We start from the raw sequence: 57,671 nt of genomic DNA on the forward strand, positions 1-57,671 counted from the left end.
GTAGCCGCCGGCCTCCGGCTGCGGGGCGACCCGTTCGGTCCAGCCGAACAGTTCCGGGTAGAAGCGCCGCGCGCCCGCCAGGTCCGGAGTGGCCAGGTCGGTCCAGCACGGAGTGCCAGGCGGGACGCTGCTCACGTTGACCCCTCTCGGCAGGTGGCGACCCGGCGGGCGCCCTGCCGGCATCCTGGCACCGCCGCCCACCCCACCGGGCGGGATTCGGACAATCCGATCAGCGCAGCGCCTCGGGGAGCGGGGCGGTGTGCAGCACGGCGAGCCGGGAGACCGCTCGGGTGAGCACCACGTACAGCCGGTTCAGGCCGCGCGGCTCGGCGGCCACGATCGCGGCCGGCTCGACGACCACGACGTGGTCGTACTCCAGGCCCTTGACCATCGTCGCGGGCACCACGGTGACCCGCGCCGCGGCCTCCACGTCGTCGGCGGTCGCGGTGTCGATCCCGGCGTCGGCCAGCGCCGCGCGCAGGCCCGCGACCGCGTCGTCGGCGGCGATCACGCCGACCGAGCCGTCGTGGGCCAGCGCCGCGCGCACCTCGGCCACCGCCGCCGCGGCCAGGTCGGCCACCGCACGCACGTCCAGCGTCCCGTCGCGGCGCAGCGACTCGGCCGGCGGTACGTCCACCGAGAGCGCCGGCAGCAGCCGGTTGGCGAACGCCACCACGGCGGCGGGCACCCGGAAGCCGACGCTCAGCGGCACCACCGCCGCGTCGGGCTTGCCCAGGTGGGCGAGGGACGCCCGCCAGTCCCGGGCGGCCCACGGGGCGGTGCCCTGGGCCAGGTCGCCGAGCAGGGTGATCGAGCCGTGCTCGCTGCGCCGGGCGATGGCCCGGCACTGCATCGGGGAGAGGTCCTGCGCCTCGTCGACCACGACGTGCCCGAAGCTGGCGGGCCGTTCGAGCAGCCCGGCCGCCTCGTCGACCAGCACGGCGTCGGCGGCCGCCCACTTCGCCGCCTTCGGGGTGCGCGGGGGTTTCGCCCAGGTCAGCAGCGCCTGCTCGGCCTCGGTGAGCACGCCGTCGGCCGCGGCGGCGAGCGCCGCGGGGTCGGCGAGCAGGGTGTGCACGAGCCCCTCCGGGGTGAGCGCCGGCCAGACCGCGTCGAGGAACTCGGTCACCGGCCGGCACCTGCCCATCCGGCGGAGCCAGGCGTCGCTGGGCGACTCGGCGCGGCGGGCCTCGGCCTGGCGTTGCAGCAGGCTCACCACCCGGGCCCGGACCCGCTCCCGGCCGGTGGCGTACGGCAGCCCCTCCCGGCGGGTCTCCTCGACGACCCGGTGCAGCGGCTCCAGCCCGATCCGCCAGCGGAACGACCCGTCGGAGACCATGATCGGCTCGGTCGGCGCCCCGATGCCGCGCTCGATGGCCCGGCGCAGCACCTCGGCCATCCGCACGTCGTGCTTGAGCGCCGCCACCGCCGGGTCGTCGACCGCGCGCACCGGCGCCCGGGCGATCAGGTCCTCCACGGTCGCCTGCTCGACCTCGACCTCGCCGAGCGCCGGCAGCACCGCCGCGATGTACGACAGGAACGCCCGGTTCGGCCCGACGATCAGCACGCCGGACCGGCGCAGCCGCTCCCGGTGCAGGTAGAGCAGGTACGCCGCCCGGTGCAGGCCGACCGCCGTCTTACCGGTGCCCGGGGCACCCTGTACGCAGATCGAGTCGGCCAGGTCGGCGCGGACCAGCTCGTCCTGCTCGGGTTGGATGGTGGCGACGATGTCGCGCATCGGGCCGACGCGGGGGCGCTCGATCTCGGCGGTGAGGATGCGGCTGGCCGTGCCCAGTTCCTCGCCCCGGTCCAGGTGCTCGTCCTCGAAGCTGGTCAGCGCGCCGGCGCTGAACCCGAACCGGCGTCGGACCGACACGCCCTGCGGGTCGCGGGCGCTGGCCCGGTAGAACGACCGGGAGACCGGCGCCCGCCAGTCCAGCACCAGCGGCTCGCCGAGGTCGTCGGTGACGTGCCGCCGCCCGATGTGGTACCGGGCGTCGGCGAAGGTCAGCCTGCCGAAGAAGAGCGGCGTGGTCGGGTCGTCGGCCAGCTCGGCGACCCGCCGGGCCATGTGCCGGCCGAGCTGCTCGGCGGTGTACGCGTCACCGGCGACCTTGTCGCCCGTGGCGTACAGCGCCTCGGCCCGTTCCCGCATGCGCCGCAGGGCGTCGCGGGAGGTGGCGAGGTGCTCGCGTTCGGCGGTGAGCTGGTCGTCGAGGGTGTCGGCCCCGGCGGCGGGGCTGTTCCGGGCGGCAAGGGTCATCCGAGCAGACCTTCCGGTGCGTGCGTGTGATCGGTCGACCTGGGCCGCCCGGCGCTCCGTCGGCAGGTGTCGGCTGTGCCCGGTGGGAGGAGGACGCGCGGAATCCGCGCGGCGTTCGATCGTACGCGCCGGCACGGCAGCCAGCGAGTCAATTTCAGGCGGTGGCGAGGATGTCGGCGGGCGTGAACGTGCGGACTTCGGGATGGCCTGCCAGGGCGTCGTCCGCGCCGCCGCGAGACCAGAACGCGTACGTGGGGTGGGCCTGACCCGGCGGGGGTAGGTGCGCAGCCCGTCGTTGCAGATCGCCGAGGTCGCGTTGAGTGAGCGGTTTGGCCTGCCACCGGCATTCACCCACGAGGACCGGCTCGTCGCCGGTGAGCCCGAGCACGTCAATCTCGACGGTCTCGTCCTTCCACCAGCGCCCGACAACCGTGTCGCTGGGCAGTGCGCCAGCCGCCACCAGTCGCTGAGCGTGATCGCGGGCGGCGGCCTCGAAGACTCGGGCCAGGTGCGTCTGCCAGCGTCCGGAGGTGCGCTGCCGTACTGCCGCCCCCTGGCCGCCGTCGATCAGGTCGGCATCGTCTCGCAGAACTCGGAACCAGTAGGCAAGGTAGTCGTCGGCGATCTCGTAGAGGGGATCGGCGGAACCGCCGCTGCCGAGGGCGCGGACCGCCCGTACGTAGCCGGCTCGGCGCAGCCGGTCGAGGGTGTAGTCGATGCGCTGCTGCGCCCGGCCGGCTATCTTCGACCGCCGCCTGGCACCACCGGCCATGGCGGTGAGAACCCGTTCGTACCCACCGCGCCAGTCCAGATCTTCGGAGAGGATGTCCGGCGCGTCGCGTAGGAGCAACCCGCCAGGAGTGAAGGCCAACTCGTCGAGGTTCTCCTCGACGGATCGTCGTGGTGACCACCGGGCGAGGTGCAGCGGATAGCCGCCGCAGGCTGCGTAGGCCTGGATGAAGTCTGTCGGCGACAGGTCCGGCTGGAAGGCCCGCGCATCGATGAGTGGAAAGGGGTCCATTCGCCGTTCGACACTGGCGCGGCGGTGCAGGCCACCCTGTGGACCCAGCATCTGTTCCATGACCGCGACCGCCGAGCCGGTGAGTACCAGCATCAGCCGTTGGCTCCGGACGTGGTTCTCCCACACCGCGGAGACGGTGTCGGCGAAGTCGGCGTGCCCGCCGGTGAGACGGGGGGCTTCGTCGAGGACCACCAGCAAAGGCTCGGTGCGGGCCAGCCCGGCGACGAACCGTAGGGCTGCCTCCCAGGTCGGGAAGGTCTCCGGTGCCAGGTCCGTAACCTCGTCGCCGAGTTGCTCGCGGAGCGCTCCGGCGAACCGACGTAGCTGTCGGACGTCGCTGTCTTGACGGGTGGCCGTGAAGTAGATCGCGCGCTTGCCCTCGGCGAAGTGGGTCAGCAGGTACGTCTTGCCGACCCGCCGTCGCCCCCAGACAACGGCCAACTCCGGTTCACCGCTTCTGGCGCGCTCCCAAGCCGCGGTCAGTTCCGCCAGCTCGGTCTTCCGTCCAACGACCTGCACAACATCACGGTACTACAAACAATTTGTAGTACAAGCTGTTTGTAGTACACCGTCTTGCAGGTACTGCCAAAGGTCCGTTCCAGGGTGCCGGCCCAGCGCACCTGACGCGCGACGGCCAGCGCACCCGGGACTGGATCCGCCGGGCGCCACGACGGGCGGCTGCTCGGGGCCGGGCTGGCCCTGCTCGGCTTCTGCTGCCTGGCGGTGCTGGCCTCCGCCGCCGTGCCGTCCGCGCTGCTGCTGGTGCCGATCTGGCTGCTCGGCGGCGTAGCCAACGGAGGGGACAACGTCCTGAACAACGTGCTGCTCGCCCGCCGGGTCCCCGAGGCGGCGCGCGGACGGGCGTACGCGGTCTTCGGCGCCGCCGCCCAGGGCGCCGCGATGGCCGGCTTCGTGGCCGGCGGCGTGCTGCTGGAGCTGTTCGACCCCCGGCCGCTGGTGGCGGCGTGCGGTGTCGCGGGGACTCTGGTGGTCGCCGCGCTGGCCGTCCCGGTCGTCCGCGCTGCCCGGGCCGGCCGGGCACCGGTGGCGGCTGCGGAATTCACCACTCCGGGGCCAACCCGCTGAGCGCCGCTCGGGTGCCGGAGATACGGTCGCGGCATGGCTGACCGCATTGCCCGTCCCCGGGTCGGACACATCCAGTTCCTGAACTGCCTGCCGATCTACTGGGGGCTGATGCGGTCCGGCGCGCTGATCGACGTCGATCTGCACAAGGACTCCCCGGACCGGCTCAGCGCCGCGCTCGTCGCCGGCGACCTCGACATCGGGCCGATCTCGCACGTGGAGTACCTGCGCCACGCCGACGAGCTGCTGCTCCTGCCCGACCTGGCGGTGGGCAGCGACGGCCCGGTGCTCTCGGTCAACGTGGTGTCGACCCGGCCGCTGGCCGAGCTGGACGGCGCCCGGGTGGCCCTCGGCTCGACCTCGCGGACGGGCGTGCTCCTGGCCCGGCTGCTGCTCGGCGAGCGGTACCGGGTCAACCCGGAGTACTTCCGCTGCCCGCCCGACCTGACGCAGATGCTGCTGGAGGCGGACGCGGGGGTGCTCATCGGCGACGTGGCGCTGCGGGCGCTCTACGAGGCGCCCCGGCGCGGGCTGGAGGTCACCGACCTCGGGCAGGCGTGGCGGGACTGGACGGGCCTGCCGATGGTGTTCGCCGTCTGGGCGGTACGCCGCGACTTCGCCGCCGCCCACCCGGGGCTGGTCAAGGAGGTGCACGAGGCGTTCCTGCGCTCCCGCGACCTCTGTCTGGCCGAGCTGGACCAGGTGGCCGAGGCGGGCGCCCGGTGGGAGCCGTTCGACGCGGACACCCTGGCCACGTACTTCCGGACGCTGGACTTCTCGCTCGGCGAGCGGCAGGTGGCCGGGCTGCGGGAGTTCGCCCGCCGGGCTGCCGAGATCGGCGAGGCGCCGGCCCTGCCCGAGGGCGGCCCGGAGTTCTTCGCGGGCTGACGCGCGGCGTCAGGTCGTCGAGCGGAGCGCCGCCTCGGCGATCTTCTCGCAGTTCTCCATGCCGTACTCGTAGCCCATGTCGATCGGGTAGCGGACCATCACGCCCATCGTCCAGTTGTCGCCGATGGCCAGGCAGTTGATGTGCATCTCCTGCTCCCTGGTCCGGTCGATCCAGCCGTTCTTGATCGCGATCTTCTTCTGCTCGGCGGCCGGGAACGCCTTGCGGATACCGAAGTCACCGGCCCCGCGGACGAGCCGCATCTCGTTGAGCAGCCAGTTGGTCCACTTCGGGCCGGCGGCCCGACCGTCCTTGATGCAGGCGCCGAGGCGGGCGGTGTCCCGGGGGGAGAGGTTCGTCCGGCTCCAGCCGCCGTCGGCGGCCGGGCTGCTGTCGGTCAGGTCGCACATCGAGATCAGCCGCTTGATCGACGCGGACCGGCCGACGGAGTTGTAGAACTGCTCGGCCCGGGTGTTGTCGCTGTCCCGGATGATCTTCGTGGCGTCGGCCAGCTTCGCGTCGCTCGGCGTCTGCCCGGCGTCGGCGGCCCGGCGCAGGTAGTCGGCGACGATCCAGGACTTGATCAGCGACGCGGTGGTGCTGGTCTCGTCCATGTTCTCCGAGCCGAAGATCTCCCCGGTGCGGGTGTCCAGGACGCTCCAGGCGTACCAGCCCTCGATGTCGAGGTCGAGCTGCTTGTCGGCGAACGGCAGCGGCTCCGGCGACGGCGTCGGCGACAGGCTGGGCGACGTGGCGGGCCGCGAGCCGCGGTCCGCCGGCGCGTCGGTCGACCGGGCGGCCGGGACGGCGGGCTTGCCCCACCGGGCAGTCGCGTCCGACGCCAGCGGGGAGCCCGGCAGCAGCCGCAGGGAGACCAGCACCAGCGCGATCAGGACAGCGGCGACGACGATCAACCGCAGCGGCGACGCCTCGCGCCGCGCGCGGTTGTCCCGCCGGTTGCCCGCCATCAGAGCTTCCCGATCGGCTGCTGCGGCACCTTGAGCGCGGCGCCGGGCTGCGGGGTGACGAGCTGGGTGGCGACGCTGGCGCAGACCTTCGCGCCGTACGACAGCCCCTTGCTCTGCGGGTAGCGCAGCATTACCGCGAGGCTCCACTTCTCGGTGACCGCGAGGCAGTTGACGTGCCAGTTGCCGTCGTAGTTCAACGGCGTCCAGCCGTTCTTGATGCTGACCGGGCCCTGGGCCTTGATCTCGGCGGGCAGGCCGTCGACGATCCCCCACTTGCCGCCGCCGGACTTGAGCTGCTGCTCCTTGACGCTCCCGCGCACCTTGCTCATCTCGTCGAGCACCCACCTGGTCCACTTCGGCCCGGCCGCCTTTCCGTCGGCGATGCAGTCGCCGAGGCGGACGGCGTCCCGGGGGGACATCCGGGTGAAGCTCCAGTAGCCCTCGTACGTCGGAACGATGCCGCGCTTGGTGTCGGTGAGGCCGCAGATGGTGATCGCCCGCTTGAGTACCCGCCCCGGCTGGCCGTTCGGCGGTACGTCCCGGTACGATCCGCCCGCCGCGGTGAAGACCCGGTTCGCCGCGTCGTCGTTGCTGTCACGGATGGCGAGGCTGGCGTCCTTCTTCAGGCTGGCCGGCGGCTCCTTGTCGCCGAGCTGGCGCAGGTAGTCCGAGACGATCCAGGCCTTGATCATCGACTCGGTCGAGCTGGTCGAGGCCATGTTCTTCGAACCGGAGATCGCGCCGGTCGCCCGGTCCATCAGCGCCCAGCCGAAGAACTCGCCGGAGAAGCTCACCGAGACCGGGGCGGCGGCCAGGGTCGGCGGCGGCGGGGCGGTCGGCTCCGGGGCGGCCACGCTTCCCGCGCCGCCCGCGCCGCCCCCGCTGCCGCCGCTGTCGTCGCCGGCGAGGCGCGCGTACGCGGCGGGAACGAGCATGCCGCCACCGAGCAGGACCGCCACGACGGCGAGCACCATGGCCACGCGAGGTCGCATGAGTGGGTGAACTCCAGATGTCCGGGCCGGGGGAGCCGGCTGTTGTCCGTGATGGTCGGCGGGTCGCCGAGGCCGGGGGAGGTGACCTCCGGTCGGCTGGCGATCGCCGGCAGCCGATCAGTGACGGGCAGAAGTCTACGTCCGGACCGCCCCGACGCCAGGTACCCGACGCCCGGCAACTTGGTACGAAGGCGGGATAATGGCCCGCTACGCCTGCCTTGGGGTGAATCTCCTTCAAAAAGTGATCCATGCCACAGCCTGCGTGGCGCCTGCCAGGGGGTGTATCGGTGGGCCCGAATTCGAGATCGTCTCCGGAATCCTGTGACACTCCTCTGGTGTCGCCAGTGGCGAGCTGTAACACTTGCTGTCATGTATGGCAACGACTTCCCCGCCCCGGAGGACGCGCCCGGCGGCGGCCTGCTCGGCGAGGTGGAGGCGGCGGAGGCTGCCCTGCGCGAGGCGGCGGCCCGGCAGCGCGGCGGCGGCCCCGACCCGGGCGCCGACCTGGCGGCGTACTTCGCCGACGTGATCGCGGCCGACCAGAAGATCGAGCCCCGGGACTGGATGCCGGAGGCGTACCGGAAGACGCTGATCCGGCAGATCGCCCAGCACGCGCACTCCGAGATCATCGGGATGCAGCCGGAGGGGAACTGGATCAGCCGGGCGCCCTCGCTCAAGCGCAAGGCGATCCTGCTGGCCAAGGTCCAGGACGAGGCCGGGCACGGCCTCTACCTGTACGCGGCCGCCGAGACCCTCGGCGTCAGCCGGGACGAGCTGGTGGAGCTGCTGATCGAGGGCCGGCAGAAGTACAGCTCGATCTTCAACTACCCGACCCTCACCTGGGCCGACGTCGGCGCGATCGGCTGGCTGGTCGACGGCGCCGCGATCGTCAACCAGGTCCCGCTCTGCCGCTGCTCCTACGGGCCGTACGCGCGGGCGATGATCCGGGTCTGCAAGGAGGAGTCGTTCCACCAGCGGCAGGGCTACGAGATCCTGCACACTCTCGCCCACGGCACCCCGGCGCAGAAGGCGATGGCCCAGGAGGCGGTGGACCGCTGGTGGTACCCGTCACTGGCCATGTTCGGGCCGCCCGACGGCGACTCGACCCACTCCGCCCAGTCGATGGCCTGGAAGATCAAGCGCTTCTCCAACGACGAGCTGCGCCAGCGCTTCGTCGACATGTGTGTCGGCCAGGCCGAGATCCTCGGCCTCACCCTGCCCGACCCCGACCTGCGCTGGAACGACGAGCGGCAGTCGTACGACTACACCCAGCCGGACTACGACGAGCTGATGAGGGTGATCAAGGGCGACGGGCCGTGCAACCGGCAGCGGATGGAGCACCGCCGCCGCGCCCACGACGACGGCGCCTGGGTACGCGAGGCCGCCGCGACGTACGCGGCGAAGCAGAGGAACAAGGAGAAGGTGGCGGCATGACCAAGGAACCGTCGCCCTTGTGGGAGGTCTTCGTGCGGGCCCGGCGCGGCCTGTCGCACACCCACGTCGGCAGCCTGCACGCCCCCGACGCGGAGTTGGCCCTGCGCAACGCCCGCGACCTCTACACCCGCCGCCAGGAGGGCGTCTCCATCTGGGTGGTGCCGGCCGGCGCGATCACCGCGTCCAGCCCCGACGAGAAGGACGCCTTCTTCGACCCGGCGGCCGACAAGGTCTACCGCCACCCCACCTTCTACGAGGTGCCGGACGGGGTGGCCCACCTGTGAACGGCCCGTTCGCCCTCGCCCTCGCCCTCGGCGACGACGCGCTGATCGCGGCGCAGCGCCTCGCCGAGTGGACCAGCCGCGCGCCGGAGATGGAGGAGGACGTCGCCCTGGCGAACATCGCCCTCGACCAGCTCGGCGCGGCGCGCCTGCTGCTGACGTACGCGGGCGAGCTGGAGGGCGCCGGGCGGGACGAGGACGCGCTGGCGTACCTGCGCGACGACCGCGACTTCCGCAACTGCCTCCTGGTCGAGCTGCCCAACGGCGACTTCGCGGTGACCATGGCGAAGCTGTTCCTCCTGTCCGCGTACCAGCTCCCGCTGTACACGGCGCTGGCCGGCTGCGCCGACGAGCGGCTCGCCGCGATCGGCGCCAAGGCGCGCAAGGAGTCGGCGTACCACCTCGACCACGCCTCGCTGTGGGTGAAGCGGCTCGGCGACGGCACCGAGGAGTCGCACCGCCGGATGCGGGCGGCCCTGGACCAGGTCTGGCCGTACGTCCACGAGCTGTTCGCGCCGTGGTCCGGGGCGCCGGTCGACCCGGCGACCCTGCGGGCCGCGTTCGACGCGACCGTCGCGCCGGTCCTCGCCGAGGCGACGTTGCCCCGGCCGGCGGACGGCTGGGCCCCCGCCGGCGGGCGGGACGGCGTGCACACGGAGCACCTGTCGTACCTGCTGGCCGAGATGCAGGTGCTGCACCGCGCCCACCCCGGGGCCGAGTGGTGAGTGACCCGAGGGAGGCCGTGGCGGCGGTGGTGGATCCGGAGATCCGGGCGCTCACCATCGACGAGCTGGGCATCCTCCGGTCCGTCGACGAGGACCCGGCCACCGGCCGGGTCGTCGTGACGATCACCCCCACGTACACCGGCTGCCCGGCGATGGACGTGATCCGCGCCGACATCCGCCGGGCGCTCGCCGCGGCCGGTCACCCCGACGCGGAGATCCGCACGGTCCACGCCCCGGCCTGGAGCACCGACTGGATCTCCGCGTCCGGGCGGGCCAAGCTCGCCGCCGGCGGCATCGCCCCGCCGGCCCCCGCCCAGGCGGGCAACGTCGTGCCGTTGACCCTGGCCGTCCGCTGCCCGCGCTGCGGGTCGCCGGAAACCGAGCAGGTCAGCCGGTTCGGCTCCACCGCGTGCAAGGCCCTCTGGCGCTGCCGCGCCTGCTCCGAACCCTTCGACCACCTGAAGGCGCTGTGACTGTCACCATCACCCGCCCGGTCCGCCGCCGGCCGGCGTTCCACCCGCTGCCCGTCGCCGCCGTCGACCGGCTCACCGCCGACGCCGTGGCGATCACGTTCGCCGTGCCGGAGGAGCTGCGGGCGGCGTTCGCGTTCCGCGCCGGCCAGCATCTGACCGTGCGCCGTCCGGCCGACCCGGCCGGGGATGCCGGTGCGGCCGGCGAGGACGTGCGGCGGTCGTACTCGATCTGCTCCACGCCGGACGAGCTGGCCCGGCACGGACGGCTGCGGATCGGGGTGCGGGAGGTCCCCGGCGGTGCCTTCTCCACGTACGCCTGCGGCGCGCTGCGCGGCGGCGACACCGTCGAGGTGCTACCCCCGCTCGGCAACTTCACCACGGCGTTCGCGCCGGACCGGGTGCGCCACTACGGCGCGGTCGCCGCCGGCTCCGGGATCACCCCGGTGCTCGCGCTGGTCGCCACGGCGCTCGCCGTCGAGCCGGCCAGCACCTTCACCCTCGTGTACGGCAACCGCACGGCGAACTCGGTGATGTTCGCCGAGGAACTGGCCGACCTGAAGGACCGGTACCCGACCCGGCTGCACCTCGTACACGTGCTCTCCCGCGAGCAGGGCGAGTCGCCGCTGCTCTCGGGGCGGATCGACGCCGACCGGCTCAGCCGGCTGCTGGACAGCATCGTCCCGGGGGACGCGATCGAGGAGTGGTTCCTCTGCGGCCCGTACGGGATGGTGGCCGACGCCAAGGCGGTGCTGGCCGGGCGCGGCGTGCCGGACGCGACCGTGCACACCGAACTGTTCCACGTCGACGCGCCACCGGAGCCGGTCCGCCGCCCGGCGGACGAGCCCGGCGCCGGGGCCGAGGTGACCATCGTGCTGGACGGCCGCTCGTCGCGCTTCACGATGGGCCGCGAGGAACGGGTGCTGGACGCGGCGCTGAAGGTGCGCGGCGAGCTGCCGTACGCCTGCAAGGGCGGCGTCTGCTCGACCTGCAAGGCGAAGGTGGTCGACGGCGAGGTGACGATGGCCCGCAACTACGCCCTGGAGCCCGACGAGGTGGCGGCCGGCTACGTGCTCACCTGCCAGTCCAGCCCGGTCACCGACACCCTGACGGTCGACTACGACGCCTAGCCGGTCATGCGCACCTGGGGGGCGGTGATCAAGAGGATTGCGTCAGGATTCCGCGGCCCGCTGACGCAAACTTCTTGATCACCCGCGCCCCGACGCGCCTCACACGCGCTAGTACCCGGAACGGGCACGCGGCCTCATCGGCGTACTCTCGGGGGCGTGACGGTGAGCCGGGAGATCGACGACATCCTGCAGCGCGGCGCGGACGGCGGGCGGATCACGCCCGAGGAGGCGCTGCTGCTCTACACCGAGGCGCCCTTCCACGCGCTCGGCGAGGCGGCCGACGCGGTGCGCCGGCGGCGCTACCCGGACAACATCGTCACGTACCTGATCGACCGCAACATCAACTACACGAACGTCTGCGTGACGGCGTGCAAGTTCTGCGCCTTCTACCGGGCACCGAAGCACAGCGAGGGCTGGACCCACCCGACCGAGGAGATCCTGCGCCGCTGCGGCGAGGCGGTCGAGCTGGGCGCCACCCAGGTCATGCTCCAGGGCGGGCACCACCCCGACTACGGCGTGGAGTACTACGAGGAGCTGTTCTCCGCGGTCAAGCAGGCGTACCCGCAGCTGGCCATCCACTCGATCGGTCCCAGCGAGATCCTGCACATGGCCAAGGTCTCCGGGGTGAGCCTGGACGAGGCCATCGCGCGGATCAAGGTGGCCGGGCTGGACTCGATCGCGGGCGCCGGTGCCGAGATGCTGCCGGACCGCCCGCGCACGGCGATCGCGCCGCTGAAGGAGTCGGGCGCGCGGTGGCTGGAGGTCATGGAGCTGGCGCACCGCCAGGGCCTGGAGTCGACCGCCACGATGATGATGGGCACCGGCGAGACGAACGCCGAGCGGATCGAGCACCTCCGCATGATCCGCGACGTGCAGGACCGCACGGGGGGCTTCCGGGCGTTCATCCCGTGGACGTACCAGCCGGAGAACAACCACCTCAAGGGGCGGACGCAGGCCACGACCCTGGAGTACCTGCGGCTCATCGCGGTGGCCCGGCTCTTCTTCGAGACCGTGCCGCACCTGCAGGCGTCCTGGCTGACCACCGGGAAGGACGCGGGCCAGCTCGCCCTGCACATGGGAGTGGACGACCTCGGCTCGATCATGCTGGAGGAGAACGTCATCTCCTCGGCCGGCGCCCGGCACCGCTCCAACCTGCACGAGCTGATCGGCATGATCCGCTCGGCCGACCGCGTCCCCGCCCAGCGGGACACCCTGTACAACCGACTCGCGGTGCACCACACGCCGGCCGACGACCCGAGCGACGACCGCGTGGTCTCGCACTTCTCCTCGATCGCACTCCCAGGCGGTGGGGTCGGGAAGTCGTTGCCGCTGGTCGAGGTCAGCTGACGCCACGCGCGCGGGACGGTACCCTGTGTGATCGCGCGCCGGCCGGTCGGGCGGTGACCGGGTCGGCGTTCCGGACAGTTCTGCTCGGCCAGTCGGACGTGGTGTGCGTCTCATCCCTTTCGGGGGTCGCGCGGTTCACCCCCGATCGCTAACCTCCCGGGCGTCATGGTCTGAGCACCAGTCCTCCATCGGTCCGTGGGGGCCGTCCACATAACGCACCACGGCGGGGGTGGGACGGGCGACCGTCCCGCCCCCGCGACCTTCGTCACGGCACCCGACGCCGGTCGGCGGGCGGCCGACTGGCAGAGTGGGAGGGGTGAGCCGTACCCCGCAGGGCCAGCGCGCCAGCCTGGACAAGCAGCCGCACGAGGTCGCCGCGATGTTCGACGGCGTGGCGGAGCGCTACGACCTGACCAACACCGTCCTCTCGTTCGGTCAGGACCGGCTCTGGCGGCGGGCCACCCGGGCCGCCCTCGGGCTGCGCCCCGGCGAGCGGGTACTGGACGTCGGCGCGGGCACCGGCGTGTCCACGGAGGAGCTGGCGCAGTCCGGCGCGTACGCGGTGGGCGCCGACCTCTCCCTCGGCATGCTGTACGCCGGCAAGCGGAGCCGCCCGGCGGTGCCGCTGCTGGCCGGGGACGCGCTGCGGCTCCCGTTCGCCGACGGCGCCTTCGACGCGGTGACGATCTCCTTCGCCCTGCGTAACGTGGCCGACACCGACGCGGCGCTGCGCGAGCTGGCCCGGGTCACCCGGCCCGGCGGCCGGCTGGTCGTCTGCGAGTTCAGCACCCCGGTCAACCCCGCGTTCCGGACGGTCTACCTGTCGTACCTGATGCGGTCGCTGCCGGCGGTCGCCCGCGCCGTGTCCAGCAACCCGGAGGCGTACGTCTATCTCGCGGAGTCGATCCGCGCGTGGCCCGACCAGCCGGCCCTGGCGGCGCGGGTCGGCGCGGCCGGCTGGAGCCAGGTGGCCTGGCGCAACCTGAGCGGCGGCATCGTCGCCCTGCACCGCGCGGTCCGGGACGGGAGCTGATCCCGCCCGCGACGCCCTTTCGCCGGATTTTTGCGAATCGCGGAAATTCGTCCACTTTGCCCCTAAGCTCCGGGTATGACGGGAGTGGACCGGGGGCTCGGCTCGGCGCCGGACGACGACGCCGCGGAACTCGTCGCCCAGTTGAAGGAGTTGGCCGGCGCAGATCCCGCCGACGTCCGCCAGGTCGTCGCGGAGGTGCTCGCGGCGCTGGACCGGGTGGCCGGCGGGGCGCTGCGGGAGCACCTGCCGGAGGCGATCCGCGTCGATGCCGGCCTCGGCGGCCCTGCGCACGCCCCGCACTGACGCCCGGTGTGGACCTTGGCGGCTCTCACCTCGGCAAGTTAGGGCCGCCTAACCCGGCGGGAATGTAACGCCGGTCATAGACTCCACCCGACTGGCTTGTGAAGCATTTCACGAGCGTACGGGAGGAGGCGCAGATGACCGCGGTGGAGAACGACGCCGACGTGATCGTCGTGGGCGCCGGCCCCGGTGGCTCGGCGACCGCGTACCACCTGGCTCGGCACGGCGTACGGGTCCTGCTGCTGGAGAAGACCGAGTTCCCCCGGGAAAAGGTCTGCGGCGACGGGCTCACCCCGCGCGCCGTCCGCCAGTTGATCCGGATGGGCGTGGACACCTCGCCCGAGGCGGGCTGGCTGCGCAACCGCGGCCTGCGCGTGATCGGCGGCGGCATCCGCCTCGAACTGGACTGGCCCGACCTCGCGAGCTTCCCCAACTACGGGCTGGTCCGCACCCGGCTCGACTTCGACGACCTGCTCGCCCAGCGTGCCGTCGCGGCCGGGGCGAAGCTGCGCACCAGCGTCAACGTGACCGGCCCGGTGCTCGACGCCGCCGGCCGGGTGGTCGGCGTGGAGGCCGAGGTGGGTCCGGACAGGGAGCCCGGCACCTTCCGCGCCCCGCTGGTCGTCGCCGCCGACGGCGTCTCCGGACGCTTCCCGCTCTCCCTCGGCCTGACCAAGCGCGAGGACCGGCCGATCGGCGTGGCCGTCCGGCGCTACTACCGCTCGCCCGCGAAGCACGACGACGACTACCTGGAGTCGTGGCTGGAACTGCGCAGCAAGGGCAGCGACGCGCTGCTGCCCGGGTACGGCTGGATCTTCGGCCTCGGCGACGGCCGGGTGAACGTGGGCCTCGGCGTGCTCAACTCGTCCTCCGCCTTCGGCAAGACCAACTACCGGCGACTGCTGACCGACTGGCTGGCCAACACCCCCGAGGACTGGGGAATGACCGACGAGGCGAACGCCGAGGGTCCGATCCTCGGCGCGGCGCTGCCGATGGGCTTCAACCGGGTGCCGCACTACACCCGTGGGGCGATGCTGGTCGGCGACTCCGGCGGCATGGTGAACCCGTTCAACGGCGAGGGCATCGCGTACGCGATGGAGTCGGGCGAGCTGGCCGCGGAGGTCGCGGTGCAGGCCCTGGCCCGCCCGGCCGGCGCCGAGCGGGAGCGGGCGCTGATGGCGTACCCGACGGAGCTGAAGGCGCGATTCGGCGGCTACTACCGGCTCGGCGGCATCTTCGTGAAGCTGATCGGCCGGCCGGAGATCATGCGGATCGCGACGAAGCACGGCATGCCGCACCCGGCGCTGATGCGCTTCGTGCTCAAGCTGCTGGCCAACCTGACCGACCCGCGCGGCGGGGACGCGATGGACCGGGTCATCAACGCGATGACGAAGGCGGCGCCAGCGGTGTGAACCACCCCCGGCCCGCAGGTCGACGACCACCGCGACCTGCGAGATCGACCCCCGCCGACGGTGATCGTGAGGGACGTGAATAGTGTGATTTTGGCCAACCACCGCCGAGGGCAGGGAAGGACGAGCAGGAGACGACCATGACGCTCTCGCCTTACGCACCCATCATCGGGCTGTTCGCCCTCGCCGCGGCGTTCGCGCTGTTCTCCGTGGCCGCCGCCCGCTTCGCCGGCCCGCGCCGGTACAACAAGGCCAAGCTCGAGGCGTACGAGTGCGGCATCGAGCCCAGCCCGCAGCCGGTCGGGGGCGGCCGGTTCCCGGTGAAGTTCTACCTGACGGCGATGCTCTTCATCGTCTTCGACATCGAGATCATCTTCCTGTACCCCTGGGCGGTCTCCTTCGACGCCCTGCCGATCTTCGGCTTCGTGGAGATGGTCCTGTTCATCGTCGCGGTCTTCGTCGCGTACGCCTACGTGTGGCGCCGCGGCGGCCTGGACTGGGACTGAGGGAGGTACTCAGATGGGCATCGAGGAGAAGCTCCCGGCCGGCGTCCTGCTCACCAGCGTGGAGAAGCTGGTCAACTGGTCGCGGAAGACGTCCTTCTGGGGCGCCACCTTCGGCCTGGCCTGCTGCGCCATCGAGATGATGGCGGCCGGTGGCCCGCACTACGACCTGGGCCGCTGGGGCATGGAGGTGTTCCGCGCCTCGCCCCGGCAGGCCGACCTCATGATCGTGGCCGGCCGGGTCAGTCAGAAGATGGCCCCCGTCCTGCGCCAGATCTACGACCAGATGGCCGAGCCCCGCTGGGTGATCTCGATGGGCGTCTGCGCCAGCAGCGGCGGCATGTTCAACAACTACGCCATCGTGCAGGGCGTCGACCACATCGTGCCCGTCGACATGTACCTTCCGGGCTGCCCGCCCCGGCCGGAGATGCTCATCGACGCGATCCTCAAGCTCCGCGAGAAGGTCATGCACGAGCCGCTGGGCCCGAACGGTCGCAAGATGCTGGAGGCCCGCCAGGCCCGCGGCGACGTTCCGGTCGTCCCGTACGGCTCGATGCCGTCGTCGTACCGCAGTGACAAGGCCCGCCGCGCCGAGTGGACCAAGGCCGTCCGCGAGGGGCGTGAGGAGCAGCTGCGGATCGAGAACTGGATGAAGGCCCAGAACCACCTCCACCCGTACGGGGGCATCAAGTGACCGCACCTTCCGACAAGCCGAACACCGGCGGCCTGCCGGTGCCGGTGACGCCGGCCGGCGCCAGCAGCGGCGCGCCGGCCGAGCACCCGCCGGCCAGCCCGGCCGGGCGCGGCATGTTCGGCATCCATGGCACCGGCGACGTCTCCGGGTTCGGCGGCCTGGTCCGCCCGCGCAAGCCGGTCGAGGAGACCCCCCGGCCGTACGGGGGCTACTTCGACGAGGTCCGCGACGCGCTGGAGGAGGCGTACCCGGAGTTCGGGGAGGCGATCGAGAAGGTCGTCGTCGACCGGGGTGAGCTGACCCTGCACGTCCGCCCGGAGCGGATCGCCGAGGTCTGCCAGGTGCTGCGGGACGACCTCGCGCTGCGCTTCGAGCTGTGCTCCTCGGTGTCCGGGGTGGACTACCTGGGCGCCGACGAGCGGCGGCTGCACGTGGTCTACCAGCTCACCTCGATGACGTACCGACGCCGGGTCCGGCTGGAGGCCGCGGTCTCCGCCGAGGACCCGCACCTGCCGAGCGTCACCGGCGTCTACCCCACGGCCGACTGGCAGGAGCGGGAGACGTACGACATGTTCGGCATCGTCTTCGACGGCCACCCCAGCCTGACCCGGATCCTCATGCCGGACGACTGGGAGGGCCACCCCCAGCGCAAGGACTACCCGCTCGGCGGCGTCCCGGTCGAGTACAAGGGCGCTGAGATTCCCCCGCCGGACCGTCGGAGGTCTTACCAGTGAGCGCGAGGAGTGCGGCGAAGCGGAGCCCCAGTCGCCTGCGCGAGGAGCGAGCGAAGCGAGCCCCGCAGTCGCGGGCTGAGAACTGCGCAGTCGTGAACGGAGGGCCGGCACTGTGACCACGTCCAACTACGCGACCGAGCGTGAGACGAGCGAGGGCAGGGTCTTCACCGTCACCGGTGGAGACTGGGACTCCGTCGTCTCCGGCACCGACCCGATCAACGACGAGCGGATCGTCGTCAACATGGGTCCCCAGCACCCGTCGACCCACGGCGTGCTCCGGCTGGTCCTGGAGCTGGAGGGCGAGACCGTCCGGGAGATGCGGTCGGTCATCGGGTACCTGCACACCGGCATCGAGAAGAACCTCGAGTACCGCAACTGGGTGCAGGGCTCGACGTTCGTGACCCGGATGGACTACCTGTCCCCGCTGTTCAACGAGACGGCCTACGCGCTCGCGGTGGAGAAGCTGCTCGGCATCACCGACGACATCACCGAGCGGGCCAACACGATCCGGGTCCTGATGATGGAGCTGAACCGGATCTCCTCGCACCTGGTCTGGGTGGCCACCACGGCCATGGAGCTGGGCGCGGTCAACATGATGCTGTACGGCTTCCGCGAGCGGGAGTACATCCTCGAGATCTTCGAGCTCGTCACCGGGCTGCGGATGAACCACGCGTACGTCCGGCCGGGCGGCGTGGCACAGGACGTGCCGGACGACGCGATTGTCAAGATCCGCAAGTTCCTCCAGCTGATGCCGAAGCGGCTCAGGGAGTACGAGAACCTCCTCTCCGGCCAGCCGATCTGGGTCGAGCGCACCAAGAACGTCGCCGTGCTCGACGTGACCGGCTGCGTGGCGCTCGGCATCACCGGCCCGGTGCTCCGCTCGGCCGGCCTCGCCTGGGACCTGCGCAAGACCATGCCGTACTGCGGCTACGAGACGTACGAGTTCGACGTGCCGACGCACCCCGACGGCGACGTGTGGGGCCGCTACCAGGTCCGGCTCGCCGAGATCCGGGAGTCGCTCAAGCTGGTCGAGCAGGCGGTGGACCGGCTCGGCAAGCGCGGCCCGGTGATGGTGGCCGACAAGAAGATCGCCTGGCCGGCGCAGCTCGCCATCGGCGTCGACGGCATGGGCAACTCGCTGGAGCACGTCGCCAAGATCATGGGTCAGTCGATGGAGTCGCTGATCCACCACTTCAAGCTCGTCACCGAGGGCTTCCGGGTCCCGCCGGGCCAGGTGTACGTCGCCGTCGAGTCGCCCCGCGGCGAGCTGGGCGTGCACGCGGTCTCCGACGGCGGCACGCGGCCGTACCGGGTGCACTACCGGGAGCCGAGCTTCGTCAACCTCCAGGCGCTCCCGGCGATGGCCGAGGGTGGCCTGATCGCCGACGTGATCGCCGGTGGCGCCTCGCTGGACCCCGTGATGGGTGGTTGTGACCGGTGAGCGCGAGGAGTGAGCTTGCGAGCCCCAGTCGCCCGCGCGAGGAGCGGGCGAAGCGAGCCCCGCAGTCGCGGGCTGAGGACCGCGCAGTCGCGAACGGAAGGCGGCCCTGATGACTGTCTTTACCGATGAGACCCGGCAGCGGGCGCGCGAGATCATCGCGCGGTACCCGGCCGACCGGTCCCGGTCGGCGCTGCTGCCGCTGCTGCACCTGGTGCAGAACGAGGAGGGGTACGTCTCCCCGGCCGGCGTCGAGTTCTGCGCCGAGGTGCTCGGCCTGAACAAGGCCCAGGTCGGCGCGGTCGCCACCTTCTACACGATGTACAAGCGGCGGCCGACCGGCGACTACCTGGTCAGCGTCTGCACCAACACCATGTGCAACGTCCTCGGGGGGCAGGAGGTCTACGACACCCTGACCGAGCACCTGGGCGTCGGGCACGACGAGACCACCGCCGACGGGAAGATCACGCTGGAGCACGCCGAGTGCCTGGCGGCCTGCGACTACGGCCCGGTGCTCACGGTCAACTACGAGTTCTTCGACGGGATCGACCCGCAGACCGCGGTCGGGGTGGTCGACGAGCTGCGCGCCGGGGGCCGGCCGATGCCGACCCGGGGTGCCCGGCTCTGCACGCTGAGGGAGATGGCCGTCCAGCTCGCCGGTTTCGCCGACGAGCGCGAGGGTGCCGTCGCCGACAGTGGCCCGGGCGAGCCGACCCTGCGCGGGCTGCGGCTGGCCGAGCGGCACGGGATCTCGGTGCCCGGCTTCGACCCGAACACCCCGATCCGGAGCAAGGCCGAGGCCGAGCAGGCCGCCGCGGCGGCCAAGGCCGCGGCCGCGCAGCCGGAGCCGGCGAAGGCCGACGCGCCCCCGGCGCCGCGCGACGCCAAGGAGGCCGAGGCCGCCGGTGCCGCCGCGAACCCGCCGGCCAGCGACGCCAAGCCCGCCGGCGACGAGGCCGGCCCGCAGGAGCGCTCCCTCAAGGAGGCCCAAAAGTGACGACCCCCCGGCCGGAGACCCTGGCCAAGCTGACGCCGGTGCTGACCAAGCGCTGGCTGTCGCCGGACGCCTGGCAGATCGGCACCTACGAGAGGCTCGACGGCTACGCCGCGCTGCGCAAGGCGCTCAGGGCCCACCCGGACGACCTGATCCAACTCGTCAAGGACTCCGGCCTGCGCGGGCGCGGCGGCGCCGGCTTCCCGACCGGTCTCAAGTGGGGCTTCATCCCGCAGGGCGACGGCAAGCCGCACTACCTGGTGGTCAACGCCGACGAGGGCGAGCCGGGCACCTGCAAGGACCTCCCGCTGATGACCCACGACCCGCACTCGCTGGTCGAGGGCGTGATCATCGCCTCGTACGCGATCCGCGCCAACCGGGCGTACATCTACATCCGGGGCGAGGCCGTGTACGCCGCCCGCCGGCTGCGCAACGCCGTGCAGGAGGCGTACGCCAAGGGCTACCTCGGGCGGAACATCCTGGGCTCCGGGTTCGACCTGGACCTGGTGGTGCACTCCGGCGCCGGGGCGTACATCTGCGGTGAGGAGACCGCGCTGCTGGACTCGCTGGAGGGCTTCCGGGGCCAGCCCCGGCTGCGCCCGCCGTTCCCGGCGACCCACGGCCTGTACGCCAGCCCGACGGTGGTCAACAACGTCGGCACCATCGCCAGCGTGCCGTACATCGTGCTCGGCGGGGCCGAGTGGTGGAAGACCATGGGCACGGAGAAGTCCTCCGGACCGATGATCTACTCCCTCTCCGGCCGGATCGCCAACCCCGGCCAGTACGAGTGCTCGATGGGCGTCACCCTGCGGGAGCTGCTGGAGCTGGCCGGCGGGATGCAGCCGGGGCACAACCTGAAGTTCTGGACCCCGGGCGGCTCGTCCACCCCGCTGCTCACCGCCGAGCACCTGGACGTGCCGCTGGACTTCGAGTCGGTGGCGGCGGCGGACTCGATCCTGGGCACCACGGCCACCCAGATCTTCTCGGACCAGGACTGCCCGGTGTACGCGGTGTACCGGTGGCTGGAGTTCTACCACCACGAGTCCTGCGGCAAGTGCACCCCGTGCCGCGAGGGCAACTACTGGATGGTCCGGGTCTACCGGCGGATCCTCGCCGGCCAGGGCACCCACGAGGACCTGGACACCCTGCTCGACACCTGCGACAACATCCTCGGCCGCTCGTTCTGCGGCCTCGGTGACGGTGCCACCAGCTCGGTGACCTCCTCCCTCAAGTACTTCAAGCAGGACTACCTCGACTACATCGAGGGACGTACCGCACCCAAGTTGTCGGAGAAGCGGCTGGTGGGGGCGCACTGATGAGCGCGAGGAACGAGCTTGCGAGTCCCGCAGTCGCGAATGGAAGGCGACTCTGATGACCGACGTAGCCAAGCAGACCGAGACCGTCACGCTCACCATCGACGGCGTCGAGGTCACCGCCCCCAAGGGCGCCCTGCTGATCCGGGTCGCCGAGCAGCTGGGCACCGAGATTCCGCGCTTCTGCGACCACCCGCTGCTGGCCCCGGCCGGCGCCTGCCGGCAGTGCCTGGTGGAGGTGGAGGGCCAGCGCAAGCCGGTCGCCTCCTGCACCCAGACGGTCGCCGAGGGCATGGTGGTCCGTACGCAGCTCACCTCCCCGGTCGCCAAGAAGGCGCAGGAGGGGGTCATGGAGCTGCTGCTGCTCAACCACCCGCTCGACTGCCCGATGTGCGACAAGGGCGGCGAGTGCCCGCTGCAGAACCAGGCGATGTCCACCGGCCGGTCGGACTCCCGGTTCCACGAGCACAAGCGGGAGTACCCGAAGCCGCTGCCGATCAGCACGCAGGTGCTGCTCGACCGCGAGCGCTGCGTGCTCTGCCAGCGCTGCACCCGGTTCTCCGAGGAGATCGCCGGCGACAAGTTCATCGACCTGATGAACCGGTCGTCCGCCGAGGAGATCAACATCTACCGGGACGACGCGTACGGCGCGGACTCCGGGGATGCGGCGGGTGACGTCCCGTTCAACTCGTACTTCTCCGGCAACACCGTGCAGATCTGCCCGGTGGGCGCCCTGACCGGCACGCAGTACCGGTTCCGGGCCCGCCCGTTCGACCTGGTCTCCAGCCCCAGCGTCTGCGAGCACTGCTCGGCCGGCTGCGCCCAGCGCACCGACTGGCGGCGCGGCAAGGTGCTGCGCCGGCTGGCCGGCGACGACCCGGCGGTGAACGAGGAGTGGAACTGCGACAAGGGCCGCTGGGGCTTCCAGTACACCCGGGCCTTCGACCGGCTCACCACCCCGCTCGTCCGCGACGGCAAGCACGGTGAGCTGCGCGAGGCGTCGTGGAGCGAGGCGCTTTCCGTCGCCGCCGAGGGGCTGCGCGCCGCCCGGGACGCGGCCCAGGGCACGGCCGTGCTGACCGGCGGCCGGCTGACCGTCGAGGACGCCTACGCGTACGCGAAGTTCGCCCGCGTCGCCCTGAACACCAACGACATCGACTTCCGGGCCCGGCCGGTCTCCCGCGAGGAGGCCGACTTCCTGGCCAGCCGCGTCGCCGGGGTCACCGACGTGACCTACGCCGACGTGGAGAAGGCGCCGGCGGTGGTGCTGGTCGGCCTGGAGCCGGAGGAGGAGTGCCCGATCCTCTTCCTGCGGCTGCGCAAGGCGTACCTGAAGAAGAAGCTCACGGTGTACGCGATCGCGCCGTTCGCGACCCGCGGCCTGGAGAAGCTCGGGGCCAAGCTGGCCCGGGTGGTGCCGGGCGAGGAGGCGAGCGTGCTCGCCGAGCACGCCACCGCGGCCGAGGCGCTCGGCGCCGAGGGCGCGATCCTGTTCGTCGGCGAGCGGCTGGCCGAGGTGCCGGGTGGCCTGTCGGCCGCGGCGGACGTCGCCCGGCGTACCGGCGCGAAGCTGGCCTGGGTGCCGCGGCGCGCGGGCGACCGCGGCGCGGTCGACGCCGGCTGCCTGCCGAACCTGCTCCCCGGCGGCCGGCCGGTCACCGAGCCGGCCGCGCGGGCCGAACTGGGCGAGGCGTGGGACATCCCGGCCGGGGTGATCCCGAGCCAGGCCGGCCGGGACACCGACGGCATCCTCGCCGCCGCCGCGAACGGCCAGCTCGGCGCGCTCGTGGTCGCCGGTGTCGACCCGGCCGACCTGGCCGACCCGCGGCTGGCCGAGCAGGCCCTCGACGCGGTGCCGTTCCTGGTCAGCCTGGAGCAGCGGATGAGCGCGGTGGCCCGCCGCGCCGACGTGGTCTTCCCGGTCGCCCCCGTGGTCGAGAAGGCCGGCAGCTTCCTGGACTGGGAGGGCCGGCTGCGCACCTTCGAGGCGGTGCTGCACACCGCCGCGATGACCGACGGCCGGGTGCTGGACGCCCTCGCCGCGCAGCTGGACGTGCCGCTCGGCACCGGCGACGTGCTCAGCGTCCGCCGCGAGCTGGGCTCGCTCGCGCCGACCCGGGCGGACCGGCCGTCCGCGCCGTCCGTCGAGCCGGCGGCGGTGCCGCGGCCCGGCGCCGGCGAGGCCGTGCTGGCGACCTGGCACCAGCTCGTCGACCTCGGCAGCCTCACCGACGGCGACGAGCACCTCGCCGGCACCGCCCGCCCGCCGGTGGTCCGGCTCGGCAAGGGCACCGCGGAGGCGCTGGGCGTCGCCGACGGTGAGCCGGTGACGGTGGGCACCGACCGCGGGGCGCTGACCCTGCCGGCGGCGATCACCGAGATGCCGGACGGCGTCGTCTGGCTGCCGACCAACTCGCCCGGCTCGACCGTCCGGCGCAGCCTCGGGGCGACGTCCGGCACCGTCGTGAAGATCACGGCCGCTGCCGTCGCCGCCGACGCGGCCGGCCGCCCGGGTCCCCTTCTCAACGCTGGGGGTGTCCAGTGAACTACCTGGCCGCGCAGGACCCGACGCTGGCCGACTTCGGCAAGGACCCGTGGTGGCTGGTCCTCATCAAGATCCTGTTCGCCTTCGTGTTCGGCCTGCTGGCCACGCTGCTGGGCGTCTGGTTCGAGCGCCGCGTCGTCGGCCGCATGGCGGTGCGGCCAGGCCCGAACCAGGCCGGCCCGTTCGGCCTGCTCCAGACTCTCGCCGACGGCCTCAAGATGGCCTTCAAGGAGGACATCCTCCCGAGGGCGGCGGACAAGGTCGTCTTCTTCTTCGCGCCGACCATCTCGGTGATCTGCGCGGTCACCGCGCTGTCGGTGGTGCCGTTCGGCCCGATGGTGAGCATCTTCGGCCACCACACGCCGCTGCAGGTCACCGACGTGCCCGTCGCGGTGCTGGTGCTGCTGGCCTGCTCGTCGCTGGGCGTCTACGGCATCGTGCTCGGCGGGTGGGCGTCGGGCTCGACGTACCCGCTGCTGGGCGGCCTGCGCTCCAGCGCCCAGATGATCTCGTACGAGGTCGCGATGGGGCTGAGCATCGTGGCGGTGTTCATGACCGCCGGCACGATGTCCACCAGCGGAATCGTCGCCGCCCAGGGGGACGCCACCCGGCTGACCGTCTTCGGCACCGAGATCCCGGCCCCCGGCTGGTACGCGATCCTGCTGCTGCCGAGCTTCATCATCTTCTTCATCGCCACCGTCGGTGAGACCAACCGGGCACCGTTCGACCTCCCCGAGGCCGAGTCCGAGCTGGTCGCCGGCTTCATGACCGAGTACAGCTCGCTGAAGTTCGCGCTGTTCATGCTCAGCGAGTACGTGGCGATGGTGACCATGTCGGCGGTCACCACGACGCTGTTCCTCGGCGGCTGGCGGGCGCCCTGGCCGATCACCCTGTGGGAGGGCGCCAACTCCGGCTGGTGGCCCATGCTGTGGTTCTTCGGCAAGGTGCTGATCCTGGTCTTCGTCTTCGTCTGGCTGCGGGGCACCCTGCCCCGGCTCCGGTACGACCAGTTCATGCGCTTCGGCTGGAAGGTGCTGCTGCCGATCAACCTGGTCTGGATCCTGGTCCTGTCCGGCCTGCGCTCCATCGAGGACTGGCAGACCCGGGACCGCCTGCTCGCCACCGCCGTCGGCGCGGGCGTGCTGCTGCTGGTCACGCTGTTCTGGCCGAGCCGCAAGCCGCAGCCGAAGCCGACGCTCCAGGAGCAGGTCAACAGCCGCCCGCACGGCAGCTTCCCGCTGCCGCCGATGGACCTTCAAGTGCCACCGAGCCCGCGCACCAAGCGCGTGGTCGCCGAGCGGGAGCCGGCCAACGTCACTGCCGGCTCCGACCCCAGGGAGGTGTGACGTGGGCGCGATCACCGGAACGTTCAAGGGCTTCGGGGTCACCTTCTCGCACATGTTCAGGAAGGTCGTCACCACCGACTACCCGTTCAAGCCGCCGGTCTCGGCGCCGCGCTACCACGGGCGGCACATCCTCAACCGGCACCCGGACGGCCTGGAGAAGTGCATCGGCTGCGAGCTGTGCGCCTGGGCCTGCCCGGCCGACGCGATCTACGTCGAGGGCGGGGACAACACCGAGGAGCAGCGCTTCTCCCCGGGCGAGCGGTACGCCAGCACGTACCAGATCAACTACGCCCGCTGCATCTTCTGTGGGCTCTGCATCGAGGCGTGCCCGACCCGCTCGCTCACCATGAGCAACGAGTACGAGCTGGCCCGGGACAACCGGCAGGATCTGATCTTCACGAAGGAGCAGTTGCTCGCGCCGCTGCTGGAGGGCATGGAGCAGCCGCCGCACCCGATGCGGCTCGGGGACAGCGAGAAGGACTACTACGTCGGCGCGCTGTCCAACCCGGGCACCTCGGCCGGCGCGGAGCACGCGGCCAACAGCCCCGGCCGGTACCAGGTCGAGGAGCACCCCGGGGTGACCTTCCCCGGCGCCGAGCAGCACGCCCAGCGGGCGGCGGCGGGCAAGGGAGACGAGGCATGACCACGCAGACGGTGCTCGCCGCGGCGGGCGGGGTCTCCGGCGGCGAGGAGGTCACCTTCTGGATCCTCGCCCCGCTGGCGCTGATCGGCGCGATCGGCATGATCGCGGCACGCAACGCCGTGCACTCGGCGCTGTGGCTGGTGCTGACCATGCTCTGCCTGGGCGTGTTCTACGTGCTCCAGGCCGGACCGTTCATCGGCATGGTGCAGATCATCGTCTACACCGGCGCGATCATGATGCTCTTCCTGTTCGTGCTGATGCTGGTGGGCCGGGACGCCTCGGACTCGTTGATCGAGACGCTGCGCGGCCAGCGGGTCGCCGCCGTGCTGCTCGGCCTCGGCTTCGCCGGCCTGGTCGGCACCGGCCTCTACCGGGCGCTCGACGGCGTCCCGGCGGTCGGCCTGGAGCAGGCCAACGCCGAGGGGAACGTGCAGGGCATCGCCCGACTGCTGTTCACCAAGTACGTCTTCGCCTTCGAGCTGACCTCGGCCCTGCTGATCACGGCGGCGGTCGGCGCGATGGTGCTGGCCCACATCGAGCGGCGCAAACAGGACAAGCTCGACCAGCCGAGGACCATGCGGGCCCGCTTCGCCCCAGGCAACTACCCCGGCCCGAAGCCCGGCCCGGGTGTCTTCGCCACCTCCTCCTCGGTGGCCACGCCGGCCCGCCTGCCGGACGGCAAGCTGAGCGAGCGCAGCATCCCGGAGATCCTGCCGGCCCGGGAGCTGACGGCCGAGGAGACCTCGCTGAAGGGGACAGACCGGTGAGCGCGAGGAGTGCAGCGGAGCGGAGCCCCGCAGTCGCGAACGAAAGGGAGGCTCGGGCATGACCCCGGACTACTACCTGGTCCTCGCCGCGGTGCTGTTCACCATCGGCGCGGTGGGGGTGCTCATCCGGCGCAACGCGATCGTGCTGTTCATGTGCGTCGAGCTGATGCTGAACGCCGCCAACCTGACCCTGGTCACGTTCAGCCGGATCAACGGTGACCTGAACGGCCAGATCATGGCGTTCTTCGTGATGGTGGTGGCCGCGGCCGAGGTCGTGGTCGGCCTCGCGATCATCATGTCCATCTTCCGGACCCGGCGCTCCGCGAGCGTCGACGACGCCAACCTGCTCAAGTACTAAAGGGGCCAGCAGTGGGAGAGATTCTGATGAACGCCCCGGCCGAACCGGCAGGAGCCGTCGCCTACGCTCCGGCGAGTGGGCTGCTCGGCAGCGTGTGGCTGCTGGTGGCGATCCCGCTGGCCAGCGCGGCGATCCTGCTGCTGCTGGGCCGGCGGGCCGACCGCTGGGGGCACTGGCTCGGGGTGGCGGCCGTGGGTGCCTCCTTCGTGCTCGGCCTGACCTACTTCTTCCAGCTGCGCGGCCTGGAGAACAAGTCGGTCGAGCGGAGCCTGTGGGACTTCATCGCCGTCGGCGACTTCCGGGTGGACTTCGGCCTGCTGTTCGACCCGCTCGCCGCGGTCTTCGTCCTGCTGATCACCGGCGTGGGCTTCCTGATCCACCTGTACGCGGTCGAGTACATGGCGCACGACGAGGGCCGGCGACGGTTCTTCGGGTACTTCAACCTGTTCGTCGCCGCGATGCTCCTGCTGGTGCTCGGCAACAACTACGTGATGCTCTACTTCGGCTGGGAGGGCGTCGGCCTGGCGTCGTACCTGCTGATCTCGTTCTGGTACGGCCGGCCGAGCGCGGCCACCGCCGGTAAGAAGGCGTTCCTGATGAACCGGGTCGGCGACGCCGGCCTGGCGATCGGCATCTTCATCATGTTCGCCACCCTCGGCACCACCCAGTACGACGAGGTGTTCACCGGGGTCGGCTCGCTGACCGCGACGACCGTGCTGGTGCTGGGCCTGCTGCTGCTGCTCGGGGCGACCGGCAAGTCCGGCCAGTTCCCGCTCCAGGCGTGGCTGCCGGACGCGATGGAGGGCCCGACCCCGGTGTCGGCGCTCATCCACGCCGCGACCATGGTCACCGCCGGCGTCTACCTGATCGCCCGGTCCAACCCGATCTTCTCGGCCAACTCGACGCTCCAGCTCGTGGTGGTCGGCGTCGGCGCGCTGACGCTGCTGATCGGCTGCGTCATCGGCGCGGCCAAGGACGACATCAAGCGGGTCCTGGCCTGGTCGACGGTGAGTCAGATCGGCTACATGTTCCTCGGCGTCGGCCTGGGCGGTGGCGCGTACGCGCTGGCCATCCTGCACCTGCTGGCGCACGGCTTCTTCAAGGCCAACATGTTCCTCGGCGCCGGCTCGGTCATGCACGGCATGAAGGACCAGGTGGACATCCGCCGCTTCGGCAGCCTCTCGAAGCACATGAAGGTCACCTGGCTGACCTTCATGATGGGTTGGCTGGCCATCATCGGCATCCCGCCGCTCTCCGGCTACTTCTCGAAGGAGCCGATCATCGCGACCGCGTTCGAGCGGGGGGACTGGACGTCCTGGCTCTTCGGCGGCGCCGCGCTGCTCGGCGCAGGGCTGACCGCCTTCTACATGACCCGACTCTTCGTGCTCACCTTCCACGGCCCGGCCCGCTGGACCGAGGAGATCGAGCACCCGCACGAGTCGCCGAAGCTGATGACGGTCCCGCTGATCCTGCTGGCGATCGGCTCGATCGCGGCCGGCTTCCTGATGAAGAGCTCGGTGCCGGACTGGCTGACCGCCACCGCCGGCCTGGGCGGCGAGCACGCCGAGCACGAGGCCGTCCTCGCGCACTGGCTGATCACCGTGCTCTCGCTGCTGGTCACCGTGGCCGGGGCCGGGCTGGCCTGGTTCCTGTTCCGCAACGGCACGGCCACCGAGCCGCAGCCGGCTGGTGTGCTGGTCACGGCCGCCCGGCGCAACCTGTACACCGACGCCTTCAACGAGGCGGTCTTCGAGAAGCCGGGGATCTTCCTCACCCGGGCGCTGGTGTTCCTCGACAACCGGGGCGTCGACGGGCTGGTCAACGGCCTCGCCGCCGCGGTGGGCGGGGGCTCGGGCAGGCTCCGGCGGCTGCAGACCGGCTTCGTCCGGTCGTACGCGACGTCGATCCTGGCCGGCGCGCTGCTGGTGGTGGCGGCGTTCCTGGCGGTGCAGGCGGGGTGGCTCGCGTGACCGACCTCTACCCGGCCGCCCCCGCCGGCGGACCACGCAGTGACGACGGAGGTAAGGCCGCATAATGTCCAACTTCCCGTTCCTCTCGGTGCTGACCGTGGCGCCGCTGGTCGGCGCGCTGGTCGTGGCCGTCCTGCCGCGCCGCCGGCCGGACCTGGCCAAGCTGGTCGCCCTCGGGTGGTCGCTGCTGGTGCTGGCCCTGTCGGTGGTCATGTGGATCGCGTTCGAGGCCGGCGGTGACCGGCTCCAGTTCCGCGAGTCGTACACCTGGATCCCGCAGTGGGACGCCCGGTTCACCTTCGCCGCGGACGGCATCGCGCTGGTGATGCTGATGCTGATCGCGGTGCTGGTGCCGCTGGTGATCCTGGCGTCCTGGCACGACGCCGAGTCGTCGAAGCGCTCGGTGCCGGTCTACTTCGCCCTGCTGCTCGTCCTCGAGTGCACGATGATCGGCGTCTTCGCCGCCGCCGACGTCTTCCTGTTCTACGTGTTCTTCGAGGTCATGCTGGTGCCGATGTACTTCCTCATCGGCAGCTACGGCGGCCACCAGCGGCAGTACGCGGCCGTGAAGTTCTTCCTCTACTCGCTGGTCGGCGGGCTGTTCATGCTCGCCGCGGTGATCGGCCTGTGGGTGGTCGGCGGGCACACGTTCGACTGGCAGGCGCTGACCCAGGCGGAGATCTCCACCGACACCGCGCGCTGGCTGTTCCTCGGGTTCTTCGTCGCGTTCGCGATCAAGGCGCCGTTCTTCCCGTTCCACACCTGGCTGCCGGACGCCGGTGGCGCGGCCCCGGCCGGTGCCGCCGCGCTGCTCGTCGGCGTGCTGGACAAGGTCGGCACCTTCGGCCTCCTGCGGTACTGCCTACCGCTGTTCCCGGAGGCGTCGAAGTGGTTCGCGCCGTGGGCGCTGGCGCTCGGCGTGATCGGCATCATCTACGCCGCCCTGCTGGCCGTCGGCCAGAACGACCTCAGGCGGCTGGTGTCGTACACGTCGATCGCGCACTTCGGCTTCATCGGGGTCGGCATCTTCGCCTTCACCACGCAGGCCGGCACCGGCGCGGTGCTGTACATGCTCAACCACGGACTCGCCACCGGCCTGCTCTTCCTGGTGGTGGGGATGCTGGTGGCCCGGCGCGGCTCGGCCCTGATCAGCGACTTCGGCGGCGCCGGCAAGCTGGTCCCGCTGCTGGCCGGGGTGCTGTTCTTCGCCGGTCTGGCCTCGCTGGCGCTGCCCGGCACCGCGCCGTTCGTCTCCGAGTTCCTGGTGCTGATCGGCACCTTCACGGTGAACAAGCCGGTCGCGGTGATCTCGACCCTCGGCATCATCCTCGCCGCCGCGTACGTGCTGTGGATGGTGCAGCGCACCACGCAGGGCACCCTCAACCCGGCCCTGGCCGAGGTCGAGCCGATGCGCCGTGACCTGAACCTGCGCGAGAAGATCGTGGTCGCCCCGCTGATCGCGCTGATCGTGCTGCTCGGCTTCTACCCCAAGCCGGTCACCGATGTCATCAACCCCGCCGTCCAGGCGACCATGCAGGACGTCGGGAAGTCCGATCCCGCCCCTGAGGTCGGCAGCGTCCAGGAGGCCGCAAAGTGACCGAGCTCAAGTTGCCGTCGATCGACTACGCGGCGCTCGCTCCGATCCTGATCATGCTGGGCGCCGCCCTCCTCGGCGTACTGGTCGAGGCCTTCGTGCCCCGGCGGCACCGGCACTGGGCACAGCTGTCCCTGGCGTTGCTGGCGGTGCTCGCGGCGCTGGTGATGGTGATCCGTAACGCCGACGACCGGCTGCTCACCGCTGGCGGGGCGATCGCGGTGGACGGGCCCACGCTGTTCCTCCAGGGCGCGATCCTGCTCCTCGCCGTGGTGGCGCTGCTGCTGATGGGCGAGCGGGCGGTGGAGCGGGGCGGCGTGTTCGTCGCCCACGCCGCCATCACCGCCGAGTCGGCCGAGGACCGGCGGCAGGCCGAGGAGGCCAGCGGGGCCACCGAGGTCTACCCGCTGACCACCTTCGCCATCGGCGGCATGCTGATCTTCGTGGCGGCGAACGACCTGCTGACCATGTTCATCGCCCTCGAGGTCTTCTCGCTGCCGCTGTACCTGCTCTGCGCGCTGGCCCGCCGCCGGCGGCTGCTGAGCCAGGAGGCGGCGATGAAGTACTTCATGCTCGGCGCGTACGCCTCGGCCTTCTTCCTCTTCGGCGTGGCCCTGGTGTACGGCTTCACCTCCGGCATGCCGGGCCGGTCGGCCGGGGTGGACTTCGCCACCGTGCACGCGGCGGTGACCGAGTCCCCGTCCAGCGAGGTGCTGCTCTTCGCCGGCATGGCGCTGCTCGCCATCGGTTTGTTGTTCAAGGCCGCCGCCGCGCCGTTCCACGTCTGGACGCCGGACGTCTACCAGGGCGCCCCGACGCCCGTCACCGGCTTCATGGCGGCCTGCACGAAGGTCGCCGCGTTCGGGGCCCTGCTGCGGGTGTTCCACGTGGCGTTCGCCGGGGCGGCGTGGGACTTCACCCCGGTCCTCGGCGCGGTCGCGGTGCTGACGATGCTGGTCGGCGCGGTGCTCGCGGTGACCCAGACCGACATCAAGCGGCTGCTGGCGTACTCGTCCATCGCGAACGCCGGGTACCTGCTGGTCGGCGTGCTCGCGCCGAGCAAGGACGGGCTCTCCGGCACGATGTTCTACCTGGTCGCGTACGGCTTCTCGGTGCTCGCCGCGTTTGCGGTGGTGACCCTGGTCCGCGACGCGGACGGGGAGGCCACCCACCTGTCCCGCTGGGCCGGGCTGGGCCGGCGCTCGCCGTTCTTCGCCGGGATCTTCACCTTCATCCTGCTGGCCTTCGCCGGCATCCCGCTGACCAGCGGGTTCATGAGCAAGTTCGCCGTCTTCGCCCCGGCCCTGGCCGCCGACCAGGCGTGGCTGGTGGTGGCGGGCGTGCTGACCAGCATGGTGCTGGCGTTCCCGTACCTGCGGGTCGTGGTGATGATGTGGCTCTCGGAGCCGGGCGAGTCCACCCCCACGGTCACCGTGCCAGGCGGGCTCACCTCGGCGGCCCTGATGATCGGCGTGCTGGCCACGCTGGTCCTGGGCGTCGTCCCGGGCCCGCTGCTCGATCTGGCCAACGGTGCCGCCGAATTCGTCCGGTGACAGACCCTCCCCGACGACGGGGCCGGTGCGCGGTAGCGCGCCGGCCCCGTCGCCGTATCCCCCATCAGGGGCAGGTCGAACGGGTGTGGCATGGTGGATAGCGTGGTGATTCCGGCTGGCGAGCGTTCAGGTGTCACCGGCTCCGCTCGGCGGAGTCCGGTCAGCACCGGTCAGTTCGGCGCGCTCGGCCTCTATTTGGCCGATCCCGGCGTCGAGGCGTCCGTGCTGGGCCTGCTGGAGTCCGTCGAGGCGGAGCTGCGGGCCGGCGTGGCGAGCGCGGACCCGTTGGTGGCCGAGGCCGCCCGGCACCTGGTGGACGCCGGCGGCAAGCGGTTCCGTCCGCTGCTGGTCGCGCTCGGTGCCCAGTTCGGCGACCCGACGAGCCCGCAGGTGGTTCCCGCCGCCGTGGTGATGGAACTCACCCACCTGGCGACGCTCTACCACGACGACGTCATGGACGAGGCGGCCGTGCGGCGGGGCGCCCCGAGCGCCAACTCCCGCTGGACCAACTCGGTGGCGATCCTGGTCGGTGACTACCTCTTCGCCCGCGCCGCGGAGATCGCGGCCGACCTGGGCACCGATGCGGTCCGGCTCCAGGCGCGTACGTTCGCCCGCCTGGTGCACGGCCAGATCGCCGAGACGGTCGGCCCGCGCGACCAGGACCCGGTCGCCCACTACCTGAACGTGATCGCCGAGAAGACCGGCTCGCTGATCGCCACCTCGGCCCGCTTCGGCGGCATGTTCGGCGGAGCGTCCGCCGAGCGCACCGAGGCCCTGGCCCGGTACGGCGAGACCATCGGCGTCGCCTTCCAGCTCTCCGACGACCTGCTGGACATCGCGAGCGAGTCGGTGCAGTCGGGCAAGACCCCGGGCACGGACCTGCGCGAGGGCGTGCCGACCCTGCCGGTGCTCTACGCGCTCGCCGCGGACGACTCGGATGCCGCCTCGGTGCGGCTGCGGGAGATCCTGGCGACCGGCCCGCTGGTCGACGACGCCCTGCACGCCGAGGCGCTCGGCCTGCTCCGCGAGTCCCCGGCGCTGAAGCGGGCGCGGGAGACGGTCCGCAGCTACGCCGAGGACGCGCGGGAGCAGCTTGCCCCGCTGCCCGCCGGCCCGGCCCGCCGCGCTCTCGAGTCGCTCTGCGACTACATCGCCGACCGCACGAGCTGACCCACCCCGCCACCCTTCCCGCCCCGGGACGCCAGCGCTTCTGTTCGGTGATCAAGAGCCTTGCGTCGGGCGTCGGCCCGAACGCGACGCAAGTCTCTTGATCGCCGGGCGGCGCGGCGTACGGGCGGCGCGGCGTACGAGTGGGGTCGGGCGGAGCGGGGCCGGGTGGGGTCGGGTGGAGACCGGGGGCCGGGTGGGGCCCGGGGTTACGGGGTGCGGGTGGGGTTCGGGAGGAGGCGGGTGGCCGTCAGCATGAGCGCGGCGGCCAGGAGCATCGCCACCGCCGCCGCCAGCCACATCGTCGGGTAGCCGAAGCCGGCGGCGGTCGCGCCGAGCGCGAGCGGGCCGAGGCAGCCGCCGGCGTACACCCCGGTCTGGGTGATCGAGGTGGCGGCGGCCGGCGCGGCCGGGTGCAGCCGGACGACCGCGAAGTTCATCAGGCCGGGCCACGCCCAGCCCAGGCCGAAGCCGAGCAGCACGCCCGCCACCAGCGGCGCCGTGCCGGACACCGCGAGCAGGACCAGGCCGGCCGCGCCGACGACGAGCATGCCGGCGATGACCGCGACGTGCCCGCCGTCGCGCCGGTCGGCGAGCCAGCCGGCGCCCACCCGGGCGAGCACGCAGACCGCGCTGCCGAGGGTCAGGGTCAGCCCGGCCAGGCCGGGCGGCAGTCCGCGGTCGGCCGCCGAGTCGACGAGGAAGGTGCCGAGGGCGTTCGCGGCGGCGGCCGCGAGGGTGGCGGCGACCCCGACCGCGACGAGGGCCCACGTGCCTCCGCCGGCCCGCTTCGCGCCGGCGGGCCGCGCGGGGCGGGCCTCCTCGCGCGGTACGGCCGGCAGCGCGGCCAGGGCGGCCGCCGCGCCCGCCAAGAAGGCCCACCGCCACCCGGCGGTCACCGCGATCGTCGGCACGGCCAGACCGGCCAGGAGCGTGGAGACGGGGATCGCCGCCTGCTTCACGCCGAACGACAGCCCCTGCCTGCGGGCCGGCACGTGTCGCACCAGCGCCGCGTTGCTGGCCAACTGGCCCAGCGCGTTGGCGGCGGCGCCGAGCGCCAGGAGGGCCACCAGCACCGGGTACGACCGGGCCAGCGCCGCCACGGCCAGCATGGACCCGGCGGAGAGCACGATGCCGGCGCGGGCCGCGACGGCCGGGCCGAGCCGCTCCACGAGGGCGCCGGACGGAACCGAGGCGAGCGCGCCGACGCCGAAGTAGACGGACACCGCCAGCCCCAGCCCGGCCGGGGACAGGCCCAGGTCGGCGCCGAGCTGCACGGCGAGACCGCCGACGAGGAACACGGGCAGGACGCAGGCGACCGTGGTGGCGACGGCGCCCGCGCCGGCGCGGACCGGCCGGCGGGCGGCGGCGGCGTGGGGCGAGGGGTACGGGGCAGTGCCGGTCATGATCCCGCAAACCTACGTGAGGCCGACTCGGACAACTCATCGTGTCGCTCGGCGCACGGAACGTTTACGATGATCTGGCACTGTCGATCCGATCAGGCATTTCGCCGGACGCCTGGATTTCATATGGTGTAAGTCCCCGGCGGCGGAGGTGGTTGTGCGCGACCCCTTGGCGGAACCTTCGGATCTCATCCGGAGTGTGTCCCGCGCGCTACGCGTACTCGAGGCGGTCGGTCGTGCCCCGAAGGGCCTGACCGTCAAGCAGATCGCGCGGCGCTGCGAGTTGACCGTGGCCACGACCTATCACCTGGTCCGCACCCTCGCGTACGAGGGCTACGTGATCCGGCGGGAGGACGGCACGTACATCGTGGGCCTGGAGATCGCCGACCGCTACCGCGAGCTGGTCACGGCGTTCCGGGGGCCGGCGGCGGTCGGCGAGATCCTGCGGCGGGCCGCCCTGGACACCGGCTACACCCACTACCTCGGCCGGTTCGTCGGCGGGCAGGTGGCGGTCACGGCGGTCGCCGAGGGGCACCGCTCGCCGTACCTGGAGGACCTGGTCCCGGGCTTCGACGAGGGCGCCCACGCCACCGCGCTCGGCAAGGCCCTGCTGGCCACCCTCACCCCCGACCAACGGATGCGCTACCTGCGCGAGTACGGCATGCGTCCGTTCACCAGCGCCACCCTGACCAGCGTGGAGGCGTTCGAGGCGGACATCGCGGCCGGCGACCGGCGGGGGATGCAGATGGAGATCGGCCAGTTCCGCCAGGGCGTCGCCTGCGCCGCGGTGCTGGTCAGCCCCGACAAGGACATGGAGCGCCGGATGGTGCTGGCGTGCGCGCTGCCGGCCGGCGAGATGATGACCTCCGCCCGGGCGGTCCGGGCGAAGCTGCTCACCGTCGCCCGCGCCGTCGCCGACAGCGTCGCGGCAGCCGAGAGCTGAGCGCTGCCGCCGCCTCAGCGTTGAGCGACGCCGCCGTGTGGGAGTTGAGCGACGCCGCCGTGTGGGAGCCGAGTGGCGCCGCCGTGTGGGAGTTGAGCGACGCCGCCGTGTGGGAGCCGAGCGGCGCCGCCACCCCGGAACTGAGCGACGCGGGCCCCCTCCCGGGTGGGGAGGGCGCCCGCGTCGGGCGGGGTGCCGGGGTCAGCTGCCGATCGGGCCGCCGTCCAGCCGCCAGGTGACCACCACGCCGGGCTTGGCGTAGTCGCCGTCCGGCCACGTCGAGGCCGGGTTCTCCACCGAGGCGCCGGTGATCTCGCCCGGGTGCTGCACGGCCACGAACACCGACCGGTTGTCGCCGGTGATGAACGGGCCGCAGGTCTCCGCGCCCACCGGAACCGTCAGGAACTGCTTCAGGTGACCCCGCTCCGGGCCCTCGACGGCGGTGGCGAAGAGGCCGTCGTTGCTGCCCAACGCGTTGCCGTCGGTGGAGATCCAGAGGTTGCCGGTGGCGTCGAAGGCGACGTTGTCCGGGCAGGAGATCGGGGAGACCCCGCTCTTGTCGTAACCGGCGAAGTGGGTCGACGGGTCGGTCGGGTCGCCGCAGACGATCGGCAGCGACCAGGCGAACGTCTCAGCGGTGTTGTCGCCCCGGTCCTCCACCAGCTCCAGGATCTGGCCGTGCTTGTTGAGGTTGCGCGGGTTGGCCTCGTCCGCCGCCGCCTTCCCAGCCTTGCCCCGGTCGGTGTTGTTGGTCAGCGCCACGTACACCTTGCCGGTGAGCTGGCTCGGCTCGACGTCCTCCGGGCGGTCCATCTTCGTCGCGCCGGCCTTGTCCGCGGCCAGCCGGGTGAAGGTGAGCACGTCCGCCGCGGTCATCCCGTCCACGTGCGACCGGTTGCCGCTGACCAGCTTGATCCAGCGGCCCCGGCCGTCGAACGCCCCGTCGGCGGGAAGCTTGCCGGAGCCGTCGATCTCGGCGTCCGAGTTGCCCGCCAACTGCGCGACGTAGAGGGTGCCGGACTCCAGCAGGGTCAGGTTGTGCTTGCGGGCCACCCACGAGTCGCCCGGCAGGAACTTCTTGTCCGAGACGAACTTGTAGAGGTAGTCGAACCGCTCGTCGTCACCCATGTACGCCACCGCGTGGCCGTTCTTGGCGATGATGACGTTCGCGCCCTCGTGCTTGAACCGGCCCAGCGCCGTGTGCTTGCGCGGCCGGCTCTCCGGGTCGAACGGGTCGATCTCCACGACCCAGCCGAACCGGTGCGCCTCGTTCGGGTGCTGTGCCAGGTCGAACCGCTCGTCGGCGCGGTCCCACCGGCGGCTGCCGCTCGGGTACCGATCGGTGGTGCTGATGCCGTACCGGGCCAGCTTCGGCTTCAGCTCCTCCGGCACGCCGTCGCCGCCGACGAAGTACTGGTTGAAGTTCTCCTCGCCGGAGAGCACGGTGCCCCACGGGGTGACGCCGCCGGCGCAGTTGTTCAGCGTGCCGACCACCGTCCGGCCCTTGGGGTCCGCGGCGGTGCGCAGCCACGCCGAGCCGGCGGCCGGGCCGGTCAGGTCGAACTTCGTGGCCAGGGCGGTGACCCGCCGGTTGTACGGCCGACGGCCGTTGTCGACCACCCGCCACTGCCCGCTGCCGTCGACCCGCTCCAGCTCCACCACCGACATGCCGTGCGCGGCCATGGCGACCTTGAGCTGCTCGACCGAGAGCGCCTCCAGGCTGGTGAAACCGGGGAACATCAGGTCCTCGTTGGTGTACTCGTGGTTGACCACGAGCAGCGCCCGGCGGCCCCGCTTGTCCAGCGGCAGCACGCCGACGAAGTCGTTGTTGTAGCCGAACTGCTTGGCCTGCTTCGCGGCGGTCTGCCCGTGCAGGTCGAACTCCGGCGTGCCCGGCACGACCGGGTCGCCCCAGCGGATCACCACCGCGTGGTCGTAGCCGTTCGGCACCACCAGCGTGTCCAGCTTGTTCGGCGGGATCGGCTTGAAGGTCAGCGCGCCGCTGCCCACGCCGCCCTCGGGGCGGGCGAAGGCGGTGGCCTCGGGCACGACCGGGGCGGCGGGCGCCGCGGCGGCCGGGGCGGCGCCGGCCAGCGCGCCAGCGGCCGCGCCACCGAAGCCGAGCACGAGCGCGCCGACAGCACCGGCCCGGACGACGCCGCGCCGGGAGACCTCGGCGTCCACGATGTCACCGAGGTACGGGTTGTCGGTGGGGTTCGGCACCGGGTGGTCGCAGGCGTTGCCGCAGCGGTACAGGCAGGTCATGGCGTCGCGGCTGCCGTGGCGGGTGCCGCCCAGCAGGGGGAGCAGCCGGGGACGGTCGCTCATCGGGGGTGCCTCCTGGAGGGTCGGTGCGGGTCGGCCCAGCCGGCCGAGCCGCGTACGTGGCGGACGCTAGGAGGAGCCGATGAGCGCGGGTCGGCCCGGACGTGAACCGCGTGTGAACAGATCCGCGGTCGCGCCGCCGCCGGGCTGCGAATGAACCGATCGGCGGGCCCGCGCGTATCTTCGGCCGAGCGCACCGTCGGACGCGCCGGGTGCGGGGGAGGGGGCCGTCATCAGCGACCACGACGCCCAACTGCTGCGCGCGCTGCACTCCGAGCACGCCGACGCGCTGTTCGCGCACGCCCTGCGGCTGGTCGACGGCGACCGGTCCCGGGCCGAGGACCTGGTGCAGGAGACGCTGCTGCGGGCCTGGCGGCACCCGGAGGCACTGGATCCGGCGCGGGGCTCGGTGCGGGCCTGGCTCTTCACCACCGCCCGGAACCTGGCCATCGACGCCTGGCGCCGCCGCTCCACCCGGGTCGGCGAGGTCTACACCGACGAACTGCCGGAGCCCTCGGAGTCGGTCGACGAGGCGGAGCGGGCGGTGGAGGCGTGGACCGTCGCGGAGGCGCTCAACCGGCTCAGCCCGAGCCACCGGGAGGTGCTGATCGAGTGCTTCTACCAGGGACGATCGGTCGCCGAGGCGGCGGCCCGGCTGGGCGTCCCGCCGGGCACGGTCAAGTCCCGCACCCACTACGCGCTGCGCTCACTACGGTTGGTGCTGGCCGAGATGGGGGTGACCGAATGAGCCGCTGCGAGTTCGCGTACGACGACGGCGCGTACGTGCTCGGGGCGCTCTCCCCCGCCGAACGCGCCGCGTACGAGCGGCACCTGTCCGGCTGCGCCTCCTGCCGCGAGTCGGTCGCCGAGATCGCCGTACTGCCCGGGCTGCTCGGCCGGCGCGACCCCGCGGGCCTGGAGCAGTTCCTGCCGTCGCCGCAGGAGGAGTCCCGGGTGCCCGCGCTGCTCGCCGCCGCCGGGGACCGCCGCCGCCGCGAGCGGTGGGCGACCCGCCGTCGGCACGCCCTGACGGTGCTCGTCGCGGCCGCCGTGGCGCTGTTCGCCGGGTTCGGTGCGGCCGGCACGGTCCGGCCCGCCCCCGAGGCCACCGGGACGCCCGCCCCGCAGGTGCCCATGGCCGCCATGCGCCCGGTCGCCGGCACGGTGCCGGTGCACGCCGAGGTGGGGCTGACCGGCACCGCGTGGGGCACCGAGGTCACCATGCGCTGCGGGTACGACTGGCGGCCCGGCCACCGGGAGGCGTACACGTTCCGGCTGGTGGCGCACGGCCCGGACGGCGCCACGGAGCAGATCGGCTCGTGGCTGGCCGCCCCCGGCGACGACGTCCGGCTCACCGGCGCCACCCGCTTCACGGGCTCGCAGCTGGTCCGGCTGGAGCTCCTCCGCGCCGACGGCACCCCGGTCCTCATCTACGACGCCCGCTGATTCCCTATCGAGGATCGGTTGTCAAGAGGGCGGGTTGCTTGACGGTCCGTGACGGTGTCGCGGAGGATTCGGGTGGGGAAGGTCGCCTCGTTCGTACGCTTCGAGCGTCTTTTTGATCATGTCCCGTGAGGGCTTGGTGAGGGGCCTTCCCCGCCCTGCGCTTGGTGCTGCGCCGCCTGCGGCGGATCTCCTCGGTCACGGTCCACTGCTGCGCGATGATCTGTTTCGCCTGCTGTGGGGTGACCGGCGTGCCGTCGACGTCGCAGATGACATACGGCATGCGGCGGCGCATCACGGTCCAGAGCCGTTCGGCGAGCCGGGCCGCGACCACACAGCTGGCTTTGAGGTGTTCGGCACCGCGTTCGACCATCTGCTGGTGGTAGATGCGCGCGAGCTGCGGGTCCTGCTTGCGAGCCCAGTCCGCGGCCCGGATCAGAGTGGCCCGGGCCAGCCGGGAGCCGGCCTTGGACATCGGCTGGCCCTTGCGGTCGGTGTCACCGGTCTCTGACGCGCGCGGCGCCAGCCCGAGGTATGACTTGAAGTGCGCCGCGGTGGGGAACCGGGCGGCGTCACCGATGACCGCGGTCATCGCCGGTCCGCCGACCTCGGCCAGGCCGGGCAGGCTACGGGCCAGCTGCATCGGGTCGACCCACCGGTAACAGGTCTCCCGTTCGGCCGCGTGCGCGGCCAGCTCGGTGGTGATGGCGCGTAGTAGCCGCACCTCGGTGGCGATCTCGGCGGCCAGGTCGGTGAACGCGACCGCCGGGTGATCACCGTAGAGGTCGACCGCCGCTTGGGCGGCGACCAGCCACTGCTCGGCGCGCGCCGCGCCCTGGTGGTTGTGGGACGCCTTGACGATCAGCGCGGTCAGCCGGGCCCGGCCCAGCCGCAGCAGGGCACGCGGGTCGGCGTAGCGTTCCAGCACCGCCAGGTCGGCCTTGCCCAGATCACCGGTCAGCGGGGTGCACGGCATCACCTGCCGGACCAGGTCCTTGATCCGCACCTTGTGCTCAGACGCGGCCATGGTCAGCCGGTCACACGCGCGCACCCGCCGGTCCAACGCCGCCGCTGCCGCATCCGGCAGTTCGAGGGGCCGTAGCCCGTCCGGGTCGATCAACGGCAAGCGGGCCAGGGTGTCCGCGTCAATGCCGTTGGACTTCGCATGCCGCGACAGGAACCGGCGCAGATCCGCCGCCTTCGCACTCGACACCCGGAACACCAGGTGCCCCCGAGCGGTGAAGAACACCGCGATCGGCAGCCACGCCGGCCCGGTCGGCTCGATCACCACCTCCAACCGCGTGCCCGGCGCCGCCCCGGCCAACGCCGCGGACTCGATCATCGACAAGCTGTCCACCGTCGGCTCGCACCGCCGCCGGCACACCTCCCGTCCGGCCTCGTCACGCACCCGTACCGTGTGCGCCGACGCGATCCCCAAATCGATACCGACCAACCTGCGCTGCATCTACCGCCTCCCCGGACACGTACACCAGCTACCACTCCGGCGATCCGCGCAGGTCAACACCGCACGACAGCCACGGTCCCAAGGAGGCAGAGCAGTCCGACGACGGCTCCCACTCATGTGCTGCAACCGGACCCGGCCTCGCAGGGCCGGCCCACTTCCCTCATCCGGGACATCCGTGGCCAGACCAGCGGTAGCAATCAGCGGTACGAGGCTCTCCCTCAGACCCCAACTCGTCGCCACCCACCGGACCAACCGGGATGCTCATCCAATCCCAGGACCACCGGGCTGATCAAGCACCGGAGTTCCTTACATGACCCGCCCCTCGTTTCGCGCGATCTGACCGGTAAATGACCTGTACCACGACGGGTTTTGGGCGCGGTGGGCTGGCCCGGTGTTGATGGCCAGCCCGGGCGGGGTGGGGGTGTGGGGTCAGGTTGTCGGTTGCAGGGTGACGGTGTGGCCGAGGGCTTCGAGTTGCCGGACCAGGCTGTTGATCTTCCGGGTGGTGTTGATACGGCGTTCGTGGAAGTCGGCGCCGAGATCGTGGTAACGGGCGGTTGGGTCGTTGAGCAGGTGCCAGATGATCACGAGGATGGAGCGGGCGACGGCGACCTTGGCCTTGCCTTTGCCTCGACGTGTGACCAGACGCCGGTAGCGTTCGGACAGGAACGTTCCCTTGCCGCGGGCGACGGTGGCTGCGGCCATACCGAGGGCGCCTTTGAGGTACGGATTGCCTTTGCCTGTCTTGCCCGCGGTGAGGCTGGTACCGGACTGGATGGTGCGCGGACACAGCTTCGCCCAGGACACCAGGTGCGCCGCGGTGGGGAACCGTGTCATGTCCAGACCGATCTCGGCGATGATCAGTTGCGCGGACTCGGTGCTGATGCCCGGGATCTCGGCCAGGCGCCGCCGGGCGTCTGGCGCCGGGGTGTCGCCGTCGCCGCCGCCCGGCTGGGAGGGTGGGTCGATGTCGTCGAGTATCTGCCCGATCCGTGTGGTGAGTTTCGCGATCTCGGTGTCGAGGCGGTCGATCTGGTCGAGCAGGATCCGGGCCAACTCGCCGTGATGGTCGTCGAAGCGGCCGGTGAGTGCCTCGATGAGGGCGTTGCGTTTGCGGCGCAGCGCTCCGTGGGCCAGCGAGGCGAGGGTCGCCGGATCACGTTGACCGGCGATCAACGCCTCAACCATGTCCCGCGTCGACACCGTCCGCAGGGTGGAGGCCACCGACGACACCTTGATCAGGGCGTCTTCAAGCAGTTTCTCCAACCTCGACCAGTAGCGGGTCCGGTCCCGGACCAGATCCACCCGCATCCGGGTGTAGTCACGCAACACCCGCACCGGAGCCGCAGGCACGAACGAGGGCCGCAACAGGCCCTTCTCGGTGAGCTTGGCCAACCACACCGCGTCCAGCTTGTCGGTCTTCGGCCGCCCGGGCACGTTCTTGACGTCACGGGCGTTGACCAACTGCACGTCCAACCCGGCTGCCTCGAACAGGTAGAACCAGATCCGCCAGTAGTCCGACGTGCTTTCCACGGTGACCTTCTCCACCCCCGCCGCCACCAGATCGGCGGCAAGGTCACTGACCGCGTTCGTGGTCGCCGTCACCTGCCACACCCGGCTCACCCGCCGCCCACCCGCGGCGGGTAGCCGGGTACACACCATCCCCGACTCCTTGGCCACATCGACCGCACACACCCGCTCCCAGACCTTCTCGCTGTCAGCGTCCGGGATCTCTTCGGGTAACCCGCGCATCCGCCCGCGTCCCTCCTCACCGTGATCGACCAGTGGGTAGGTCGCCCGGGGGCCTCGGTCGGGAACCGAAAATCTGACCGGCGTGCTCGAAGCAACAGTGCGTGACCCACAAGAGTCCGGGCCCCGGCGCCAGACTTGCAGACGGCCTCAACTAGACCAAGATCGATCGGCGTCGGCGGGCGACCTGTCCACCATTTTCACGCCTGCGAGGCGTCCCGAAAAGACCGGGTGACTTGGAGTTTCGGCCCCGGCATTCCGGACTAACGCCCCGTATGGGGGGCCGAAAGTGCAAGATCGCGGTCGGCGGGGGTGGGGTGGCGGCGGGCGCGGCGGGCGTGGTGCAGGGCATCGGCCGTGAAGACCAGCAGGGCCGCCCAGACCAGCGCGAAGCCGGCGAGGCGGGCCGGCGGCATCGGCTCGTGGAAGACCAGCACGCCGCAGCCGAGCTGGAGGATCGGCGCCACGTACTGGAGCATCCCCAGTGCGGTCAGCGACAGCCGGTTGGCCGCCCCGGCGAACAGCAACAGCGGGATCGCGGTCGCCGCGCCGGCCAGCACCAGCAGCGCGGTGTGCCCGGCGGAGACGTTGCCGAAGGCGGGATCGCCGGCGGCGGCGAGCCAACCGAGGTATCCCAGAGCGGGCAGCGCCAGCACCGCCGACTCCACGAACAGTCCCTCCGCGGCCGGCAGCGCCAGCCGCTTCTTGACCAGCCCGTACGCCGCGAAGGTGACCGCCAGGGTGAGCGCCAGCCAGGGAAGTCTGCCGTAGTCGACCGTGAGCACGGCCACCGCCGCCCCGCCGATGCCCAGCGCCAGCCACTGCGCCGGACGCAGCCGCTCGCGCAGCACCCCCACCCCGAGCAGCACCGACACCAGCGGATTGATGAAGTAGCCGAGAGCCGTCTCCACCACCCGGTCGGAGTTGACCCCGTAGATGTACGCGCCCCAGTTGAGCGCGATCAACGCGGCGGCGGCGACAATCCCGAGCAGCGCCCCGGGGCGGCGCGCCAGCCCCCGCAGGAAGCCGACGTTGCGCATCGCGGCGAGCAGCAGCGCGACGAGTACCACCGACCAGACGATCCGGTGCGCCAGGATCTCCAGCGGGCCGGCCGGCCGCAGCAGCTTGAAGTACAGCGGGAAGAAGCCCCAGATCAGGTACGCGCCGAGGCCGTAGAGGTATCCGAGACGGAGCGGGGTCACGCCTCCACCGTAAGGGGCTCTGAGTCGCTCGACTCCTTTCCGGTGAGCGGGGTCACCCGAGCGTCGTACTGCATCCAGCGGTTCGGCTCGACGTTGGTGAAGCCGACATTCGCGTACACGCCGTGCGCGTCGTCGGTGGCCAGCACGATCCGCCGTACGCCCAGCTCGGCCAGCAGGTCCCGGACGGCACCGGCCAGCCAGGTGCCGAGCCTGTGGCCCCGGACGGACCGGTCGACGTAGACGTCGCAGAGCCAGGCGAAGGTGGCGCCGTCGGTGACGACCCTGGCCACGGCCACCTGACCGCCGTCGCCGGGTCGGTACACGCCGAACCCCAGCGAGCCGCCGAACGACCGCTCGACGGTCGCCCGGTCCCGCCCCAGCGCCCAGTACGCGTCGGTGGAGAGCCAGTGGTGCACGAGGTCGAGGTCGAGCCGGGCCGGGTCGGTGCTGAGCTGGTAGCCGTCATCGCGGGTCAGGGTGAACACGCCCCGACGCTAGTCCCAACGCCGTTCAGTTAGGGGCTGCAGATCATCAACACGCGGCTTTGGGCTCTGGCGGGGTGGTGATGCCTTCTGTGGTGGCGAGGGTGTAGAGGTCGTTTAGGGTGGCGAGTCGCTGTGGGCCGGGTTGGATGCTGTGTCCCGCCTGTTGCAGGAGTTGCCGGGTCTCGCGTATCCGCCTGTTGATTGTTTCGGGTCGGACGCTGAACAGGGCGGCGACGGCGACCTGGGACAGGGCGAGTCGGTGGTGCAGGATGGCGGCGATGAGCCGGTCGGCGAGGGTGAGGACGGGGCGGCGGCCGGTGCCGGGCGCGGTCAGTCGGGGACGGTGACCGCGTCGCTTGTTCAGGCGTGTTTCCCGCTGCTGGTCGTGCAGTGTCATCAGGGTGGTGATCAGTGCGTCCCACTCGTCGGGGGGTAGTCCGGTCAGGGCCGGATGCGCTAGCCAGGCCAGGTCGGGGCTGGGCTGGTCGAACGGGTCGGGGGCGTTGTTGACCTGTTCGTATTCCTCGGGGTGCAGGGTGTAGTTCCACTCACCGTGCCAGTCGTGGCGGCTCAGCGGTAGCGCGTCGTGTTGTCGGTCGCTGAGGCGTACGCCGGTGTCGTAGGTGTTGGTGTCGAGGGCGGCGTGTACGCGTAGGCCGGTGCGGGTCGTGGTGGCGGCGATGCTCTGCACGATCACGTCATGGCTGGTCAGCGGCCGGCCCCGCCAGTTCATGGTGATGTGGGAGAACAGCCGGTGTTCGACCTTGTTCCACTTTGAGGTGCCGGGTGGGAAGTGGCACACGGTGATGTCCAGCCCTGTCTGCACGGCGAGGGCGGCCAGTTCCGCTTTCCAGGCGCGGGTGCGGTAGCCGTTGGAGCCACCCGCGTCCGCGGTGATCAGCAGCCGCCTGGCGTGCGGATAGTCGCTGGAGCCGATGCTGTTCCACCAACGGCGGATCGACTCCACGGCGAACGCGGCGGTGTCGTGGTCGGTGCCGACGTTGACCCAGCCGGTGTTGGCGGCCAGGTCGTAGATGCCGTAAGGCACCGCCTTGCCCAGCTCGCTGTCGGGGAAGTCGTGAGTGCGGGTAGCGACCGGTTCACCGGCCGGCCGCCACTGGCGGCCGGCGTTGGCGAACGGGCCGACCAGTTCCTTCTTCTTGGTGTCCACGCTGACGACCGGGTCACCGGTGTCCTGATGGTCTCTGACCTGGTCGTTGATGTAGCGGAACTGCGCGTCGCGGTCCGGATGCTGCTTACCCTCGATGGTCTTGGCGTTGGCCTGCAGGCTGAACCCGTCGGACCGCAGCAGGTCGGCCACGGTGTCGGCGCCCACCGGGTGGCCCTGACGGGTCAACTCCGCGGCGAGGGTGCGGGTCGACTTGGTCGTCCACCGCAGAGGCGACATCGGATCGCCCCGCTCGTCCGGCTCGACCAGAGCCAGCAACGCCGGGCGCAACCGCGGATCCGTCTCGGACAGGCTTCTGCGGCCTCCGCCCAGGCGGCGTGCCCTACCCAAAGGGGGATCGCCCGCGTCCAAGTCGGACACGCCGCGAGAGACCGTGTTCTCGGCGACCCCGGCAGCCCGGGCCACCGCCCGGATCCCGCCGTGCCCCAACGCCCGCGCCTCAGCGCCCATCAGCAGGCGACGCTGCCGCTCATCCAGATGCGGAAAGATCGCTTCGAACTTCGCCGCCAGCATTTGTTCGGTTTCCACCGTCACGGCCATACCACATCCAACACGGCCCGGACAGGAAAACCTCTACTTATTTCTCGGCAGACCCTAACTGAACGGCGTTGACGCTAGTCCTGCCCGGCGACCCGCTCGCCAGCCAATTTTCGCTCCCTGGCCCGCCTCCGCGCCGGTCTGCCGCCGGTCCGCGCCCTGCGTGGCGCGCCGCGGCCGTCCTTGGCGCCGGGGCTGCGAAGGCATGGGGCCAGGGGCGGTCGGCACCGGGCCTGTGAAGGCGTCTGGCCCCGGGCCTCCGGCCCCGGGTGGTCGCCCCGGGTGGTCGGCACCGGGCGTCCGGCGCCGGCGGTCGGCCCCCGGCGGTCGCCCCCGGCGGTCGGCGCCGGGCGGTCGGCGCCGGCGTCCGGCCTCCGGCCGTCGGCGCCGAGTGGCCGCTGCCGTTGAGATCTTGGACAGTTACCGTCTCGCGCTGCCGGCAACTGTCCAAGATCTCCGTCCGGTGATATCAGTCGCGGTCGAGGGCGGCGCCGAGGAGCCAGGTGACGATGCCGACCAGGAGGGCGCCGAGGACGGCCTCCGGCCAGAAACCGGCCACGTGGAACGGCAGCCCGGCCTCGCCCGCGATCCAGCTCGTGAGTAGGAAGAGCAGGCCGTTGACCACCAGCGCGATCAGGCCGAGGGTCAGCAGGTAGAAGCCGCAGCCGACGGTCTTGATGATCGGCTGGAGCACGGCGTTGACGACACCGAAGATGGCCGCCACGAGGAGTAGCGTGACGACCGCCTCCGTCGCCGAGGCCGTGTCGAGCGTGATGCCCGGGATGAGCAGCGTGGCGAGCCAGAACGCCACCGCCGTGCTGCCCAGCCGGATCAGAAGACCCTTCAGGAAACCCATGGCCCCGGATAGTGCCACGGACCCGCCACCCGCGGAACCCACGGCGACCGGCGGATGACGGCTCTGCCGGGTCGATCACGCCGGCCCGCCCGGTCGTGCGACCAGCCGGGGCGAGCCGTCCCCGCCGCGGACGCCCCATCCCCGCCCCGGGTGCTGTCGTCCCCGCCCGCGTGGCCTCATCCCCGGCCCTGGGTGCTGTTGTCGCGGCCCGCGTGGCCTCATCCCCGGCCCTGGGTGCTGTTGTCGCGGCCCGCGTGGCCTCATCCCCGCCCCGGGCGACCGATCAGCTGCGACTCGATCGGCGTCGGGGAGAGGAGTACCCAGCGCAGCGCCCGCCGGTTCACCACCGCCACCATGTCCTCCCGGATCCGGGTCAGCCAGTCCGCCGAGCCGCCCAGCCCGAGCGCCGCCCCGGCCAGCGCCGCCTCGCCGGGGCGTAACGGTTGCAGCACGACCAGGTCGGCCCGGGCCAGTTGGTCGGCGTCGGCCGGCGTGAGGTCGTCCCGGACCACCAGGATCGACTGCCACGCCGGCACCGGCTCGTCGTTCGCCGGCACCGGGCCCGCGTCCAGCACGAGCAGCAGCGGTCGTAGCGGCGAGCCGGGCGCGCCGCCCAGCGGTCGGCCGGGCGGCAGCACCGAGATCGGGCCGCCGGGCGCGTTGACCCCTCGGACGAAGGGCTCCCACGAGCGGGGCCGCGTCGTCCGGACCGCCACCCGGGCGCCCAGGGCCATCGCCCGGAGGGCGACCAACTGGGCCGCGCGGACGCCGCCGACCAGCATCAACCGCGTACCCTCCGGCCGGAACAGCCGGATCGTCACCGCGCCGCCGTGGCGGTTGGCGCCCACCATCAGCCCGGCCTCGCCGACGGGCAGCTCCAGCCCGTCCAGACTTGCGGGGCCGACCGTCGCGCCCGGGACCACCAAAGCGAGCGGCAGCGTGCCGGCCAGCGCGGGAAGCTGCTCGCCGTCGAGCCGATCGACCTCGCCGCCCGCGCCGCCGACCAGCCGCCGCAGCGCCTGAGCCGCGACCGAGAGCTCCGCGGGGGTCCAGGCGGCCAGCCGTACGGCCAGCTCGGCCGGCGCGTCGCTTTCGGCGCCCGGGCCGACGCACAGCGAGACCGTGGTCGCCGCCGCCGGCAGGGTCAGCAGCCGGGGCACCAGCCCGCGCCCGGCGTCGGACGGCGGGGCCGGCCCCCGCCGCAGCCGGAAGGTGGTCTGCAGCAATGGTCCGGTGCGCACCGTCGGCCAGGACTCCCGCACCGGTCCCTCGCCGTCGTGGTGGGCCAGCTCCCCGAGCACGCGCAGCGCGGCGTGCTCGCCGAGCGGACGAGCGGCCACCGGCCGGAGCCGGCGGACGATCCGCCGGACCACGCCGGAGAGCGCCGTCCGCAGGTCCTCGTCGGTCCAGCCGGCCACCCGCAGTGCCCGGACCGCGAGCAGCGCCCGGTCCTGGCCGGCCAGCCGCCCGTCGGTCAGCTGACGGTACGAGGTGGCCACCGTGCCCCCGCCGGCCTCGCCGGCGGGAGCGGGAGAGCCGGAGAGCAGCAACTGGAGCCGGACCGGAGGCAGCTCCGGCGACACCGGCGGCAGCAGCGTGGCCGGCGGCGGAAGCGTCCGGGGGCCGTCGCCGAGCAGGTCGCCGGGGTCGCCGAGCTCCAGGACGACGGTCAACCCCACGGCGTCGTCGACCACCGCCGCGGGACCGCCGGCCAGTTCGACGGTGCGGACCGCCGCGCCGGGTGCGAGCAGGTCGAGCAGCGCGTCCGGGCCGGCGGGAGGGGTCAGGACGCGGTGCCGGGCGAGGTGACCCACGGCGACGGCGAGCCAGGCGAACAACCAACGGCCCCGCACCCGCACCCAGGCCCCGGCCAGCAGCGGGACGGCCACCAGCAGGGCGGCCGTCGTCCAGCCGCCGCCCCGCCCGGCCGCGGCGGCGACCAGTGCCACCGCCACCTGCCCCGCGACCACCTGGCCGGCGCGCACCCGGGTCGCCGGGCGGGCGGCGGGAATCCACTGTGCCGGCAGCGGCTGACGGTGCGCCGGCTGGACCGGTGCCGTGGTCGTACTGGCCGTCACCGCGCCTCCTCAGCGCTCACTCGGGGGCGCCGCGGGCAGGGGCACGACGCCGTGCGGTCGGTGCCGCTGCGTCATCGTATGGCTCCGGACCGACGCGATGGGACCCCGGTTCGTCCACAGGGGAGCGGGACGGGGTAGCACGACGGCAACTGGAGGGCTACCGTCAGCGACGAGTTTGGCCGACCTCGACCCGTCCCGGCGCCGTTCGCCGGGCGCGGCGGGCGGTGCGTCCGCCGCGGGCGCACCGACGGCCATGATCGAGGAGACGAGGTGACGTCCGGGGTGTCCCAGACCCAGGCAGAAGCCGCGGTGATGCAGCAGACCGCCGCGAAGTTCGAGCAGGTGGACCAGTCCCTGCAGGCCATGCTGTCCAGCCTGCTGGCCGAGCTGGAGGTGTTGCAGCAGGCCTGGCGGGGCGCCGGAGGGCGCTCGTTCGAGCAGGTCAAGCAGCAGTGGGCGCAGGATCAGGCGGCGTTGCAGCGGGCGCTGCGGGAGACGGCCGCCGCGATCCGCACCGCCGGCCAGCAGTACGACGTCTCGGACAGCGAGGCGGCCAGCCGGGTCGCCGGCACCAACCGCGGCATCCAGTTGCCGCTGTAGCAACCGTCCCGGAAAGGGGATCATCTGATGGACCACGGTGTGCTGGTCGTCAACTTCGCCGCGTTGCAGCAGGCCAGCGCGGACATCCAGCGGGCGCTGAACACGCTGGACAACCAGCTCGGCCAGCTCGAGCGGGACGCCGCCCCCCTGGTGGCGGGGTGGACCGGCGAGGCCCGCCAGGCGTACGAGCAGCGCCAGGCGCGGTGGCGCTCCGCCTCGCAGGACCTGCAGGCGATGCTGCGCGACATCAAGCTCGCGGTCGACGACTCCGCGTCCGACTACCTCGACACCGAGAAGCGCAACGTCAACCTGTTCCAGTGAGCCCGCCCCGGCGGCGGCCGCCCCACCGGCCGCCGCCGGAGGCGCCAAGGAGCCCTGGCAGCTCTGACGGCTCCGGTCAGGGCGCCGCGCGCCAGCGGCGCCGGATGCCGCGGGGAAGCAGCACGGCCAGCAGCACCGCGCCCGCCACCACCACTCCGGCGACAGCGGCGACGGTCAGCGCCCGCTCCCGGGCCGCCTCCCGCCGGGCCCGCCAGGCCAGCTCGGCCGGTTCCGCGCGGTCCGACGGCAGCCCCGCGACCCGGTCGGCCCGGCCGGTGGGGCCCGCCCCGGTCTCGACGACCGCCCGGTACGGGTTGAGCACCCCGGCGCCGTACCCGTCGCCGGGAGCCGGGTCGGCCGTGGCGACGATCCGCTGCGCCACCTGCGCGGCGGTCAGCCCGGGCCGATACTGCCGGACGAGGGCCGCCGCGGCCGCCACGAAGGGGGCGGCGTAGCTGGTCCCCTCGGCCTGACGGTGGCCCTGCCCCGGGGCGGCCATCAGCACCTCCCCGCCGGGGGCCACCAGGTCGACGTACGGGCCGGTCTGGGAGAACCCGGCACGCTGGCCGTCGGAGCCGATGGCGCCCACCCCCAGCACGCCGTCGTACGCGGCCGGGTACGGGCGGGGGTTGCCGCTGTCGTGGAGGTTGCCTGCGGCCGCGACCACGACAACGTCCCGCGCGAGGGCGTAGCCGACCGCCGCGCGGACGGCAGGATTGTCGGCGTACAGCACGACGGAGAGGTTGAGCACGTCGGCGCCGTGGTCCACGGCCCAGCGGATGGCCCGCGCGAAGTCGGCGGCGCTGACCGTACGCCCCGACTCCCGCCCGTCGACCACCTGCTGCTCGCTGACCCGCACCGGCAGTACGCGGGCCCGGGGCGCCAACCCCTGGAACCCGACGCCCGGCCGTGGCACGGCCGCGATGATGCTCGCCACGCCCGTGCCGTGCCCCGCGCAGTCCCGGCTTCCGTCGCCGCCCGCGTCGAGGAAGTCGGTGCCGTCGAGGACCCGCCCGGCCAACTGTGGGTGTTCCCGGTCCACCCCGGAGTCGATCACGGCTACGGTCACTCCTGCGCCGGTGGCCAGGGCGGACAGCCGCTCGGGGGCGTACCGTCGCTGGGGCCAGGGGACGGATGCGACCGGCCGGGCCGGGGCGAGCGGTGCGGAGCAGCCCGGCACGGCTCGCGCGGCGGCGGGACGGACCACGGTCGCGGGAACGGCCTGTGCCGGAGCGACCGTGTGCGGTTTGGCCGCCTGTCCCGGATGGACCGTGTGCGGCTGGGCCGCCTGTCCTGGAACGACCGTGTGCGGCTGGGCTGCCTGCCCTGGATGGACCGCGGACGGCGGAGCGGCCGCGTGGGTCCGCGCCGCCGCGCCGGCCGGGGCGGTGGATGGCGCGGCGAGCAGCGCCGCCGCCAACGCGGCGAGGACCGGGCGCGCGGTGGACCGGGGCATCGATGCCTCCGTATCGTGTCGACTCCGGAACGGGATGTTATCCCCATTTGCGCCGCCCGGCGGGGCCGCGCACGTCAGCCATTGTGATCTTGAAACCACCTTGTAGGTTGTACGCGATGCCTATGGCCTGTTCGCGGGAGGAGAGGTGGCCGTGACCGACTGGGAGCCGGCTACCGAGGCCGAAGCGGCGATGCGGGACGCGCTCCGCGCCAACGACCAGGAGCTCTACTTTCACATCCTGGCCCGCACCGAGCTGCTGCTGCCGGTCTCCGCAGAGGCGCTGACCGGCCCGGCACCGGCCGGATGGGGCACCTGGACCACCGGCGGGCGGACCCACGTCTTGGCGTTCACCTCGTCGGCTGCCCTGCGCGCCTGCCTGGGGGACAGCTCCGCCGCCAGCCGCCGCAGCGCGTACGCGGACCTGGCGGCCGACTGGCCGAACCACGAGTGGTGGCTGGCGGTGAACCCGGGCCTCCCGATCGAGGGGTACCTGCCCGCCTGGTTCGTCTCCCAACTGTCCCGGGGCGACGTGCGGCTGCCCGGACGCACCATGGGTGTCCGGGCGCGGCTGGAACAGGCCGAGACGGTCGCCAAGGCCCGGGCCAGCTCCGCGGTTCCCGGGCGGGACGCGCCGGCGCTCGGCGCGCCCAACCCGTCGCCCACCCGGCCGGCGGCTCCGCACAACCCGGCCCTACACAACCCGGCCCTACACAACCCGGCCCTACACAACCCGGCCCTACACAACCCGGCCCCGCACGCCGAACAGTCACCGCAGGCGAACCCGGCGGCCGGCCAGAACGCCGCGCCAGCAGCGCCCGCGCCGGCAGGGGCGGCCGGGGCGAGGACCTCGTCCCGGCCGGTCGAGCCGCCGACTCCGCCGCACCGGCGGTCCGCCGAGGCGGGCGCGGGCTCCCCGGTCCCGTCGTACGGGGACGGGCGGGGCACCGCGGGCGCTCCGCCGGGCCCTCGACCGGGTCCCGTCGAGGCCGGGGGCTCGGGCCCGCCGGCCGACGGCCGGGCCATGCCGGTGCCGCCCGAGCCGGCTCCCACCGGTTCGGCGTGGCTGACCGTACCTCGACGGCGGCCTACGGCGGAGCCCTCGACGGGCGGGCCGCCGGCCGACCCCGCGGACGGGCCCTCCGCCCCGCCCGCGTCCTTCTTCGAACCCGCGTCGAGCCGGAGCCGGGCGCTCCGTTCGGTCGGTGAGCCACGACGACCCGCTGACCGGGCCGTTCCGCCGCCCCGGTTCGCCGGGGGTAGCCAGCCGTTTCCCCGGCGGCGTCCCGCGCCGGACCCGGCCCCGAGCAGGCGACTCAGGCCCTGCGTCCCGCCGCGCCCGTGGAGCCGCCGACCGTGGCGTTCCCGTTCGGTCCGGCCGAGCCGCCGACCGTGGCGCTTCCGTTCAGTCCGGCCGAGTCGCCGACCGTGGCGCTTCCGTTCGGTCCGGCCGAGTCGCCGACCGTGGCGCTTCCGTTCGGTCCGGCCGAGTCGCCGACGGTCGCGTTCTCGGCAACAGGGGCAGCCGCGGCAGATCCGCCCGCGGGGGCCCTGGGCCCCGCCGACCCCAGCCGGCCTCCGTGGCCGGGCGCGGCCACCGACCCCAGCCTGACCCCGCGGCCGGGCGCGGCCGTCGAGCCGCCGCGAGCCGCCCCTGGCGAGGAGGCGACCCACGCGTTCCGGCCCGTCCCGCCGGCCGCGCGGCCCACCCACCCCGTCGCGCCCGGCGGCGGCGCGGTAGCAGGCGAGGATGCCAGCCGGCCGCGCGAAGCCAGCGGGGCCGGAACGCCCGACGAACTGCCCCGCCGCCGTCCGACGTCTGGTCTCGCCCAGGCGTTTCCGAGCTCTCGGCCCGCGTCGGCCAACGAGAGCGCCCCGGGCCTCCGCTCGCCGGGGGGTGACTCCCGGGAGGAACTGCCTCGCTCGATCGCCGAGCCGGTCTCCGGACCGCCGGCCCCCCGCCGCTCCTTCTCGCCCATCGTCATCGAGGGCACCGTCATCGAGTCGCGGGACCTGCCTGCCGGCGACCCGGTCCCCGGCGAGGCCGACCCGCCCGTCGCCGCCGGGCCCGTCGCCCCGGCCGCCCCCGACGCCCCGACGGTACGACTCTCCCGGCCGACGCCGCGGCCACGACGTCCTCCGGGCAGCCGACGAGCGGCGCGCCTGCCGCAGCCAGCGCCGACGGTTCGCCGGTCACGCCGCCGCCCGCCCCTGACGGGTCGCCCAGCCCGCCGCCCGCCCCGACCAGCCTCTGTCGCCGGCCGACGCGTCCAGCGCCGACGGAACGGGGCGGGTTTCCCCGCCGCCGGAGGCGCCCGTCGCCGGTGAGCCCGAGCCGGCTGGCCCTCTCTTCCGCCCCTCGGCCCCGTCCGCGCCGGCCGAGGAGCTGTTCCGCCCGGCCACCGCGTCGTCCGCCGCGCCGGCCGAGGAGCTGTTCCGCCCGGCCACCGCGTCGTCCGCCGCGCCGGCCGAGGAGCTGTTCCGCCCGGCCACCGCGTCGTCCGCCGCGCCGGCCGAGGACCCGCTCGACCCGGCCACCCCCGCTACCGACGTGCCCCCGCCGGCCGAGGACGCGGCACCCGAACCAGCACCGCCGGTGCCCCGGTTCCAGGCGGCCAACGACGTCGAGGAGAACCTGCTGGGCGCCGCCTCGGCCGGCAGCACAGACAGTTTCCTCAGCACCCTGCTGCTGGCCCGGGTGCTGCTGCCGGTCGCCCCGGACTCGGTGCCCGACAGCGGCCCCGGCGACCCGGGCTTCGTCTGGCGCACCGAGCAGTTGGACGGCGAGACGTACGTGGTCGTCTACACCTCCCCGGAGCGGATGGCGGACCACCTCGCCGACCCGGTCGAGACCGTACGCGTCAAGTTCGTCCAGCTCATCCGCCGCTGGCCGGACGCCGCCTGGTCGTTCGCGGTGAACCCGAACACGCCGGTCGGCGCGAAGCTGCCCGGCGAGCAGATCGTCGCGTTGGCCAACTGGGCCGCCGAGGTGGGGCTGGGCGACGACGCGGGCAGCGAGCCGGAGCCGGCGTCCGGGGGCGTCCGGCGGGCGGGCCGCGGCAGGCCCCGCCGCCCGTCGACCCGAACCGGCCGGTCGTGATGCAGAAGGTGATCTCCCCGAGCCAGCTCTCGTACTATCTCGAGCGCGGCTACGACCGGGTCTCCGGCTTCGTGCACCGGGCCAACGAGCTGGCCCACCTGAACACACCGGCGCAGCTGTACGGCGCGCTCGGGCTGGGCTATCCGGGTTCGCCGTTCTCCCGCGACGCGGAGGAGATCCACGTGCTGCGTTGGCCGGCGCATCGGCCGAGCCTCTACCGCATCCCGTACGGCGGCCAGAACGAGAGCGCCATGCGGGCGATGGAGGGCTGGGTCATCGAGCGTCCACCGTTCCGGGGCAACGGCTTCGCCCCGGGCGAGAGCAGCGACGTCGTGGCCGAGTTCAAGGTGGACAGCGCCCGGCTGCCGCACGGCGCGCAGCTGTGCCGGATCGGCGCGGACGGCACCGAGCGGACGATCGCCGTCCTGGATGTCGACGCGCTGGTCTGGCGACGGGCCGAGGGGTCGTGATGCGCGACGGCTACGTGGCCCGCTGGCGCGGGCGGGAGTACCAGGCCAGCCCGGACGGCGACGACGTGCGGCTGTACCGGCCGGAGCCCGGCGACGGGTTCGAGGAGGTCCGTCCCGGCCGCCACGTCCGGGTGGTGCCGGCGACGGAGGTCGACGACCTGGCGTACGTCCGGACCACCTGCACCTGGCAGGGGCAGCCGTTCATCGTCCTCGGCGAGCACGACGGCTGGCTGCGGGTGGAGTACACCGGCGGGCGCTGGCCGGTCGCCCAGGCGATGGGGCTGGAGGTCTTCGACTTCGGGGTCTACCAGGGCTGGGCGCCGGCCGCCGAGGTCGCCGACCTGCGCGAACAGCGGCTCTGAGTCAGGACTTCGCCCAGCGCAGGATCTCGCCGAGCACGACCTCCCGGGCCTCGACGTGCGGGAAGTGCCCCACGCCGTCCAGCAGCCGCCACTCGTACGGGGCGACGACGTACCGGCCGGACCCCTGGGCCGTACGCGGCAGCGAGGCGGCGTCCAGCGCGCCGTGCAGTTGCAGCGTCGGGGTGACCAGGGGCTTCTGCATCAGCTTGACGAACCGGTAGCCGTGCAGCCGCAGCACCGACCGGAACGCCCACCGGTAGCCCTCCAGCGCGCAGAACGCCGCCTGCGGGATGCGCATGGCCTCCTGGCAGCGCCGGGCGTACGCCTCGAAGTCCGGCCCCTGCACCCAGCGCGGCCCGCCCCAGCGGCGCAGCATCTCCTCGACGGCCGCCGCGCCGTCGCGCGTGAGCACGTGCTCGTAGCGGGGGAGCTGGAACTTCAGGGTCGGCGTGGAGGCGGCGAACTGCCCGCGCGGGTCGGCGAAGATCGCGGCGCGCAGCCGCAGCGGGTGCGGGGCGCCGAGCACCACGAGCCGGCGTACCAGCGCCGGGTGGAACGAGGCCGCGGTCCAGGCGATCAGGCCGCCGGCCCCGGAGCCGACCAGGGTGGCGGAGCGCTCGCCGAGAGCCCGGATCAGGCCGGCGACGTCGGCGGCGAGCGTGTAGCCGTCGTACCCGCGGGGCGGCTTGTCGCTGGCGCCGTAGCCGCGCAGGTCGACCGCCACCGCCCGGAACCCGGCGTCGGCCACCGCCGGGAGGATGTCGTGCCACGCCCACCAGTGCTCGGGGAAGCCGTGCAGGAGGAGCACCATGGGGCCGGTGCCCGCCTCGACGACGTGGAAGCGGCTGCCGTTCGCGCCGACGAACCGGTGCGTCCACGGGCCTTCGGTCAGGACGCAGGACTCGTCGACGGCACCGCCGCGCTGCTGGCTCATGGCCCCAGCCTAGGGCCCCGGTGCTGCCGGCCGCCCCGGCGGCCGGAAAGGGCGATGCCCGGGCAGGGGACCTGCCCGGGCATCGCGGTGCTGCGGATCGAGCTGTGGATCAGGAGAAGCGGACCTTGATCGAGGTCCCCTTCTGCTCCAGCACCCTGATCTTCGTGCCGGTGGCCGGCACCTTCACGCCGTGGTTCGGCAGCTCCGGGTACCAGTACTGCTTGGTGTCGTCGAACAGCGGCTGCGCGGCCTGGCCCCGGACGTACTGGGGCTGGCTGTTGATGTGCAGCGTGAACGAGTCGGCCTTCTTCAGGCTGAACGGCGCGTCGTAGACCTGGACGCGGGCCCGCCAGGGGCTGCCGGTCAGGTTGTAGATCGGCCGCGGGTGGGCGTCGATGACCATGTTGCGACCCTCACCCGGGTGCGCGAACGTGTCGTTGTCCGCGTACCGGAGGTTCCAGTACGAGATCAGCAGGCCCTCCTGGTACGCGTAGTGGTCCACGTAGTCCGGGCGGGTGTTCGCGTAGCCGAAGTAGTACGGGCCGGTCTTCAGGTACCGGTCGTACGAGACGTACGACCGGTGGCCGGCGATGTAGTAGTTGTCGAAGAGCCGGGTGTAGCTCGCCTCGACGATGCTGAATCCGCCGAGCGCCCAGTTCCCGGCGCCCGCCTCGGCGCCGTCGGTGGACACCGGCTGGCCGTCGGCGGTCACGGTGAGGTTGTCGCCGAAGAAGCCGCCCGGGGCCACGCCCCCGTCGGTGACGTAGTGGAGGCGGACCTGCACGGTCCTGCCCGCCACGACGTCCAGCGGGATGTTGATGTCGGCCCATTCGCCGTCGCTGCTGCCCGTGAGGCCCGGCGTCGGGTCGGTGTTCGACACCGGCGGGATCGGCCGGCCGTCGACCGTGCCGGGCAGCGCGGCCCAGGTGGCGCCGCCGTCCTGCGAGACCTCGAAGAACAGGTAGTCGTAGCCGGACTCGATGTCGTACCGGCCCTTGAGCGACAGCGCCGCGGAGGACTTCCCGGTGAGGTCGATCGTCCTGGTCATCGAGTTGTTCAGGTCGTCGTCGTTGCCGGAGAAGAACTGTTTGCTGCCCTCGAACGGCTGGCCGTAGTCGAACGTGTACTCCCGCTGGGGAAGCACCACCACGGCGGCCTGCGGCTTGCGCGAGTTGTACTCCTGCGGGCCGAGGTCCAGGGTGCGCTTCTGCCCGGCCTTGACCACCTCGTAGTCGAGCCAGCCGAGCTGGAGCTTGTTCCAGGCGCCCAGGTCGCCACCGCGCTCGCCGATGCCGCGGTCGTGCTTGGCGCCGAGCCGGCTCTGGGCCATCAGGGTCCAGTGCTCGTTGTTGTTGTCCCCACCGCTGAGGACGTTGTAGTCGTCCGGCAGGCCCAGGTCGTGGCCGTACTCGTGGTAGAAGACGCTGCGGCCGCCGTTTTCCGGCTGGATGGTGTAGTCGCGGATCCAGACGCCGGTGTCGCCGATCTCGGTGCCGCCGATCGGGAAGTTCGGCGGGCCGACCCGCGAGGTGTTGTACGCCGCCCAGCGGTGGCTCCAGATGGCGTCCTCGCCCTGGTGCGGGTCGCCGTCGGCCTGGTCGCCGCCGGAGTGGACGATCTGGAAGTGGTCGATGTAGCCGTCCGGCTCGTTGAAGTTGCCGTCGCCGTCGTAGTCGAACCGGTCCCACTGGTCGAACGACTGCATGTCGGCCTTGATCTGGGCGTCGGTGCGGCCCTTGGCCTTCTGGTCGGCGACCCACTGGTTGGCCGCGTCGCGGATCAGGTCCCAGGTGTT

At 72.5% G+C, this 57,671-nt stretch carries 50 protein-coding genes and 1 pseudogene (2 of these 51 only partly in view); 34 read left to right on the top strand and 17 right to left on the bottom strand.

Going from position 1 to position 57,671, the window contains the following annotated elements; all coding sequences use genetic code 11:
- From JD77_RS13925 to JD77_RS13935, 3 genes are all read right to left on the bottom strand, one after another.
- On the bottom strand, positions 1-135 hold the 5' end (the start) of the coding sequence (locus tag JD77_RS13925; RefSeq protein WP_145774771.1) for a VOC family protein. 633 nt of this gene lie to the left of the window's left edge; 135 of the gene's 768 nt are visible here — the first part of the coding sequence; its start codon is at positions 133-135; the stop codon falls past the left edge of the window.
- A 94-nt stretch (positions 136-229) separates the two neighbouring features.
- Complete coding sequence (locus JD77_RS13930) at positions 230-2,263, bottom strand: HelD family protein (RefSeq protein ID WP_145774772.1); 2,034 nt, start codon at positions 2,261-2,263, stop codon at positions 230-232.
- 154 nt (positions 2,264-2,417) lie between these two features.
- Entirely contained in the window at positions 2,418-3,803 is a 1,386-nt protein-coding gene (locus JD77_RS13935) for an ATP-binding protein (protein ID WP_145774773.1), read from the bottom strand.
- A gap of 159 nt (positions 3,804-3,962) precedes the next feature.
- On the opposite strand from JD77_RS13935, the gene JD77_RS13940 reads away from it, so the two are divergent.
- Positions 3,963-4,370 carry an MFS transporter gene (locus JD77_RS13940; RefSeq protein WP_145774774.1) on the top strand — a complete coding sequence of 136 codons (408 nt, stop codon included), beginning with the start codon at positions 3,963-3,965 and terminating at the stop codon, positions 4,368-4,370.
- Between the two features lie 33 nt (positions 4,371-4,403).
- Positions 4,404-5,255 carry a menaquinone biosynthetic enzyme MqnA/MqnD family protein gene (locus tag JD77_RS13945; protein WP_145774775.1) on the top strand — a complete coding sequence of 284 codons (852 nt, stop codon included), beginning with the start codon at positions 4,404-4,406 and terminating at the stop codon, positions 5,253-5,255.
- Between the two features lie 9 nt (positions 5,256-5,264).
- Here the strand turns inward: JD77_RS13945 and JD77_RS13950 are convergent, their stop codons facing one another.
- Both JD77_RS13950 and JD77_RS13955 read right to left on the bottom strand, forming a co-directional pair.
- Entirely contained in the window at positions 5,265-6,221 is a 957-nt protein-coding gene (locus JD77_RS13950; protein WP_145774776.1) for a serine hydrolase, read from the bottom strand.
- Positions 6,221-7,213, bottom strand: coding sequence for a hypothetical protein (locus JD77_RS13955; protein WP_145774777.1), 993 nt, complete (start codon positions 7,211-7,213; stop codon positions 6,221-6,223). Before JD77_RS13955 ends, JD77_RS13950 begins: the two co-directional genes overlap by 1 nt.
- Before the next feature lie 369 nt (positions 7,214-7,582).
- Between JD77_RS13955 and paaA the strand changes: the two genes are divergently transcribed.
- The 24 genes from paaA (at position 7,583) to JD77_RS14075 (ending at position 32,964) form a co-directional block, all read left to right on the top strand.
- Complete coding sequence (gene paaA, locus JD77_RS13960; RefSeq protein WP_145774778.1) at positions 7,583-8,647, top strand: 1,2-phenylacetyl-CoA epoxidase subunit PaaA; 1,065 nt, start codon at positions 7,583-7,585, stop codon at positions 8,645-8,647.
- Positions 8,644-8,931 carry a 1,2-phenylacetyl-CoA epoxidase subunit PaaB gene (gene paaB / locus JD77_RS13965; protein ID WP_145774779.1) on the top strand — a complete coding sequence of 96 codons (288 nt, stop codon included), beginning with the start codon at positions 8,644-8,646 and terminating at the stop codon, positions 8,929-8,931. The genes paaA and paaB overlap by 4 nt, the downstream gene beginning before the upstream one ends.
- Complete coding sequence (gene paaC, locus JD77_RS13970; RefSeq protein WP_145774780.1) at positions 8,928-9,653, top strand: 1,2-phenylacetyl-CoA epoxidase subunit PaaC; 726 nt, start codon at positions 8,928-8,930, stop codon at positions 9,651-9,653. The genes paaB and paaC overlap by 4 nt, the downstream gene beginning before the upstream one ends.
- Positions 9,650-10,126: a 1,2-phenylacetyl-CoA epoxidase subunit PaaD gene (paaD, locus tag JD77_RS13975; RefSeq protein ID WP_145774781.1), complete on the top strand. Its 477-nt coding sequence runs from the start codon at positions 9,650-9,652 to the stop codon at positions 10,124-10,126. The genes paaC and paaD overlap by 4 nt, the downstream gene beginning before the upstream one ends.
- The gene (gene paaE, locus JD77_RS13980; protein WP_145774782.1) at positions 10,123-11,253 is read left to right on the top strand and encodes a 1,2-phenylacetyl-CoA epoxidase subunit PaaE; all 1,131 of its coding nucleotides are present in this window, start codon (positions 10,123-10,125) and stop codon (positions 11,251-11,253) included. The genes paaD and paaE overlap by 4 nt, the downstream gene beginning before the upstream one ends.
- A gap of 156 nt (positions 11,254-11,409) precedes the next feature.
- Complete coding sequence (gene mqnC, locus JD77_RS13985) at positions 11,410-12,600, top strand: cyclic dehypoxanthinyl futalosine synthase (protein WP_145774783.1); 1,191 nt, start codon at positions 11,410-11,412, stop codon at positions 12,598-12,600.
- A gap of 316 nt (positions 12,601-12,916) precedes the next feature.
- Positions 12,917-13,633 carry a demethylmenaquinone methyltransferase gene (locus tag JD77_RS13990; protein WP_145774784.1) on the top strand — a complete coding sequence of 239 codons (717 nt, stop codon included), beginning with the start codon at positions 12,917-12,919 and terminating at the stop codon, positions 13,631-13,633.
- 75 nt (positions 13,634-13,708) lie between these two features.
- Positions 13,709-13,936 (top strand): hypothetical protein, encoded by a 228-nt coding sequence (locus JD77_RS13995; protein ID WP_145774785.1) that lies wholly within the window; start codon positions 13,709-13,711, stop codon positions 13,934-13,936.
- Positions 13,937-14,070: 134 nt separating this feature from the next.
- Positions 14,071-15,345 (top strand): geranylgeranyl reductase family protein, encoded by a 1,275-nt coding sequence (locus tag JD77_RS14000; protein ID WP_145774786.1) that lies wholly within the window; start codon positions 14,071-14,073, stop codon positions 15,343-15,345.
- A 137-nt stretch (positions 15,346-15,482) separates the two neighbouring features.
- A complete protein-coding gene (locus JD77_RS14005) occupies positions 15,483-15,848 on the top strand; it encodes an NADH-quinone oxidoreductase subunit A (RefSeq protein WP_145774787.1) in 366 nt (121 codons plus the stop codon).
- A gap of 13 nt (positions 15,849-15,861) precedes the next feature.
- Entirely contained in the window at positions 15,862-16,539 is a 678-nt protein-coding gene (locus JD77_RS14010) for a NuoB/complex I 20 kDa subunit family protein (protein ID WP_145774788.1), read from the top strand.
- Positions 16,536-17,273, top strand: a complete 738-nt coding sequence (locus JD77_RS14015; protein WP_145774789.1) for an NADH-quinone oxidoreductase subunit C — start codon at positions 16,536-16,538, stop codon at positions 17,271-17,273. The genes JD77_RS14010 and JD77_RS14015 overlap by 4 nt, the downstream gene beginning before the upstream one ends.
- Positions 17,274-17,385: 112 nt before the next feature.
- Positions 17,386-18,714 (top strand): NADH-quinone oxidoreductase subunit D, encoded by a 1,329-nt coding sequence (locus JD77_RS14020; protein WP_145774790.1) that lies wholly within the window; start codon positions 17,386-17,388, stop codon positions 18,712-18,714.
- 109 nt (positions 18,715-18,823) lie between these two features.
- Entirely contained in the window at positions 18,824-19,708 is an 885-nt protein-coding gene (nuoE, locus tag JD77_RS14025; RefSeq protein ID WP_145774791.1) for an NADH-quinone oxidoreductase subunit NuoE, read from the top strand.
- Entirely contained in the window at positions 19,705-21,021 is a 1,317-nt protein-coding gene (nuoF, locus tag JD77_RS14030; protein ID WP_145774792.1) for an NADH-quinone oxidoreductase subunit NuoF, read from the top strand. Before nuoE ends, nuoF begins: the two co-directional genes overlap by 4 nt.
- A gap of 55 nt (positions 21,022-21,076) precedes the next feature.
- A complete protein-coding gene (locus JD77_RS14035; RefSeq protein WP_145774793.1) occupies positions 21,077-23,563 on the top strand; it encodes an NADH-quinone oxidoreductase subunit G in 2,487 nt (828 codons plus the stop codon).
- Positions 23,564-23,568: 5 nt separating this feature from the next.
- On the top strand, positions 23,569-24,909 hold the full coding sequence (gene nuoH, locus JD77_RS14040; RefSeq protein ID WP_387227729.1) for an NADH-quinone oxidoreductase subunit NuoH: 1,341 nt from the start codon (positions 23,569-23,571) through the stop codon (positions 24,907-24,909).
- A 1-nt stretch (position 24,910) separates the two neighbouring features.
- Positions 24,911-25,552 (top strand): NADH-quinone oxidoreductase subunit NuoI, encoded by a 642-nt coding sequence (gene nuoI, locus JD77_RS14045; protein ID WP_145774795.1) that lies wholly within the window; start codon positions 24,911-24,913, stop codon positions 25,550-25,552.
- Complete coding sequence (locus JD77_RS14050; protein ID WP_145774796.1) at positions 25,549-26,319, top strand: NADH-quinone oxidoreductase subunit J; 771 nt, start codon at positions 25,549-25,551, stop codon at positions 26,317-26,319. The genes nuoI and JD77_RS14050 overlap by 4 nt, the downstream gene beginning before the upstream one ends.
- Before the next feature lie 58 nt (positions 26,320-26,377).
- Positions 26,378-26,677 carry an NADH-quinone oxidoreductase subunit NuoK gene (nuoK, locus tag JD77_RS14055; protein WP_145774797.1) on the top strand — a complete coding sequence of 100 codons (300 nt, stop codon included), beginning with the start codon at positions 26,378-26,380 and terminating at the stop codon, positions 26,675-26,677.
- A 26-nt stretch (positions 26,678-26,703) separates the two neighbouring features.
- Positions 26,704-28,647, top strand: a complete 1,944-nt coding sequence (gene nuoL / locus JD77_RS14060) for an NADH-quinone oxidoreductase subunit L (RefSeq protein WP_145777579.1) — start codon at positions 26,704-26,706, stop codon at positions 28,645-28,647.
- Positions 28,648-28,711: 64 nt separating this feature from the next.
- Entirely contained in the window at positions 28,712-30,244 is a 1,533-nt protein-coding gene (locus JD77_RS14065; protein ID WP_145774798.1) for an NADH-quinone oxidoreductase subunit M, read from the top strand.
- Positions 30,241-31,794, top strand: a complete 1,554-nt coding sequence (gene nuoN, locus JD77_RS14070) for an NADH-quinone oxidoreductase subunit NuoN (protein WP_145774799.1) — start codon at positions 30,241-30,243, stop codon at positions 31,792-31,794. Before JD77_RS14065 ends, nuoN begins: the two co-directional genes overlap by 4 nt.
- Positions 31,795-31,884: 90 nt before the next feature.
- Positions 31,885-32,964, top strand: coding sequence for a polyprenyl synthetase family protein (locus JD77_RS14075; protein WP_145774800.1), 1,080 nt, complete (start codon positions 31,885-31,887; stop codon positions 32,962-32,964).
- A 206-nt stretch (positions 32,965-33,170) separates the two neighbouring features.
- On the opposite strand, the gene JD77_RS14080 is transcribed toward JD77_RS14075, so the two are convergent.
- A complete protein-coding gene (locus tag JD77_RS14080; RefSeq protein WP_145774801.1) occupies positions 33,171-34,367 on the bottom strand; it encodes an MFS transporter in 1,197 nt (398 codons plus the stop codon).
- Positions 34,368-34,521: 154 nt separating this feature from the next.
- Between JD77_RS14080 and JD77_RS14085 the strand changes: the two genes are divergently transcribed.
- Positions 34,522-35,307 carry an IclR family transcriptional regulator gene (locus JD77_RS14085; RefSeq protein WP_145774802.1) on the top strand — a complete coding sequence of 262 codons (786 nt, stop codon included), beginning with the start codon at positions 34,522-34,524 and terminating at the stop codon, positions 35,305-35,307.
- A gap of 201 nt (positions 35,308-35,508) precedes the next feature.
- Here the strand turns inward: JD77_RS14085 and JD77_RS14090 are convergent, their stop codons facing one another.
- On the bottom strand, positions 35,509-37,635 hold the full coding sequence (locus tag JD77_RS14090) for a PhoX family protein (RefSeq protein ID WP_145774803.1): 2,127 nt from the start codon (positions 37,633-37,635) through the stop codon (positions 35,509-35,511).
- Positions 37,636-37,885: 250 nt separating this feature from the next.
- Between JD77_RS14090 and JD77_RS14095 the strand changes: the two genes are divergently transcribed.
- Together JD77_RS14095 and JD77_RS14100 are read left to right on the top strand one after the other, a co-directional pair.
- Positions 37,886-38,380, top strand: a complete 495-nt coding sequence (locus tag JD77_RS14095) for a sigma-70 family RNA polymerase sigma factor (protein ID WP_246141283.1) — start codon at positions 37,886-37,888, stop codon at positions 38,378-38,380.
- A complete protein-coding gene (locus JD77_RS14100) occupies positions 38,377-39,078 on the top strand; it encodes an anti-sigma factor family protein (RefSeq protein ID WP_145774805.1) in 702 nt (233 codons plus the stop codon). The genes JD77_RS14095 and JD77_RS14100 overlap by 4 nt, the downstream gene beginning before the upstream one ends.
- Positions 39,079-39,082: 4 nt before the next feature.
- On the opposite strand, the gene JD77_RS14105 is transcribed toward JD77_RS14100, so the two are convergent.
- From JD77_RS14105 to eccE, 7 genes are all read right to left on the bottom strand, one after another.
- Entirely contained in the window at positions 39,083-40,540 is a 1,458-nt protein-coding gene (locus tag JD77_RS14105; RefSeq protein WP_145774806.1) for a transposase, read from the bottom strand.
- A 429-nt stretch (positions 40,541-40,969) separates the two neighbouring features.
- Positions 40,970-42,292, bottom strand: coding sequence for an IS110 family RNA-guided transposase (locus JD77_RS14110; RefSeq protein WP_145773015.1), 1,323 nt, complete (start codon positions 42,290-42,292; stop codon positions 40,970-40,972).
- Positions 42,293-42,552: 260 nt separating this feature from the next.
- On the bottom strand, positions 42,553-43,491 hold the full coding sequence (gene rarD, locus JD77_RS14115) for an EamA family transporter RarD (protein ID WP_145774807.1): 939 nt from the start codon (positions 43,489-43,491) through the stop codon (positions 42,553-42,555).
- Positions 43,488-43,976: a GNAT family N-acetyltransferase gene (locus JD77_RS14120; protein ID WP_145774808.1), complete on the bottom strand. Its 489-nt coding sequence runs from the start codon at positions 43,974-43,976 to the stop codon at positions 43,488-43,490. The genes rarD and JD77_RS14120 overlap by 4 nt, the downstream gene beginning before the upstream one ends.
- Before the next feature lie 46 nt (positions 43,977-44,022).
- Entirely contained in the window at positions 44,023-45,705 is a 1,683-nt protein-coding gene (locus JD77_RS14125; protein ID WP_145774681.1) for an ISAzo13 family transposase, read from the bottom strand.
- A gap of 466 nt (positions 45,706-46,171) precedes the next feature.
- Positions 46,172-46,558 carry a phage holin family protein gene (locus tag JD77_RS14130; RefSeq protein WP_145774809.1) on the bottom strand — a complete coding sequence of 129 codons (387 nt, stop codon included), beginning with the start codon at positions 46,556-46,558 and terminating at the stop codon, positions 46,172-46,174.
- 260 nt (positions 46,559-46,818) lie between these two features.
- Positions 46,819-48,636 (bottom strand): type VII secretion protein EccE, encoded by a 1,818-nt coding sequence (eccE, locus tag JD77_RS14135; protein ID WP_211372559.1) that lies wholly within the window; start codon positions 48,634-48,636, stop codon positions 46,819-46,821.
- 282 nt (positions 48,637-48,918) lie between these two features.
- Between eccE and JD77_RS14140 the strand changes: the two genes are divergently transcribed.
- Together JD77_RS14140 and JD77_RS14145 are read left to right on the top strand one after the other, a co-directional pair.
- Entirely contained in the window at positions 48,919-49,236 is a 318-nt protein-coding gene (locus JD77_RS14140) for a WXG100 family type VII secretion target (protein ID WP_145777581.1), read from the top strand.
- Between the two features lie 27 nt (positions 49,237-49,263).
- Positions 49,264-49,557: a WXG100 family type VII secretion target gene (locus JD77_RS14145; protein ID WP_145774810.1), complete on the top strand. Its 294-nt coding sequence runs from the start codon at positions 49,264-49,266 to the stop codon at positions 49,555-49,557.
- A 76-nt stretch (positions 49,558-49,633) separates the two neighbouring features.
- On the opposite strand, the gene mycP is transcribed toward JD77_RS14145, so the two are convergent.
- The gene (gene mycP, locus JD77_RS14150; protein WP_145774811.1) at positions 49,634-51,013 is read right to left on the bottom strand and encodes a type VII secretion-associated serine protease mycosin; all 1,380 of its coding nucleotides are present in this window, start codon (positions 51,011-51,013) and stop codon (positions 49,634-49,636) included.
- Between the two features lie 190 nt (positions 51,014-51,203).
- Here mycP and JD77_RS35145 point away from each other — a divergent pair, with 190 nt between their 5' ends.
- From JD77_RS35145 to JD77_RS14165, 3 genes and pseudogenes are all read left to right on the top strand, one after another.
- The gene (locus JD77_RS35145) at positions 51,204-52,622 is read left to right on the top strand and encodes an SseB family protein (protein ID WP_425463594.1); all 1,419 of its coding nucleotides are present in this window, start codon (positions 51,204-51,206) and stop codon (positions 52,620-52,622) included.
- Positions 52,623-53,218: 596 nt separating this feature from the next.
- A pseudogene (locus tag JD77_RS35150) lies at positions 53,219-54,580 on the top strand (SseB family protein); the annotation flags it as partial.
- The gene (locus tag JD77_RS14165; RefSeq protein ID WP_145774813.1) at positions 54,577-54,942 is read left to right on the top strand and encodes a hypothetical protein; all 366 of its coding nucleotides are present in this window, start codon (positions 54,577-54,579) and stop codon (positions 54,940-54,942) included. The pseudogene JD77_RS35150 and the gene JD77_RS14165, both read left to right, overlap by 4 nt.
- Position 54,943: 1 nt before the next feature.
- On the opposite strand, the gene JD77_RS14170 is transcribed toward JD77_RS14165, so the two are convergent.
- Positions 54,944-55,876 carry an alpha/beta fold hydrolase gene (locus JD77_RS14170; RefSeq protein WP_145774814.1) on the bottom strand — a complete coding sequence of 311 codons (933 nt, stop codon included), beginning with the start codon at positions 55,874-55,876 and terminating at the stop codon, positions 54,944-54,946.
- A 109-nt stretch (positions 55,877-55,985) separates the two neighbouring features.
- Positions 55,986-57,671 carry the 3' portion of an immune inhibitor A domain-containing protein gene (locus tag JD77_RS14175; protein WP_145777582.1) on the bottom strand. The gene runs 747 nt beyond the window's last position, so only the last 1,686 of its 2,433 coding nucleotides appear in the window; the start codon falls outside the window, past its right edge; it ends in the stop codon at positions 55,986-55,988.

This window comes from Micromonospora olivasterospora (assembly GCF_007830265.1).
GTDB classification, from domain to species: domain Bacteria; phylum Actinomycetota; class Actinomycetes; order Mycobacteriales; family Micromonosporaceae; genus Micromonospora; species Micromonospora olivasterospora.

Coding starts and splice junctions, on each gene's coding strand:
- JD77_RS13930 (WP_145774772.1), bottom strand. CDS start 2,263: ATGACCCTTGCCGCCCGGAACAGCCCCGCCGCCGGGGCCGACACCCTC.
- JD77_RS13945 (WP_145774775.1), top strand. CDS start 4,404: ATGGCTGACCGCATTGCCCGTCCCCGGGTCGGACACATCCAGTTCCTG.
- JD77_RS13950 (WP_145774776.1), bottom strand. CDS start 6,221: ATGGCGGGCAACCGGCGGGACAACCGCGCGCGGCGCGAGGCGTCGCCG.
- JD77_RS13955 (WP_145774777.1), bottom strand. CDS start 7,213: ATGCGACCTCGCGTGGCCATGGTGCTCGCCGTCGTGGCGGTCCTGCTC.
- paaA (WP_145774778.1), top strand. CDS start 7,583: ATGTATGGCAACGACTTCCCCGCCCCGGAGGACGCGCCCGGCGGCGGC.
- paaB (WP_145774779.1), top strand. CDS start 8,644: ATGACCAAGGAACCGTCGCCCTTGTGGGAGGTCTTCGTGCGGGCCCGG.
- JD77_RS13995 (WP_145774785.1), top strand. CDS start 13,709: ATGACGGGAGTGGACCGGGGGCTCGGCTCGGCGCCGGACGACGACGCC.
- JD77_RS14000 (WP_145774786.1), top strand. CDS start 14,071: ATGACCGCGGTGGAGAACGACGCCGACGTGATCGTCGTGGGCGCCGGC.
- JD77_RS14005 (WP_145774787.1), top strand. CDS start 15,483: ATGACGCTCTCGCCTTACGCACCCATCATCGGGCTGTTCGCCCTCGCC.
- JD77_RS14010 (WP_145774788.1), top strand. CDS start 15,862: ATGGGCATCGAGGAGAAGCTCCCGGCCGGCGTCCTGCTCACCAGCGTG.
- nuoE (WP_145774791.1), top strand. CDS start 18,824: ATGACTGTCTTTACCGATGAGACCCGGCAGCGGGCGCGCGAGATCATC.
- JD77_RS14035 (WP_145774793.1), top strand. CDS start 21,077: ATGACCGACGTAGCCAAGCAGACCGAGACCGTCACGCTCACCATCGAC.
- JD77_RS14050 (WP_145774796.1), top strand. CDS start 25,549: ATGACCACGCAGACGGTGCTCGCCGCGGCGGGCGGGGTCTCCGGCGGC.
- nuoK (WP_145774797.1), top strand. CDS start 26,378: ATGACCCCGGACTACTACCTGGTCCTCGCCGCGGTGCTGTTCACCATC.
- nuoL (WP_145777579.1), top strand. CDS start 26,704: ATGAACGCCCCGGCCGAACCGGCAGGAGCCGTCGCCTACGCTCCGGCG.
- JD77_RS14065 (WP_145774798.1), top strand. CDS start 28,712: ATGTCCAACTTCCCGTTCCTCTCGGTGCTGACCGTGGCGCCGCTGGTC.
- JD77_RS14075 (WP_145774800.1), top strand. CDS start 31,885: ATGGTGGATAGCGTGGTGATTCCGGCTGGCGAGCGTTCAGGTGTCACC.
- JD77_RS14080 (WP_145774801.1), bottom strand. CDS start 34,367: ATGACCGGCACTGCCCCGTACCCCTCGCCCCACGCCGCCGCCGCCCGC.
- JD77_RS14090 (WP_145774803.1), bottom strand. CDS start 37,635: ATGAGCGACCGTCCCCGGCTGCTCCCCCTGCTGGGCGGCACCCGCCAC.
- JD77_RS14100 (WP_145774805.1), top strand. CDS start 38,377: ATGAGCCGCTGCGAGTTCGCGTACGACGACGGCGCGTACGTGCTCGGG.
- JD77_RS14105 (WP_145774806.1), bottom strand. CDS start 40,540: ATGCAGCGCAGGTTGGTCGGTATCGATTTGGGGATCGCGTCGGCGCAC.
- JD77_RS14110 (WP_145773015.1), bottom strand. CDS start 42,292: ATGCGCGGGTTACCCGAAGAGATCCCGGACGCTGACAGCGAGAAGGTC.
- JD77_RS14125 (WP_145774681.1), bottom strand. CDS start 45,705: ATGGCCGTGACGGTGGAAACCGAACAAATGCTGGCGGCGAAGTTCGAA.
- JD77_RS14130 (WP_145774809.1), bottom strand. CDS start 46,558: ATGGGTTTCCTGAAGGGTCTTCTGATCCGGCTGGGCAGCACGGCGGTG.
- JD77_RS14145 (WP_145774810.1), top strand. CDS start 49,264: ATGGACCACGGTGTGCTGGTCGTCAACTTCGCCGCGTTGCAGCAGGCC.
- mycP (WP_145774811.1), bottom strand. CDS start 51,013: ATGCCCCGGTCCACCGCGCGCCCGGTCCTCGCCGCGTTGGCGGCGGCG.
- JD77_RS35145 (WP_425463594.1), top strand. CDS start 51,204: ATGCGGGACGCGCTCCGCGCCAACGACCAGGAGCTCTACTTTCACATC.
- JD77_RS14170 (WP_145774814.1), bottom strand. CDS start 55,876: ATGAGCCAGCAGCGCGGCGGTGCCGTCGACGAGTCCTGCGTCCTGACC.